57 protein-coding genes (2 of these 57 only partly in view) are annotated in these 57671 nt (G+C 51.3%); 35 read left to right on the forward strand and 22 right to left on the reverse strand.

Annotated elements, in window-relative coordinates; translation table 11 throughout:
* Window positions 1–1192: the 5' portion of a glucose-6-phosphate dehydrogenase gene (gene zwf / locus ABSH60_RS00700; RefSeq protein ID WP_056770028.1), read on the reverse strand. 284 nt of this gene lie to the left of the window's left edge; only the first 1192 of its 1476 coding nucleotides appear in the window; the start codon lies at window positions 1190–1192; its stop codon lies beyond the left edge, outside the window.
* A gap of 408 nt (window positions 1193–1600) precedes the next feature.
* Between zwf and ABSH60_RS00705 the strand changes: the two genes are divergently transcribed.
* The 6 genes from ABSH60_RS00705 (at window position 1601) to ABSH60_RS00730 (ending at window position 11334) form a co-directional block, all read left to right on the forward strand.
* Window positions 1601–2470: a MurR/RpiR family transcriptional regulator gene (locus tag ABSH60_RS00705; protein WP_056771891.1), complete on the forward strand. Its 870-nt coding sequence runs from the start codon at window positions 1601–1603 to the stop codon at window positions 2468–2470.
* Between the two features lie 199 nt (window positions 2471–2669).
* On the forward strand, window positions 2670–4112 hold the full coding sequence (gene pyk / locus ABSH60_RS00710; RefSeq protein ID WP_056770023.1) for a pyruvate kinase: 1443 nt from the start codon (window positions 2670–2672) through the stop codon (window positions 4110–4112).
* Between the two features lie 644 nt (window positions 4113–4756).
* On the forward strand, window positions 4757–6313 hold the full coding sequence (locus tag ABSH60_RS00715) for a pyridoxal-dependent decarboxylase (RefSeq protein ID WP_390972271.1): 1557 nt from the start codon (window positions 4757–4759) through the stop codon (window positions 6311–6313).
* A 13-nt stretch (window positions 6314–6326) separates the two neighbouring features.
* The gene (locus ABSH60_RS00720; RefSeq protein ID WP_390972273.1) at window positions 6327–7637 is read left to right on the forward strand and encodes a SidA/IucD/PvdA family monooxygenase; all 1311 of its coding nucleotides are present in this window, start codon (window positions 6327–6329) and stop codon (window positions 7635–7637) included.
* Window positions 7638–7649: 12 nt separating this feature from the next.
* Window positions 7650–10034: a GNAT family N-acetyltransferase gene (locus ABSH60_RS00725; protein WP_390972275.1), complete on the forward strand. Its 2385-nt coding sequence runs from the start codon at window positions 7650–7652 to the stop codon at window positions 10032–10034.
* Window positions 10035–10116: 82 nt separating this feature from the next.
* Window positions 10117–11334: an MdfA family multidrug efflux MFS transporter gene (locus ABSH60_RS00730; RefSeq protein ID WP_390972277.1), complete on the forward strand. Its 1218-nt coding sequence runs from the start codon at window positions 10117–10119 to the stop codon at window positions 11332–11334.
* A gap of 73 nt (window positions 11335–11407) precedes the next feature.
* On the opposite strand, the gene lpxM is transcribed toward ABSH60_RS00730, so the two are convergent.
* The 3 genes from lpxM to znuA form a co-directional block, all read right to left on the reverse strand.
* Window positions 11408–12388: a lauroyl-Kdo(2)-lipid IV(A) myristoyltransferase gene (lpxM, locus tag ABSH60_RS00735; protein ID WP_056770007.1), complete on the reverse strand. Its 981-nt coding sequence runs from the start codon at window positions 12386–12388 to the stop codon at window positions 11408–11410.
* A gap of 105 nt (window positions 12389–12493) precedes the next feature.
* The gene (gene mepM, locus ABSH60_RS00740) at window positions 12494–13828 is read right to left on the reverse strand and encodes a murein DD-endopeptidase MepM (RefSeq protein ID WP_122095104.1); all 1335 of its coding nucleotides are present in this window, start codon (window positions 13826–13828) and stop codon (window positions 12494–12496) included.
* A 19-nt stretch (window positions 13829–13847) separates the two neighbouring features.
* Window positions 13848–14780: a zinc ABC transporter substrate-binding protein ZnuA gene (gene znuA, locus ABSH60_RS00745; protein WP_056770000.1), complete on the reverse strand. Its 933-nt coding sequence runs from the start codon at window positions 14778–14780 to the stop codon at window positions 13848–13850.
* Between the two features lie 95 nt (window positions 14781–14875).
* On the opposite strand from znuA, the gene znuC reads away from it, so the two are divergent.
* Window positions 14876–15634: a zinc ABC transporter ATP-binding protein ZnuC gene (gene znuC / locus ABSH60_RS00750; protein ID WP_056769997.1), complete on the forward strand. Its 759-nt coding sequence runs from the start codon at window positions 14876–14878 to the stop codon at window positions 15632–15634.
* A complete protein-coding gene (gene znuB, locus ABSH60_RS00755) occupies window positions 15631–16416 on the forward strand; it encodes a zinc ABC transporter permease subunit ZnuB (protein WP_056769994.1) in 786 nt (261 codons plus the stop codon). The genes znuC and znuB overlap by 4 nt, the downstream gene beginning before the upstream one ends.
* Window positions 16417–16490: 74 nt before the next feature.
* Here znuB and ABSH60_RS00760 read toward each other — a convergent pair whose 3' ends face one another.
* Entirely contained in the window at window positions 16491–17837 is a 1347-nt protein-coding gene (locus ABSH60_RS00760) for a sodium:proton antiporter (protein WP_122095100.1), read from the reverse strand.
* A gap of 138 nt (window positions 17838–17975) precedes the next feature.
* Here ABSH60_RS00760 and ABSH60_RS00765 point away from each other — a divergent pair, with 138 nt between their 5' ends.
* Window positions 17976–18281 carry an EthD family reductase gene (locus tag ABSH60_RS00765; RefSeq protein ID WP_056769988.1) on the forward strand — a complete coding sequence of 102 codons (306 nt, stop codon included), beginning with the start codon at window positions 17976–17978 and terminating at the stop codon, window positions 18279–18281.
* Between the two features lie 102 nt (window positions 18282–18383).
* Here the strand turns inward: ABSH60_RS00765 and ABSH60_RS00770 are convergent, their stop codons facing one another.
* Window positions 18384–18710, reverse strand: coding sequence for a hypothetical protein (locus tag ABSH60_RS00770; protein WP_056769987.1), 327 nt, complete (start codon window positions 18708–18710; stop codon window positions 18384–18386).
* 465 nt (window positions 18711–19175) lie between these two features.
* On the opposite strand from ABSH60_RS00770, the gene ABSH60_RS00775 reads away from it, so the two are divergent.
* From ABSH60_RS00775 to wrbA, 8 genes are all read left to right on the forward strand, one after another.
* Complete coding sequence (locus tag ABSH60_RS00775; RefSeq protein WP_390972282.1) at window positions 19176–21470, forward strand: YadA-like family protein; 2295 nt, start codon at window positions 19176–19178, stop codon at window positions 21468–21470.
* 58 nt (window positions 21471–21528) lie between these two features.
* Window positions 21529–21945, forward strand: a complete 417-nt coding sequence (locus ABSH60_RS00780) for a hypothetical protein (RefSeq protein ID WP_390972284.1) — start codon at window positions 21529–21531, stop codon at window positions 21943–21945.
* Window positions 21942–22184, forward strand: coding sequence for a hypothetical protein (locus ABSH60_RS00785; protein WP_056769976.1), 243 nt, complete (start codon window positions 21942–21944; stop codon window positions 22182–22184). Before ABSH60_RS00780 ends, ABSH60_RS00785 begins: the two co-directional genes overlap by 4 nt.
* An 18-nt stretch (window positions 22185–22202) precedes the next feature.
* Window positions 22203–22487 carry a hypothetical protein gene (locus ABSH60_RS00790; RefSeq protein ID WP_217203367.1) on the forward strand — a complete coding sequence of 95 codons (285 nt, stop codon included), beginning with the start codon at window positions 22203–22205 and terminating at the stop codon, window positions 22485–22487.
* A gap of 456 nt (window positions 22488–22943) precedes the next feature.
* A complete protein-coding gene (locus tag ABSH60_RS00795) occupies window positions 22944–23429 on the forward strand; it encodes an Hcp family type VI secretion system effector (protein WP_122095093.1) in 486 nt (161 codons plus the stop codon).
* Window positions 23430–23435: 6 nt separating this feature from the next.
* Complete coding sequence (locus ABSH60_RS00800; protein ID WP_390972287.1) at window positions 23436–23876, forward strand: STM2901 family protein; 441 nt, start codon at window positions 23436–23438, stop codon at window positions 23874–23876.
* Window positions 23870–24208, forward strand: coding sequence for a DUF1493 family protein (locus ABSH60_RS00805; protein ID WP_390972289.1), 339 nt, complete (start codon window positions 23870–23872; stop codon window positions 24206–24208). The genes ABSH60_RS00800 and ABSH60_RS00805 overlap by 7 nt, the downstream gene beginning before the upstream one ends.
* A 362-nt stretch (window positions 24209–24570) precedes the next feature.
* A complete protein-coding gene (wrbA, locus tag ABSH60_RS00810; protein ID WP_056769967.1) occupies window positions 24571–25170 on the forward strand; it encodes an NAD(P)H:quinone oxidoreductase in 600 nt (199 codons plus the stop codon).
* Between the two features lie 74 nt (window positions 25171–25244).
* On the opposite strand, the gene fusA is transcribed toward wrbA, so the two are convergent.
* Window positions 25245–27350, reverse strand: coding sequence for an elongation factor G (gene fusA, locus ABSH60_RS00815; RefSeq protein ID WP_390972292.1), 2106 nt, complete (start codon window positions 27348–27350; stop codon window positions 25245–25247).
* Between the two features lie 302 nt (window positions 27351–27652).
* Between fusA and ABSH60_RS00820 the strand changes: the two genes are divergently transcribed.
* Window positions 27653–28006, forward strand: coding sequence for a helix-turn-helix transcriptional regulator (locus ABSH60_RS00820; RefSeq protein ID WP_056769964.1), 354 nt, complete (start codon window positions 27653–27655; stop codon window positions 28004–28006).
* On the opposite strand, the gene ABSH60_RS00825 is transcribed toward ABSH60_RS00820, so the two are convergent.
* Entirely contained in the window at window positions 28003–28920 is a 918-nt protein-coding gene (locus tag ABSH60_RS00825; protein ID WP_183847324.1) for a LysR family transcriptional regulator, read from the reverse strand. The two genes, ABSH60_RS00820 and ABSH60_RS00825, sit on opposite strands and share 4 nt — an antisense overlap.
* Window positions 28921–29042: 122 nt before the next feature.
* On the opposite strand from ABSH60_RS00825, the gene ABSH60_RS00830 reads away from it, so the two are divergent.
* Window positions 29043–29627, forward strand: a complete 585-nt coding sequence (locus tag ABSH60_RS00830) for a chromate transporter (RefSeq protein ID WP_056769960.1) — start codon at window positions 29043–29045, stop codon at window positions 29625–29627.
* The gene (locus tag ABSH60_RS00835) at window positions 29627–30145 is read left to right on the forward strand and encodes a chromate transporter (protein WP_390972295.1); all 519 of its coding nucleotides are present in this window, start codon (window positions 29627–29629) and stop codon (window positions 30143–30145) included. Before ABSH60_RS00830 ends, ABSH60_RS00835 begins: the two co-directional genes overlap by 1 nt.
* Before the next feature lie 60 nt (window positions 30146–30205).
* On the opposite strand, the gene ABSH60_RS00840 is transcribed toward ABSH60_RS00835, so the two are convergent.
* Window positions 30206–30493 (reverse strand): Bor family protein, encoded by a 288-nt coding sequence (locus ABSH60_RS00840; RefSeq protein WP_056769956.1) that lies wholly within the window; start codon window positions 30491–30493, stop codon window positions 30206–30208.
* 256 nt (window positions 30494–30749) lie between these two features.
* Here ABSH60_RS00840 and ABSH60_RS00845 point away from each other — a divergent pair, with 256 nt between their 5' ends.
* From ABSH60_RS00845 to ABSH60_RS00855, 3 genes are all read left to right on the forward strand, one after another.
* The gene (locus ABSH60_RS00845; protein WP_390972297.1) at window positions 30750–32711 is read left to right on the forward strand and encodes a glycoside hydrolase family 3 N-terminal domain-containing protein; all 1962 of its coding nucleotides are present in this window, start codon (window positions 30750–30752) and stop codon (window positions 32709–32711) included.
* Between the two features lie 383 nt (window positions 32712–33094).
* On the forward strand, window positions 33095–35212 hold the full coding sequence (locus tag ABSH60_RS00850; protein ID WP_136376982.1) for a TonB-dependent siderophore receptor: 2118 nt from the start codon (window positions 33095–33097) through the stop codon (window positions 35210–35212).
* Window positions 35213–35572: 360 nt separating this feature from the next.
* Complete coding sequence (locus tag ABSH60_RS00855; protein WP_056771888.1) at window positions 35573–36493, forward strand: L,D-transpeptidase family protein; 921 nt, start codon at window positions 35573–35575, stop codon at window positions 36491–36493.
* Between the two features lie 557 nt (window positions 36494–37050).
* On the opposite strand, the gene tcyN is transcribed toward ABSH60_RS00855, so the two are convergent.
* From tcyN to ABSH60_RS00890, 7 genes are all read right to left on the reverse strand, one after another.
* Window positions 37051–37803 (reverse strand): L-cystine ABC transporter ATP-binding protein TcyN, encoded by a 753-nt coding sequence (gene tcyN / locus ABSH60_RS00860; RefSeq protein ID WP_056769950.1) that lies wholly within the window; start codon window positions 37801–37803, stop codon window positions 37051–37053.
* Window positions 37800–38468, reverse strand: coding sequence for a cystine ABC transporter permease (gene tcyL, locus ABSH60_RS00865; protein WP_056769946.1), 669 nt, complete (start codon window positions 38466–38468; stop codon window positions 37800–37802). Before tcyL ends, tcyN begins: the two co-directional genes overlap by 4 nt.
* A 77-nt stretch (window positions 38469–38545) precedes the next feature.
* Window positions 38546–39346 (reverse strand): cystine ABC transporter substrate-binding protein, encoded by an 801-nt coding sequence (tcyJ, locus tag ABSH60_RS00870; protein ID WP_056769944.1) that lies wholly within the window; start codon window positions 39344–39346, stop codon window positions 38546–38548.
* A 176-nt stretch (window positions 39347–39522) separates the two neighbouring features.
* Window positions 39523–40533 carry a D-cysteine desulfhydrase gene (locus tag ABSH60_RS00875; protein WP_217203357.1) on the reverse strand — a complete coding sequence of 337 codons (1011 nt, stop codon included), beginning with the start codon at window positions 40531–40533 and terminating at the stop codon, window positions 39523–39525.
* 177 nt (window positions 40534–40710) lie between these two features.
* Window positions 40711–41217, reverse strand: coding sequence for a flagella biosynthesis regulatory protein FliZ (fliZ, locus tag ABSH60_RS00880; RefSeq protein WP_056769939.1), 507 nt, complete (start codon window positions 41215–41217; stop codon window positions 40711–40713).
* 54 nt (window positions 41218–41271) lie between these two features.
* Complete coding sequence (locus ABSH60_RS00885) at window positions 41272–41994, reverse strand: RNA polymerase sigma factor FliA (protein WP_056769937.1); 723 nt, start codon at window positions 41992–41994, stop codon at window positions 41272–41274.
* A 290-nt stretch (window positions 41995–42284) separates the two neighbouring features.
* The gene (locus tag ABSH60_RS00890) at window positions 42285–43730 is read right to left on the reverse strand and encodes a flagellin (RefSeq protein WP_390972302.1); all 1446 of its coding nucleotides are present in this window, start codon (window positions 43728–43730) and stop codon (window positions 42285–42287) included.
* Between the two features lie 253 nt (window positions 43731–43983).
* Here ABSH60_RS00890 and fliD point away from each other — a divergent pair, with 253 nt between their 5' ends.
* The 5 genes from fliD to ABSH60_RS00915 all read left to right on the forward strand — a co-directional run bounded on the left by fliD (window position 43984) and on the right by ABSH60_RS00915 (window position 47574).
* Complete coding sequence (gene fliD, locus ABSH60_RS00895; RefSeq protein ID WP_390972304.1) at window positions 43984–45411, forward strand: flagellar filament capping protein FliD; 1428 nt, start codon at window positions 43984–43986, stop codon at window positions 45409–45411.
* A gap of 11 nt (window positions 45412–45422) precedes the next feature.
* Window positions 45423–45860, forward strand: coding sequence for a flagellar export chaperone FliS (fliS, locus tag ABSH60_RS00900; protein ID WP_122095066.1), 438 nt, complete (start codon window positions 45423–45425; stop codon window positions 45858–45860).
* Window positions 45835–46197 carry a flagella biosynthesis regulatory protein FliT gene (gene fliT, locus ABSH60_RS00905; protein ID WP_122095064.1) on the forward strand — a complete coding sequence of 121 codons (363 nt, stop codon included), beginning with the start codon at window positions 45835–45837 and terminating at the stop codon, window positions 46195–46197. The genes fliS and fliT overlap by 26 nt, the downstream gene beginning before the upstream one ends.
* Before the next feature lie 353 nt (window positions 46198–46550).
* Window positions 46551–47255, forward strand: a complete 705-nt coding sequence (locus ABSH60_RS00910; protein WP_238485097.1) for an AraC family transcriptional regulator — start codon at window positions 46551–46553, stop codon at window positions 47253–47255.
* Between the two features lie 142 nt (window positions 47256–47397).
* Window positions 47398–47574, forward strand: coding sequence for a GhoT/OrtT family toxin (locus ABSH60_RS00915; protein WP_013575783.1), 177 nt, complete (start codon window positions 47398–47400; stop codon window positions 47572–47574).
* Between the two features lie 66 nt (window positions 47575–47640).
* Here ABSH60_RS00915 and ABSH60_RS00920 read toward each other — a convergent pair whose 3' ends face one another.
* Both ABSH60_RS00920 and ABSH60_RS00925 read right to left on the reverse strand, forming a co-directional pair.
* Window positions 47641–47799 carry a YqaE/Pmp3 family membrane protein gene (locus ABSH60_RS00920; protein WP_072158030.1) on the reverse strand — a complete coding sequence of 53 codons (159 nt, stop codon included), beginning with the start codon at window positions 47797–47799 and terminating at the stop codon, window positions 47641–47643.
* 71 nt (window positions 47800–47870) lie between these two features.
* Complete coding sequence (locus ABSH60_RS00925) at window positions 47871–48125, reverse strand: hypothetical protein (RefSeq protein WP_390972307.1); 255 nt, start codon at window positions 48123–48125, stop codon at window positions 47871–47873.
* Window positions 48126–48531: 406 nt separating this feature from the next.
* Here ABSH60_RS00925 and ABSH60_RS00930 point away from each other — a divergent pair, with 406 nt between their 5' ends.
* A complete protein-coding gene (locus ABSH60_RS00930) occupies window positions 48532–48807 on the forward strand; it encodes a hypothetical protein (protein WP_056769912.1) in 276 nt (91 codons plus the stop codon).
* Window positions 48808–48897: 90 nt separating this feature from the next.
* Here ABSH60_RS00930 and ABSH60_RS00935 read toward each other — a convergent pair whose 3' ends face one another.
* Window positions 48898–49167: a hypothetical protein gene (locus tag ABSH60_RS00935; protein ID WP_056769909.1), complete on the reverse strand. Its 270-nt coding sequence runs from the start codon at window positions 49165–49167 to the stop codon at window positions 48898–48900.
* A 142-nt stretch (window positions 49168–49309) separates the two neighbouring features.
* Between ABSH60_RS00935 and ABSH60_RS00940 the strand changes: the two genes are divergently transcribed.
* Complete coding sequence (locus ABSH60_RS00940) at window positions 49310–49510, forward strand: hypothetical protein (protein ID WP_056769906.1); 201 nt, start codon at window positions 49310–49312, stop codon at window positions 49508–49510.
* Between the two features lie 68 nt (window positions 49511–49578).
* Here ABSH60_RS00940 and ABSH60_RS00945 read toward each other — a convergent pair whose 3' ends face one another.
* Entirely contained in the window at window positions 49579–49752 is a 174-nt protein-coding gene (locus ABSH60_RS00945; protein WP_162997812.1) for a hypothetical protein, read from the reverse strand.
* 330 nt (window positions 49753–50082) lie between these two features.
* Between ABSH60_RS00945 and ABSH60_RS00950 the strand changes: the two genes are divergently transcribed.
* A complete protein-coding gene (locus tag ABSH60_RS00950; protein WP_122095616.1) occupies window positions 50083–50547 on the forward strand; it encodes a GNAT family N-acetyltransferase in 465 nt (154 codons plus the stop codon).
* Window positions 50548–50595: 48 nt separating this feature from the next.
* Here ABSH60_RS00950 and ABSH60_RS00955 read toward each other — a convergent pair whose 3' ends face one another.
* Together ABSH60_RS00955 and ABSH60_RS00960 are read right to left on the reverse strand one after the other, a co-directional pair.
* Complete coding sequence (locus tag ABSH60_RS00955; RefSeq protein ID WP_056771880.1) at window positions 50596–50835, reverse strand: hypothetical protein; 240 nt, start codon at window positions 50833–50835, stop codon at window positions 50596–50598.
* 114 nt (window positions 50836–50949) lie between these two features.
* Window positions 50950–51855 (reverse strand): bestrophin family protein, encoded by a 906-nt coding sequence (locus tag ABSH60_RS00960; RefSeq protein ID WP_056771877.1) that lies wholly within the window; start codon window positions 51853–51855, stop codon window positions 50950–50952.
* A 668-nt stretch (window positions 51856–52523) separates the two neighbouring features.
* Here ABSH60_RS00960 and ABSH60_RS00965 point away from each other — a divergent pair.
* From ABSH60_RS00965 to ABSH60_RS00980, 4 genes are all read left to right on the forward strand, one after another.
* On the forward strand, window positions 52524–54734 hold the full coding sequence (locus tag ABSH60_RS00965; protein WP_390972310.1) for a phosphoglycerol transferase I: 2211 nt from the start codon (window positions 52524–52526) through the stop codon (window positions 54732–54734).
* 815 nt (window positions 54735–55549) lie between these two features.
* On the forward strand, window positions 55550–55909 hold the full coding sequence (locus ABSH60_RS00970; protein ID WP_217203347.1) for a GtrA family protein: 360 nt from the start codon (window positions 55550–55552) through the stop codon (window positions 55907–55909).
* A complete protein-coding gene (locus ABSH60_RS00975; protein ID WP_390972312.1) occupies window positions 55909–56826 on the forward strand; it encodes a glycosyltransferase in 918 nt (305 codons plus the stop codon). The genes ABSH60_RS00970 and ABSH60_RS00975 overlap by 1 nt, the downstream gene beginning before the upstream one ends.
* Window positions 56827–57671, forward strand: partial view of a hypothetical protein gene (locus tag ABSH60_RS00980; RefSeq protein ID WP_390972314.1) — the 5' portion only. The gene runs 469 nt beyond the window's last position; the window shows 845 of its 1314 coding nt (coding positions 1–845); the start codon lies at window positions 56827–56829; the stop codon falls past the right edge of the window.

The following is a 57671-nucleotide window of genomic DNA, read 5'->3' on the forward strand; positions in this document are numbered from 1 at the left end:
GGTGTTTGTGCTCCAGACCCGGTACTTTGTTCAGGACTTCGATCTCGATACCTTCATCCGGTTGCAGACGAATGGTCAGCTTGTTCTGCGGCAACTGCTGGTAAGAATCACGGAACAGGTTCAGCGCAGGGTTTTTGAAATACACCACCACTTCTGAACATTTGCTCGGCAGACGTTTACCGGTACGCAGATAGAACGGCACGCCCGCCCACTGCCAGTTATCGATATCCACACGGATAGACACGAAGGTTTCGGTGCTGCTGGTTTTTTTCGCGCCTTCTTCTTCCAGATAGCCAGGGACTTTTTTGCCCTGAACAAAACCGGCGGTGTACTGCCCGCGCACGGTGTTTTCACGCACGTTGGACTGATCGATGCGGCGCAGGGAACGCAGCACTTTCACTTTTTCATCACGGATGCGGTCGGTGCTCAGATCGGCCGGTGGAGACATGGCGATCATGGTCAGAATTTGCAGCAAGTGGTTCTGGATCATGTCGCGCATCTGACCCGCGTCATCGAAGTAACCCCAGCGGCCTTCGATACCGACTTCTTCAGCCACGGTAATCTGCACGTGATCGATGGTGCGGTTGTCCCAGTTGCTGGCGAAGAGGTTGTTGGCGAAACGCAGCGCCAGCAGGTTGAGTACCGTTTCTTTACCCAGATAATGGTCGATACGGTAAACCTGAGATTCAGCGAAATATTCCGCTACCTGATCGTTGATAACCTGAGAAGACTCCAGAGAGTGACCCAATGGTTTTTCCATCACGACGCGCGCAGGCTCTTTGTTCAGCCCGGCTTCACCCAGACCCCGGCAAATAGCGCCGAAGTGACTTGGCGCAATCGCGAAGTAGTTGATGGTGGCGCGGTTCTGCTGGTCAAGCATTTTGCCCAGCACTTTAAAATGCTTCAGATCGTTGACATCAAGGTTACAGAAATCAAGACGGGCACTGAGTTTTTCCCACAGTTCCGGATCAATTTTTTCTTTCATGAAGGTGGTCAGCGCTTCTTTGACCACTTCGGTATAGGCCGCTTTGTCCCATTCCGCACGTCCGACACCGATGATGCGGGTATCAGGGTGAATGTGACCTGCTTTCTCTAACTGATACAGGGAAGGCAACAGTTTACGGCGCGCAAGATCGCCTTTTGCACCGAAAATAACCAGGTCACACGCCTGGGCTGTCTGGGTTACCGCCATGTTCTTCTCCTTAATGCAGGAATACCTTTTATATATCGGGCTGCCAATGCTTAAGCTGCAACCTGAATATCCGGGTACATATTGTAATTTTATTTCAGCAACAATGTACTCTGATTGCCCGTAAGCCGTAAACCTTGATCTGACTGCCCGCTGGCTCCGCGTAAAAACCCTTTTTTTATCATCACACTTCGGGATGCCATGAAATCCGGCTGTATCCTGTAATTTTATGACAAAACCGGACGGAATTTACCATACTGAAAGTTAGATCTCGGTCAAACTCTGACAAAAAAAGCCGTTATTTCGCCTGACTGACGCTGCCAACACGTTAATGCGCGTAGTATATTTTCATCAAACAGACAGGATTTCCTCTTTTCAAAGAAATCGTCGAAACCTATGAGTGGCATGCTTATGAATACGTTGGAAAAAATCCAGACTCATCTTGACATTCTGAGCAAGTCAGAACGTAAAGTGGCCGAAGTTATCCTGGCATCACCGAACATTGCTATCCACTCAAGTATCGCCACTCTGGCCCGCATGGCCGATGTCAGTGAACCTACTGTAAACCGTTTTTGCCGTCGCCTCGACACAAAAGGGTTTCCAGATTTTAAATTGCATCTGGCACAAAGTCTGGCGAACGGCACACCTTACGTTAACCGTAACGTTGACGAAGGGGACAGCGTCAGCGCCTATACCAGCAAAATTTTCGAATCCGCCATGGCAAGCCTCGATCAGGTGAAAAACACCCTCGACATCGCCGCCATCAACCGCGCCGTTGATTTACTGACTCAGGCCAAAAAGATTTCCTTCTTTGGGCTGGGCGCATCCGCCGCCGTGGCGCATGATGCCATGAACAAATTCTTCCGCTTCAACATTCCCGTGGTCTACTTCGACGATATCGTCATGCAGCGCATGAGCTGTATGAACTCCAGCGAAGGCGACGTGGTTGTGTTGATTTCGCACACCGGCCGCACGAAAAATCTGGTCGAGCTGGCACAACTGGCGCGTGAAAATGACGCCACCGTGATCGCCATTACGTCTTTTAACACCCCGCTGGCCCACGAGGCTACGCTGGCCCTGCTGCTTGACGTCCCGGAAGACACCGACGTTTACATGCCGATGGTGTCACGTATTGCCCAGCTCACGCTGATTGACGTGCTGGCGACCGGTTTTACACTGCGCCGCGGCACAAAATTCAGAGATAACCTGAAGCGCGTCAAAGAAGCATTGAAGGAATCGCGCTTTGATAAAGGGATCTTAATCCCGGTGCAGCCTGAGTAAATAAACATATCAGTAACAAGTTGCAGATTTAATAGGGAGTCTGGCAGAAAATCTACGCGCAAAGTGCGTTGGCGACGGCCAGACAGGAGGTCAGCGAGTCATACAGGTGACACTCTTTTGTATGACAATTACACCTTAATCCAATGTGGACTCGCTGTTTTTACACATTATCAGGCATCAGTTAACGAACGGAGTAAGTATGTCCAGAAGGCTCAGAAGAACGAAGATCGTTACCACACTCGGTCCCGCTACCGACCGCGATAACAACCTTGAGAAAATCATTGCCGCCGGCGCAAACGTCGTGCGTATGAACTTCTCACACGGAACGGCTGAAGATCACATCCTGCGCGCCAACAAAGTGCGTGAGATTGCCGCCCGCCTTGGCCGCCACGTGGCGATCCTCGGTGACCTGCAAGGCCCTAAAATCCGCGTATCCACCTTTAAGGAAGGCAAAGTCTTCCTCAACATCGGTGACAAATTCCTGCTTGATGCCAACATGAGCAAAGGCGAAGGCGACAAAGAGAAAGTCGGCATCGACTATAAAGGTCTGCCTGCTGACGTCGTGCCCGGCGATATCCTGCTGCTCGATGATGGCCGCGTACAGCTGAAAGTGCTCGAAGTTCAGGGCATGAAAGTGTTCACCGAAGTGACCGTTGGCGGCCCGCTGTCCAACAACAAAGGCATCAACAAACTGGGCGGGGGTCTTTCCGCAGAAGCCCTGACCGAGAAAGATAAAGCAGACATCATTACTGCCGCGAAAATGGACGTCGATTTCCTGGCCGTTTCCTTCCCGCGTACCGGTGAAGACCTCAACTATGCCCGCCGTCTGGCGCGCGCCGCAGGCTGTAATGCACAAATCGTCTCGAAAGTGGAACGCGCCGAAGCCGTTGCCAGCGACGCGGCGATGGATGACATCATTCTGGCGTCTGACGTCGTGATGGTCGCGCGTGGTGATTTGGGTGTGGAAATCGGTGACCCGGAACTGGTCGGTATTCAGAAGAAACTGATCCGCCGCGCCCGTCAGCTGAACCGTGCGGTGATCACCGCCACGCAGATGATGGAATCGATGATTACCAACCCGATGCCAACACGTGCGGAAGTCATGGACGTGGCGAACGCCGTGCTCGACGGCACCGACGCCGTGATGCTGTCAGCGGAAACCGCCGCCGGTCAGTACCCGTCTGAAACCGTCGCCGCGATGGCGCGCGTGTGTCTGGGTGCGGAAAAAATCCCAAGCATCAACGTTTCCAAGCACCGTCTGGACGTGGAATTCGATAACACCGAAGAAGCCATCGCCATGTCCGCCATGTATGCGGCCAACCACCTGAAAGGCGTGACGGCGATTATCTCGATGACGGAATCGGGGCGCACCGCGCTGATGCTGTCGCGTATCAGTTCCGGCCTGCCGATCTTTGCCATGTCCCGTCACGAACATACGCTGAACCTGACCGCGATTTACCGTGGTGTCACACCGGTGTTCTTCGACAGCCAAAACGACGGCGTGGCGGCCGCTCAGGACGCCGTGAATCTGCTGCGTGATAAAGGCTACCTGCTCTCCGGTGATCTGGTGATCATCACTCAGGGCGACGTCATGAGCACCATCGGCACCACTAACACCAGCCGCGTACTTCGTGTGGAATAAACACAAAGCCAGCAAATAAAACTGTAATAAAATATTATTTAAACCGGCTGAAAAGCCGGTTTTTTTTATTTCAGCCAAAAACAAGCCGTTCCCCTGTTTTTAATAAGGCCATCTGAAGGGATGAACTGATCATTATTTTGCCATTCCGGTGTCATATTGATGAGGTTTTTATCTCTGCGTGGATCCGCTCCGCTTTATTACCCCTTCGCTTATTACGTCTAAATATAACTTTTTACCTTCTCAGGCTGCCGTCTGAATGTCTAAAAATGAATAAGAAATACAGATTACTCCGGTGGGATTATCAGTAATTTGATTCATCACCGGCCAGTTATGTGATGTTCGTCACATAAAAACATGAAATACGCCGGTATGTGATAAATGTTCAATGCCAACGTTGAATGATAATGATTTGCATTTATAATGATTCGCATTCGTTAAATCCTTGTATAAATCCGCACTAAGGAAATCAGACAAGAGAAAACACTGTAGATTTTTGTTAAATCAGACTTTAAAAGCACACTCTTTGCAGGCGTGGCCACCGGCCCTGCCCGCAGACGCACACGTTCAAAACATGATCCCTGTAAATTTCGGGCGGACGCCCCACGCCCGCAGCGGAATAAATGCCACACAAACAAGGTGCCAAAATGAGCCAGATGAATAATTGGGAATTAATGCAAACACCTGCCGAAATGCAGACCCAAATAAGCAAAAATCAGGGCTATATTTTCAATCAAAATAGCACGCCGGAATGGCAGGCGCAGATCGAGCAAGGCATTGCGTTAATTAAATCTCACATAAACCATACGGAAAAACCTTTTTCCGGCGTGTCGCCCGCTGAATTAGCTGAGCAGTTTCGTCATATTGATTTAACCAAACCTTTAGCCGGAACCCGGCTGGCGCTGGAAGAACTGGATGATTTATATCTCCAGCACGCCGTCTATTTCCATCACCCAAAATACCTTGCTCACCTCAACTGCCCGACGGTGGTTCCCTCTCAGCTGGCGGAGTTATTTATCAGCGCGATCAACTCCTCCGTCGATACCTGGGATCAGAGCGCAGGCGGGACGTTGATTGAGCAGAAGGTGATCGACTGGACGCTGGCGCGCATCGGTTTCGGCGCGCAGTCGGACGGCATTTTCACCAGCGGCGGCACCCAGTCCAACCTCATGGCGATGCTGCTGGCACGCGACAGCTACTGCAAGCGCACCCGCCCGCAGCACAGCATCAAGCATCAGGGGCTGCCACCGGAAGCGAACCGGTGGCGCATCTTCAGCTCTCAGGTCAGCCACTTCAGCATTCAAAAATCCGCCGCCCTGCTCGGCCTGGGCTATGACGCCGTGGTGCCGGTGGCCTGTGACAGTGCGTTTCGCATGGACATCGGTGCGCTGAACACCGAAATTGATCGCTGCCATGCCGAAGGCCTGATCCCGATTGCGATTGTTGCCACCGCTGGCACCACCGACTTTGGCAGCATCGATCCGCTGAATGAGATTGCAGAGATCTGCCGTAAAGAAAAAATCTGGATGCACGCCGATGCCGCGTACGGTTGCGGATTGCTGGTGTCGCCGCAGCATCGTCAGCGTATCGAAGGCATTCATCTGGCCGATTCGGTTACCGTGGATTATCACAAATCCTTCTTCCAGCCGGTCAGTTGCAGCGCGTTTCTGGTCAGCGACCACAGCCATCTGGAGCACGTTACCCACCATGCGGAATACCTCAATCCGTTGAGCGCCAAGCTGGAGGGCACGCCAAATCTGGTGAACAAAAGTATTCAGACCACCAAACGTTTTGATGCCCTGAAAATGTGGTTGACGCTGCGCGTCATGGGCCAGCAGGCGCTGGGTGAGTCCTTCGACGTGCTGCTGCAACGTGCCACCGAAACCCATCAGATGATGGAAAACAACCCGAATATCGAGGTGCTGCATAAGCCCGAACTGAGCACGTTGGTGTTCCGCTTTGTTCCGCGCCTGTCCATGAGCCATGAACAGATTGATGCGATCAATGCCGACATCCGCAAAGCGATTTTCCGCGACGGCAGCGCGGTGATTGCCGGCACGAAAGTCCATCAGCGCCAGTACCTGAAGTTCACCCTGCTCAACCCGATGACCACCACGGAAGACATCGCCGATGTGCTCGGCCTCATCACGCATTACGGCAAAGAACTGACTGCCACCGCGCTGAGCGCCGCTAAAAACCGGTAACAGGAGCTGCACTATGAACATCAACCCGACCACACAAACTTATGATTTCATCGCCATCGGCATCGGCCCGTTCAACCTCGGGCTGGCCTGTCTGACCGAGCCGGTGGACGCGCTGAACGGCCTGTTCTTAGACCAGAACGACGGCTTTGACTGGCACACCGGCATGATGCTGGAAAGTGCCCATTTGCAGACCCCGTTTATGGCGGATTTAGTGACCCTGGCCGATCCGACCAGCCGTTACAGCTTCCTGAACTACCTGAAGCAGCAAGGCAAGTTGTACTCTTTTTACATCCGTGAAAACTTCTTCATGATGCGCAAAGAGTTCAATCAATACTGCCAGTGGGCATGCGAACAGCTTACCAGCCTGCAATTTTCCACCCGTGTGGAACTGGTGACCTGGGATGCCGCGCTGGAGTGTTATCTGGTTCACGCGCGATCCACCAAAAGCGGTGATCAGCAGGTTTACCGCGCCAGACGTCTGGTGCTCGGCACCGGCCCATCGCCGTGGATGCCCGCCTGCGCCCGTCAGGCCGGTGGCAACGTGCATCATTCCTCTGCTTACCTGCCAAATAAAGAGCAGGTGCAAAATGCCAAATCCATCACCGTGGTCGGCAGCGGCCAGAGCGCGGCGGAGATTTATTACGACTTGCTCTCAGATATCGAAAAGTACGATTACCATCTGACCTGGGTGACCCGCGCCCCCCGTTTCTACCCGCTGGAATACAGCAAACTGACGCTGGAAATGACCTCGCCGGAGTACATCGATTATTTCCATGACCTGCCGATGAGCAAACGTGACCAGCTCAACCGCGAACAAAAAGGGTTGTACAAAGGCATCAACGCCAGCCTGATCAACGATATCTACGATTTGATGTACACCAAGCGCCTCGACGGACCGCTGAAGGTCGATATGTACACACATTCCGAGCTGACAGATCTCACCCGCAACCGCAACGGCACCCTTGAAATGCACCTGTTGCACCATGAACAGCAGCAGGCATATCGCCACAAAACCGAATCGGTGATCCTCGCCACCGGCTACAGCTATCAGCCGCCGCAGTTTATCGAAGGGATCCACAACCGCATCCGCTGGGATGAAGCCGGACGCTACGCCGTCAACCGTAACTACAGCATTGATGCGCACAACCAGATTTTCGTGCAAAACGCCGAGCTGCATACCCACGGTTTCGTCACGCCGGATCTGGGTATGGCGTGCTACCGCAACAGCTCCATCATCCGCGAAATGCTCGGCAAAGAAGTCTACACAGTGGAAAAATCCATCGCCTTCCAGACTTTCTGCGCCCGCAGTCTGGCAGACAAATAAGGAGATCAGGACATGTTTGATACTACCCCAGCCAGCCTATTTTCCTGCCCGCGTGACGCCGGATTGCTGACCCTGCGCCCGCTGAATCTGGCGCAGGACGCCCCGGTGTTGCACGGATGGATGACCCGTCCCTACGCCCATTTCTGGGGAATGCAGAACAGCAGCGTCGAGGAAGTTGAGGCGTTTTACCGTGATCTGACCGCCGGAAAACCCCATGCGGCGCTGATGGGCGAGATTGACGGCCAGCCGCGCTTTTTAATCGAATGCTATCCGGTGCAGGATGATCCGCTGAGTGAACATTATGACGTCCAGCCGGGCGACATCGGCATGCACATTTTGCTTTCACCGGCAGAAAAACCGCTGCCCGGTTTCAGCTGGCAGGTGTTTTCCGCGGTAATGGAATACCTGTTCAGCCTGCCCGACGTCAGACGCGTGGTGGTCGAGCCAGACGTGCGCAACGAGAAGATCCACACCCTGAATAAACGTGCCGGTTTCCGTTATCAGAAACAGGTTCAACTGACACACAAAACGGCCTGGCTGGCATTTTGCCAGCGTGAAGATTTTTTGCAGGCCAGCCAGAAGGAAAACACCCACATGACATCTGATCACTTGCAATCCGGCCAGCACCTGCAACCTGAGATCTGGTCCAGGGCTAACGCCCTGCTGTTGCGTAAATGCCTGTCCGAGCTGACCCACGAACGCCTGCTCGCCCCTGAAGCATTGCAGTCCGACGGCGTCTGGACCGCTTACCGGCTGGCGGTTCCGGCGTCTGAGGTGGAATACCGATTCCGCGCACGCCAGTTGCCTCTCAACGACTGGATGATCGATCTCGACAGCATTCAGCGTCTGGACAACTTCACCGCGCAGCCGCTTGATGCCCTGAAATTCATCATTGAATTTGCCGAACAGATTGGCATTTCGCAGGCCATGCTGCCGACCTATATGGAAGAAATCAGCAGCACGCTTTACAGCAGCGCCTACAAACTGGCGAACAATCACACCACCGCCAGACAACTGACAGAAGCCGATTTCCAGACCGTGGAAACCAGTATGACGGAAGGTCATCCGAGCTTTATTGCCAACAATGGCCGCATCGGTTTTGATGCCGGTGATTATGTGCGTTATGCCCCGGAGGCCGCGAATCCGCTGAAATTAGTGTGGGTGGCGGTACATCACGACAAAGCGCATTTCGCCAGTACGGAGAATTTGCCGTACGAAAAACTGATCGCCGAAGAGCTGGGCGACGCGCAAATTTGTGCGTTCACGCAAAAGCTGGTGGATATCGGCGTCGATCCGAAAAACTACTACTTCATGCCGGTGCACCCGTGGCAGTGGCAGAATAAATTACTCACCGTTTTCGCCCCGGACATCGCCCGTCAGTTCCTGATTTTCCTCGGCGAAGGTGAAGATCAGTATCTGGCACAGCAGTCGATCCGCACTTTCTTCAACGCCAGCCAGCCGCGTCACCGTTATGTGAAAACGGCGCTGTCCATTCTGAACATGGGCTTTATGCGCGGGCTTTCGCCTTATTACATGGCGACCACACCGGGCATTAATGAATGGCTGGCGGAACTGGTGGAAAACGATACGTATTTGCAGTCCACCGGCTTCAAAATTTTACAGGAAGTGGCGTCCCTCGGTTATCACAACCATTACTTCGAAGAGGCCATCAAAGGAGACAGCGCCTACAAGAAAATGTTTGCGGCCTTGTGGCGTGAAAACCCGGTGGCGCAGTTGCAACCTAATCAGCGCCTGATGACCATGGCCGCGTTGCTGCATACCGATAAACATGGCGATGCGCTGATTGTTGAGATGATTAAATCCTCCGGTCTGGGCACCAGCGACTGGCTCAAGCGCTACATGCATGCGTATCTCAGCCCGCTGCTGCACTGCTTCTACCAGTATGATTTAGTGTTTATGCCGCACGGCGAAAACCTGATCCTGCGTTTTGAAAACAACATCCCGGTGAATGCGTTCATGAAGGATATTGCCGAAGAAATCGCTGTGATGAACCCGCATGCCAGTCTGCCGGAAAAAGCCAAACGTCTGGCAGTGGATGTCCCGGAAGAGCTGAAAATCCTGTCAATTTTCACTGACGTTTTCGCCGGGGTATTCCGCTTTATCGCCCGTATTCTGGAAGAGCATGGTGACTATCCTGCCGGACAATTCTGGCAGGTGGTGGCGGAAGTGGTGCGCGATTATCAGATTCAGTATCCCGAACTGGCCGAAAAATTTGCCCGCTATGACATGTTCGGTCCGGAGTTCACCCACTCCTGCCTGAACCGTCTGCAACTGGCGAATAATCAGCAGATGATCAACCTGTCCGATCCGGCACAAAACCTGAAATTCGCCGGTACGCTGGAGAACCCGATCGCAGCCTACGCCAACAAATACTAAACACAGATTTATTTGGTGCGTTTTTTAGCGCGGCCTGAGAGGGCCGCGCTTTTCTGATTTTACGTAGTGGAGAATGATTGTTATGTCGTCCGTTTCCGACCCTGCCTCAGGGCTGAATGTTCGCCGCTGGCTCTTCCCGCTGTCACTGGTGCTGTTCGAATTCGCCACCTACATCGCCCACGATATGATCCAGCCGGGCATGTTGCAGGTGATCAGCGATTTCAGCGCCAGTGCCGACTGGGTGTCCACGTCACTGACCGCCTACCTGTGCGGCGGCATTTTACTGCAATGGCTGCTCGGCCCGCTTTCAGACCGGCTTGGCCGCAGGCCGGTATTGCTCACCGGCGTGGCCTTTTTCACCCTGACCTGTTTTCTGACTGTCTTCACGCAAAGTATCGAACAGTTCATTCTGATGCGATTTTTGCAGGGGATGAGTCTGTGCTTTATCGGCGCCGTGGGGTATGCCGCAATTCAGGAAGCGTTTGATGAAACGCTGAGCGTAAAACTGATGGCACTGATGGCAAATATCACGCTTATCGCCCCGCTGCTCGGGCCGCTGGCCGGTGCGGCGTTCATCCACTATGCGCCCTGGAAAATGATGTTTGCCCTGTTCTCGCTGGTGTCGGCACTCTCATTTTGGGGGTTGTGGCGCAGTATGCCTGAAACAGCGACGGGCCGTGATGGCCGCTTTTCAATGCGCCGCCTGCTGGCTGATTATCGCGAAGTGCTGAGTAATAAAGGCGTGATCCTCGGGTCGCTGTCCATCGGGCTTATCACCCTGCCGCTGCTGGCATGGGTCGCGCAGTCGCCGGTGTGGCTGATTCAGGATGCCGGAATGACGCCGCTGCAATACGGCGGGTTGCAGGTGCCGGTGTTCACCGGACTCATCATTGGCAATATCGCACTGAGCAAACTCAGCGGCAACGTTAACATCCGTACCCCCATCTGGCTCGGCCTGATCCCGATAACGCTGGGGCTGGCGATCGCCGCCGGTGCAGCCCTGTTCATGGCCCACGCGTGGCAATGGATTATCGCCGGGCTTGGCCTGTATGCACTGGGTACCGGGCTGGTGAATGCCGGACTTTACCGACTGACACTGTTTTCCAGCCCGACCGGAAAAGGCACCGTGGCGGCGGCACTCGGGCTTATCACCATTGTGGTGTTTGCTGCAGGTATCGAAGTGGCGAAAAAACTCTATTTCGCCCAGGGTAGCGGCATCTTTATGCTGGCGGGTTTGGTTGCCGGTCTGGCCGGAGCGGTGCTGATTGCTGCGTTTTTGTCGAAAACGCAAAAAAGCTGACCCGCGCACCAGGATTGCCTAAAAAGCAAAAGGCTGAGGTTTGACACTCAGCCTTTTTATTTTTCTTTCACCGTTATTTTTTCGGGAAAAGCTCTTTGCGGGAATAAGGTTCCGGCTCGCCCGGTTTACGGGTTTTTAGCAGTTTGAGGATCCAGGTGTATTGCTCAGGATTCGGCCCCACCAGCAATTCCACTTCTTCATTCATCCGGCGCGCAATGGTGACGTCATCGGCGGTGGCCAGATCGTCCATCGGCGGGCGCACAAAGATATCGAGCCGTTGCTCGTGGCCGTTATACACCGGGAACAGCGGCACGATAGCCGCGCGACACACTTTCATCAGCCGGCCGACGGCGGGCAACGTGGCTTTATAGGTCGCAAAGAAATCGACAAACTCGCTGTGCTCCGCACCGTGATCCTGATCGGGCAGATAGTAGCCCCAGTATCCCTGTCGCACTGAACTGATGAAAGGTTTGATGCCGTCGTTGCGGGCGTGCATTCTGCCGCCAAAACGACGGCGCACGGTATTCCATAAATAGTCGGTCAGCGGATTTTTTTGATTGTGGAACATGGCCGCCATCGGCTGACCACTTGCCGCCATCAGCATCGCCGGGATATCCACGGCCCAGCCATGGGGCACCAGGAAAATCACGTTTTTGCCCTCGGCCTGCATCTGGTCGATGATTTCTTTACCGTGCCAGTGAACGCGATCCATGATTTTTTTCGGGTCACGCAGCGCCAGCTCAGCCATCATCACCATCGACTGCGGTGCGGCGGCAAACATTTCATCAATGATGTGTTCACGCTCAGCTTCCGGTGTGTCTGGCAGGCAGTACAACAGGTTGATTTGCGCACGGCGGCGCGCACCTTTGGCGAATTTCCCGGCCAGGCGGCCAAGACTGCCTAAAATCGGATCACGTATTTTGGCTGGCACATATGCCATACCGGCCATCGCACCGACGCCCAGCCAGACGCCCCAGTAACGCGGATGGTAAAAGGCTTTCTGGAATTGTGGAATAAATTCAACAGGCGTTCGTTTTTCTTTTTCTGGCTGCATACTCAGGCTCTTATGACAAATTCTGGCTTAATGATAAGTGCAGTGATTTATTTTGCAATAAATCACTGCACGTCAGCATGTAGCACGGGGCAGGATCCTGAATAATCAGTCCAGCTTGAGTTGCGGCACGACTTCGCGAACGGTGGCCAGATAGGTACTGCGATCTTTGCCGGTCAGCCCTTCGGTACGAGGCAGTTTGGCGGTCAGGGGATTGACAGCCAGCTGGTTGATCCACATTTCAAAATGCAAGTGCGGACCGGTAGAACGTCCGGTGTTACCTGAAAGCGCAATGCGATCGCCACGTTTCACTTTCTGGCCCGGTTTGACCAGCAACTTACGCAGATGCATGTAACGGGTCATGTACTGACGGCCATGGCGGATCGCCACATAGTTACCGGCCGCCCCGCCATTTTTAGCCACAACCACTTCGCCATCACCGACGGCCAGCACCGGCGTTCCCACCGGCACGGCGAAATCGACGCCACGGTGCGGTGCCACACGGCCAGTCACCGGATTCAGACGGCGCGGATTGAAGTTAGATGACACACGATATTGCTTACCGGTTGGGAAACGCAGGAAGCCTTTTGCCAGGCCGCTGCCGGTACGATCGTAGAACTTACCGTCTTCCGCACGCACCGCGTAATAATCTTTACCGCCGGTGCGCATATGAACCGCCTGCAGCTGGCTCTGTTCATTTTTACCGTTCAGCACTTCGTGAGACATCAGAACGGCGAAATCATCACCTTTCTGTAATTTACGGAAATCGAGCTGCCATTGCAGGGCTTTAATCACGGCGCTGACTTCAGAACTGCTCAGCCCTGCGGCTTTGGCGCTGGTGACAAAACTGCCGTTCAGCCGCCCCTTGATGACGCTGTCTTTCCAGTCGCCCTGCAGGGTTTCGAGGGAAGATTTAAAGCCGTTACCGGTGCGGTCAAAGGTGTAGGTTTCGCGGCGGGATTTCTCCCACGTCAGGCGCTGTAAGTCGCCTGCATCATTGAGGGTCCAGGAGATTTGCTGACCAATTTTCAGGTTACGCAAATCCCGGTTGGCGTCGGATAATGCCGCGATCTCGGACATATCAATGCCGTACTGATTCAGGATGCTGCTGAGGGTATCACCGGTGGACACCACATATTCATGCACGCCCGCTTCGTTGACGATTTTATCGTCGAGATCATCCTGCGGGATGTCATCGTCAGCGGGTGAAGTTTGATCGATAGGCTCACTGGCTTCGGGAAGCAGCGAACGCAACTGTTCGTGGTCGAGAGCGATACTTTTAACAATAGGTCGGGTATCTGAGAGGTCGTTATCCGGGTGATAGGCTAACGGCCTCCAGACGGCAACGGCCAGTGTGACAACGGTAAGCGACCCCAGCATGATGCGGTGGGGCCGGGGAAGGTTGCTATACGCCATAGCGATAGATCGGGCGATCAGCTGCACTTAATTCTGTCCTTTTAGCTTACTTCAGGCAGCTCAGGTATTGGTTCGTCAGCTGTGACAGGAAGTTCACGTAGCTGTCCGCACCCAATGCAACGCCGCTCCCCAGCGGATCCAATGTGCCCATACGCACTGTTGTCCCCTGGGCAACAGCCGATATGACGGCTGGCCTGAATTGTGGCTCAGCAAAAACGCATGTCGCTTTTTGCTCAACCAACTGAGTTCGAATGAGATGTAAACGCTGTGCGCCGGGTTGAATTTCGGGATTGATCGTAAAGTGACCAAGTGGCGAAAGGCCGAAGTGTTTTTCAAAGTAGCCATAAGCATCGTGAAAAACAAAATATCCCTTACCCTGCACAGGCTGCAGCATAGTACCAATATTTTTGTCAGTTTTTGTCAGGCTTTCCTCAAAACGTGACAAGTTTGCATCTAATTGTTGCTTTTTCTGCGGCATGAGTTCGAGAAGTTTGTTATGGATCACAATCGCCGTCTCGCGAGCTATCTCCGGAGACAGCCAGACGTGCATGTTGTATTCACCGTGATGATGCTCTTCATCGTCATGCCCGGTGCCGTGATCGTGGTCATGTTCGTCATCATCCGTGCCTTTCATCAGCAACGGTTTTACCGCCGCCAGCGTGGCAATTTCGACCTGGCGGTTCGCCGATAACTGCGCGGCAGGCTTGGTCATAAAAGCTTCCATTTCCGGCCCGACCCACACCACCAGATCCGCACTGCGAATGCGCTGAATGTCAGAAGGACGCAGCGCAAAATCGTGTGGCGATGCGCCATCCGGCAGCAGCACTTCCGTTGGCGTCACACCTTCCGCAATGGCTGAAGCGATAAAACCCAGTGGACGAACAGACGCCAGAACGGCGGCCTGCGCGCTGAAAGCCGCGGTGGAACTGAGGATTGCGGCAGCCAGGAACATCCGTTTAACGCTTTTTTTCTGTATCATGCGGGGTGAACTCATCTTCATGTTGGGGGAAAACTGGTTATTTTTCGCGAAACGCAATATTATAACATCCGATTTGTTCTGCAAGACCCAATGACATGCCCACATTAGCAACGCTTAAAAATATTTCGGTCACTTTCGGTTCCCGCCGCGTGCTGTCTAACATCTCGCTGGCGTTACAACCGGGAAAAATCCTCACCCTCCTTGGCCCGAACGGCGCAGGGAAATCGACGTTAGTGCGCGTCGTGCTTGGCCTGATTGCGCCAACCGAGGGCACCATGACCTGCGAACCCAACCTGCGCATCGGTTACGTTCCGCAAAAAATTCACCTTGATCCCACCATGCCGCTCACCGTCAGCCGCTTTATGCGTCTGAAGCCCGGCGTTAAAAAAGCCGACATTTTGCCTGCACTGAAACGCGTTCAGGCGGCGCACCTGCTGGAACAGCCGATGCAAAAACTGTCCGGCGGTGAGAATCAGCGTGTATTACTGGCGCGGGCATTAATGAACAGCCCGCAGTTGCTGGTGCTGGATGAGCCGACTCAGGGCGTTGACGTCAACGGTCAGCTGGCGCTTTATAACCTGATCGACAGCCTGCGCTGCGAGCTGGGTTGCGCCGTGCTGATGGTGTCGCATGATCTGCATCTGGTGATGGCGAAAACGGACGAAGTGCTGTGCCTCAATCAGCACATTTGCTGCTCCGGCTCCCCGGAAGTGGTGTCCACACACCCTGAATTTATCGCCATGTTCGGTAACCGCGGTGCGGAACAACTGGCGATTTACCGCCATAATCACAACCATCGTCACGATTTGAAGGGAAAAGTCATTTTGCGCAACAGCGGAGGTCGTGACGCATGATCGCTCTATTATTACCCGGCTGGCTGGCGGGTGTGTTGCTGGCGATTGCCGCCGGTCCGCTGGGCTCTTTCGTGGTCTGGCGCAGGATGTCCTATTTTGGCGACACGCTGGCGCATGCGTCTTTACTCGGCGTGGCGTTTGGCCTGCTGCTCAATATCAATCCGTTTTACACCGTGATTGCCGTGACCTTACTGCTGGCGCTGGTGCTGGTTGTGCTCGAACGTAAACCGCACCTGGCGGTGGATACCCTGCTCGGCATTATGGCGCACAGCGCGTTGTCACTCGGTCTGGTGGTTGTCAGCCTGATGTCCGGCGTTCGCGTGGATCTGATGGCGTATCTTTTCGGGGATTTGCTGTCCGTCACTTACAGCGATATCTGGATGATCGGCTGCGGTGTGGCGGTGGTGATCGCCGTGCTGTGCTGGCAATGGCGCTCGTTACTGTCGATGACCATCAGCCCGGAACTGGCGCACGTCGATGGCGTCAATCTGCAACGCTCGCGGGTGATTCTGATGCTGGTGACGGCGCTGACGATAGGCCTGGCGATGAAATTCGTCGGTGCGCTAATCATCACCTCCCTGCTGATCATCCCCGCCGCCACGGCCCGCCGCTTTGCCAAAACGCCGGAACAGATGGCGTCAGTGGCGGTGGCTATCGGGATTGTGGCGGTAACGGCCGGTCTGGCACTTTCGGCTTTTTACGATACGCCGGCCGGTCCTTCGGTGGTGCTTTCAGCAGCCGTGCTGTTCATGTTCAGTCTCGGCAAAAAGCAGACAGCCTGAGTCAGGCCGGTAAAATAAAAACGGACGCCACTGAGCGTCCGTTTTTATTTATCCCGCAAGTATTTCTGCGGCGATCACTCCTGTTCCTGCGCGGCCTCCCGCCTCGCCTGCCGCCAGTGCATCACCGGCGAAACCGTTAAGCCGTGGATCACCACGCTGGCGACAATGACCGTGAACGCGATATTGGTCATGTAACTGGCTTCTGCGCCCTTCAGCCCGTGGGTATAAGCGTAAGCAATGTAGTTCATGCTGCCTATCCCGCGAATGCCAAACCAGCCGATCATCAGCCGCCGCCCGCGCGGCACGCGCACGCCGAGAGTCGTGATGTACACCGACAGCGGACGAATGACGATAAACAGCAGTGCTGCGAAGACAAGCCCCATCGGTTCCCAGTGTTCAGCAAGCGTGATGCCCAGCACCGTGACAATCCCGGCTGCAAACAATCTTTCAATGGTGTCACCAAACGAGAGCGCGTCTCCGACCATCAGACCGATAGAATTGGCAGGCCGTTCCGCTGACATGGAATGCCGCTGATGCGGATTGACCAGCCCTTCTGCCGGCGGCGGGCGCGTGCCTTCGGTGAGATCTTCCGGCGGATTAAGCGTCCAGACACGTAACTCCGCACTGCGTAACCCGACGCCTGCCGCAAACGCTGCCAGAAAACCAGAGGCATCGACACTTTGCGCGACGGCATAACTCAGTGCGATCAACGCGAGCGCCAGAAAGTCACTCGGCGCCACCGAACGCTGACGGCTGTGGAAACGCGTCGCACTCAACCCGACCAGCCGTCCCATCGCGTAACCAATCGCCAGCCCGCCCATCAGTGCCCAGACCACATCCCGCCAGGCCCAGTCCCACAGTGCCGCCGATGACAGGCCGTCTTGCGCGGTAAACAGCATCAGCGCCAGCATCAGAATGGGTAACGCAGAACCGTCGTTCATCCCCGCTTCGCTGGACAGCGCCACGCGCAATCCGTCGTCGTCATTGGCATCATTCACCGCAATCATGCTCGCCAGCACCGGATCGGTCGGCGCAATGATCGCCCCCAGCGCCAGAGCCAGCGGCCAGGAAATCCCTGCCAGATAGTGGGCCAGCGCGGTAACACTCAGCACCGTCAGCAACATCGCCGGAAATGCCAGCAGCACACCGACGCGCCAGCTCTGCGAGCGGAACGGCAAACGCAATTTCAGGCCGGTAATAAACAGCGAAGCCGCCATGGCGATTTCGGTAAAGCGTGCGGTGAGCGTCGAGTATTCCACCAGGTCAACGTGTAATAAGTCCAATACCCAGGGGCCGCAGATGATGCCTGCTGCCAGATACACCCCAAAGGTGGTCACAGGCGCACGCGAAATCCAGCCTGATGCCAGTGACATAACCAGCAGCAGTCCGCCTACCGCCGCAGTCCATTCTAAAAAACCCATGTAAGCTCCCTGAAATTAAGATCTTTTAAGCGTAGTACATCGTCAGCCGGGGTGTGACGCCGGGCACAAAAGGCGCGGCGGGATCGGCGGGTGTACGCTAAAATATGTTTTTCATTACTGCAAAAAGGTTCATAAAAAATGATTAAATACAGTGTGCTATACCCAAATGTCAAAAACGGAACCTTTGATCATGAGTACTACCGCAATGTGCATTTACCGCTGATCAAAGAAAAGATGGGCGCGTATTGCCACTCCTATGCCATCGACAAGATCCAGGATGGTGCTCCGGCAGATACGCCATTTATCGCGGCCTGCCACATTTACTGCCGCTCTATGGAAGATTTTGAGAAAGGTATGAAGGATCACGCTGAGGAGTTTGTGGCGGATGTGGCCAACTTCACCAATATCGAACCGGTTAAGATGATCTTCGACGTGGTGGTTTAACACATCGGACGATAAAAAAGGCGATTACTCCGTGGCCCTGAACGGGTTAATCGCCTGATTTAATGTGTGTCTCTGACAACGTCGTGAAGTCAGATTCAACATCTATTTCGTGAGTAATTTTTTAATCGGCGCACTCGGTTCCCGCCTGATGGTATGCAAAAACATCTGTGCTTTATCATTGGCCGCGTAATCCGCTGTCACACCAAAATCCTGCACCATTGCCCACTTCTCAAACAGCACTTCATCACTCTCGCGCATAAACCAAAGCATTCTCACTGCCGTCACGGCCACCTGTGGGATTTGGGTAACAGTACCGTTAATCCACTTATTCAGGGTGCTGCGTGGCAGTCCAAGCAGAATACACAACGCGGGCTGATCTATTCCGAGCCGCTGGACATAGTCCAGGAATTCTTTTGCGTTATCTGCCATTCACTTATCTCCAGTCCTTATAACCCTGCGCATTGTACAGGAATCTCGTAGAGATTTCATGCCGTCGCTAATCGCTACGAAAAATCCTAGTTTTTACCCCCTCAGACACAACAAAAAGCGCCCAGTAGCGACAAATACACGCGCTACATGAAACATATTCATGTAGCGCTATAAGTTTACGTTTCTTGACATAAGTCAAATGCATGGTGAATGTGTGAAGAAAGTCACATTCACGGCATGTATGATTTTCACAGGGAGACAAGAAGAGCGTTCTGATAATGCTTCTTATTTGTCGCTATCAGATACTTATTTCAATGTCGGAAAAAACTTATGAATTCCCATGTTACAGAGCGCAACACTCAAATCATCGCTGCCTACACAGCGGGGAACCGTAATAAATCAGAATTGGCACGCTATTTTGGTGTATCCGCAACAACAGTCCGGCGTGTGCTGGCAGGTGTTGTGATGACGATGACGGCGACCTCTGCAGCACATGCTGATTTGTTGAAAGACTACACCGATATGGGGTTTTCAAATTTCACAGCGAAGTGGGTAAACATGACCGCCAGTGAACAGGCCACTGTGCGGGAAGCGCTTCGTAGCGAAGGCCATGAAAATCTCTTATTAGATCTTGGGGATAAATTAAACCAGTCAGCGCCGGAAATCATTCAGCCAGCACAACCGCAGGCCACGCCTCACAATCAGACCCTCGCGCCGACCCTGACCGCACAGCTGACGCCGCAGGCAACCCCACAGGCCACGCCGCAAAAAATGGCCGTCGCACCAACCCTGACCACGCAGCTGACGCCGCAGGCTACGCCGCAAAAAATGGCCGTCGCGCCGACCCTGACCGCGCAGCTGACGCCGCAGGCAACTCCGCAGGCCACGCCGCAAAAACTGGCCGTCGCGCCGACCCTGACCGCACAGCTGACGCCGCAGGCAACTCCGCAGGCCACGCCGCAAAAATTGGCCGTCACGCCGACCCTGACCGCGCAGCTGACGCCGCAGGCAACCCCGCAGGCTACGCCGCAAAAACTGGCCGTCGCACCAACCCTGACCACGCAGCTGACGCCGCAGGCAACCCCGCAGGCTACGCCGCAAAAATTGGCCGTCGCACCGACCCTGACCGCGCAGCTGACGCCGCAGGCAACTCCGCAGGCCACGCCGCAAAAACTGCCCGTCACGCCGACCCTGACCGCGCAGCTGACGCCGCAGGCAACCCCGCAGGCTACGCCGCAAAAACTGGCCGTCGCGCCGACCCTGACCAAGCAGCTGACGCCGCAGGCAACCCCGCAGGCCACGCCGCAAAAACTGCCCGTTGCACCGACCCTGACCGCGCAGCTGACGCCGCAGGCAACCCCGCAGGCTACGCCGCAAAAACTGGCCGTCGCACCAACTCTGACCGCACAGCTGACGCCGCAGGCAACTCCGCAGGCCACGCCGCAAAAATTGGCCGTCGCGCCGACCCTGATCGCGCAGCTGACGCCGCAGGCAACCCCGCAGGCTACGCCGCAAAAATTGGCCGTCGCGCCGACCCTGACCGCGCAGCTGACGCCGCAGGCAACCCCGCAGGCTACGCCGCAAAAACTGGCCGTCACGCCAACCCTGACCGCGCAGCTGACGCCGCAGGCAACCCCGCAGGCTACGCCGCAAAAACTGGCCGTCGCGCCGACCCTGACCGCACAGCTGACGCCGCAGGCAACTCCGCAGGCTACGCCGCAAAAATTGGCCGTCACGCCAACCCTGACCGCGCAGCTGACGCCGCAGGCAACCCCACAGGCTACGCCGCAAAAACTTGCCGTCGCGCCAACCCTGACCGCGCAGCTGACGCCGCAGGCAACCCCGCAGGCTACGCCGCAAAAACTGGCCGTCACGCCGACCCTGACCGCGCAGCTGACGCCGCAGGCAACCCCGCAGGCCACGCCGCAAAAACTTCCTGTTGCACCAACGTTGACCGCGCAGCTGACGCCGCAGGCAACCCCGCAGGCTACGCCGCAAAAAATGGCCATCGCGCCGACCCTGAACGCGCAGCTGACGCCGCAGGCAACCCCACAGGCTACGCCGCAAAAACTGGCCGTCGCACCAACCCTGACCGCGCAGCTGACGCCGCAGGCAACCCCGCAGGCAACCCCGCAGGCTACGCCGCAAAAACTGGCCGTCGCACCAACCCTGACCGCGCAGCTGACGCCGCAGGCAACTCCGCAGGCTACGCCGCAAAAACTGGCCGTCGCACCAACGTTGACCGAACAGTCAACTGTTGATAAAACGCCAATACGGGCTGCAAACTCATCCACAGTTCAGGAAGTCACCTCAACCCCGGCTCAGCAACCGGTGGTTAAGCAAGAAGTTCGTTCAACTTATTACGATAAACAAATCACGGCGCTGAACGCAGCCGCTGAACAAGATCACGCCGAGGTCCTTGCTGAATCTCACAGCCGGGCTGTGGGTGATGCCAACACGCTGAGCCAGGCAAATGATTACACCAATAAAAAGTTCTCTGACCTGAAATCTGAAGTCGATGACAACAAAGATCAGGCTAATGCAGGCACCGCGTCAGCCCTCGCTGCTGTCGGGATCCCACAGGTAGAAGCAGGTTCTGACTTCATGGTCGGTGCCGGTGCGGGCACTTATGGTAATCAGTCTGCCATTGCGGTGGGTGTATCAGGCCACATCACCGCAAAAACAGTGACTAAATTAGCGGTAACCGGCGACACAAATAACGGTGTCGGTGCTTCCGCAGGTATTGGCTGGAACTTCTAAACTCATTAAACAGCCAGCCCCACAGGGCTGGCCTCACTTCAGGAAAAGGCAGACTGATATGAAAAAAATTTTTGTCATTGTAGCTATCACGTTGCTCGCAGGCTGTTCCACTCAGGCGTCAAGAATGGCGAACTGCCAGGCACAGGGGATTTCAAAAGATACCTGTTACCTCGCCGAGCAAAATCGCCAGACCGGTATACAAAATGCGGCACTGAAGCAGGCCATGGAAAATGCCGCCAGTCAGTACGCCCAGGCGACGAAAAAAGTCATTCACGCGAAGATTAAGGGAATAGATATCAAAATCTTTCCCGGCGATAAGCAAGGGTATATCGAAGGGACTGCAGCATATCTTGATGAAGATAACGCGGATGCTCAGGTCTATCGCAAAGGTATTTTCACAGCGATTTATTACAAGCGCACACACAAGCTGGTTCTGATGCGCAACGGTCAGATTTACGGTCGGGCGACAACATGAAAAGACATCATACCGATCAGTTTAAACATCTGTCGCCGGAACAGCAGCTTACCTGCCTGAAAATGCTTCAGCGCGTGGAGGAGACGCCGCTTTCCAAAGGGATCACCGGTGTCGCCGTCTCGGTGATCATGAATAACGGGCACACCGCGACGCTGAGCAAGTTCAGCGCGCAACCTGAAGAAGTGTCCGTGTTAGTCAGCTGGAACAATGATCAGCGCGGTAATGACCGCAGGGATTAATAAGGACGTTTTGCTCCCATGCATGTGATAGATCTGACCAGAAAAGAGCGTTCGTCTACCGGCGTTTTGTTTCTGCATACACTGAAAGACAAAGGGTATGTTTACCGGCTGAAAAGAGTTGAAGTGGAAGAACTGACGCTGCGTTTAATTAAACTCAACCATTTTCACCATTTCTCCAGCATGACCGGTATTCATACCTCAAAGATTTATAACGATAAAATCGAGGCAGCGAAGAGCCTGTGTCACTTTATAGAAAAGGTGACCGGCGCAAAATGCACGGCTGATATTTTAAACACGTATTAAATTGAGGTATGGAGGATGAGCGCGGCATAAAATCGCGCTGAAATCTGTTTTCAATCTTACCGTTATAGAATCCAGCGCGATCTGCCCCGAATCTCCCGGGATACTCATCCCAGATTTCAACACCCGTTTCACTTGCCCGCACATAGCTACCCGTTGAAAGGATTGTTGTAACACACGATGACATCGTCGTTGCTTATCATAAGTGGGTTAGAATCAGCAAAAATCGCCAACAAAGAACTTTAGCGAAATTTGAGGATATGTTTTGCCCCATAGGCCCGCTCGCTCATTCACCCGCTCCTACTGAATCTGAATCCCTTCAAAGCGGCACACAAGCTGCTCCCGGTTTATCTTAGGGGCACTGCACCTACGCCAGATCTAACTTAAGTCAAATTAACCGTGCGAATACCTCTCTGCTTGCTTTAACATAACCTTACTTTTTATATAGAGATTTAAAGAATGGCAATTCCTGCTTATCTATGGCTTAAAGATGACGGCGGCGCACTGATCAAGGGATCTGTTGACGTCAAAGATCGTGAGCATTCAATCGAAATCACTTCTTTCAATCACTCACTAAGTATCCCCACTGATAATGGCACCGGAAAATTAACCGGCACACGCTTACACGGTGCAATGCAGGTGGAGAAAGATTTCGACTCTTCCTCTCCCTACTTATACAAAGCCGTCGCCACGGGCCAGACATTGGAATCAGCAGAATTGAAGTGGTACCGGATTAGTGATGCTGGGCAGGAAGTTGAATACTTCAACATGTTCCTGGAAGGCGTAAAAATTGTCTCCGTTGTCCCCATGATGCACGATACAAAAACTGTTGTTAATGTCGGCCATAAAGAGGCTATCCAGTTACGCTATCAGAAAATCACATGGAAATATTTGGATGGGAACATTCAATACAGCGATGCATGGAATGAGCGTGTGACGGGGTAACAGAATATGGATACTACCGAACAAGTCAGTGGTTATTACTTCAGCGGGCTATCTAATTTATCCGCTGGAGAATTGTTTTTCTGGGTTTTTCTTGATGAAACTGGCAAGCAAATTGGCATTGCTGATTTTGCGAACCTTGCACTGATCATTCTCGGACAACCCATGAAGGCGACGCGTGCGAAACCACTGGGAGCTACTCCGGGTACATCTACTCTGAGCTATCATTTGCGTCAATGGCTCAATATTGAAGTGAAGCATTGGCCCACGCTCACGAATGGGAGCATCCGAAAGTTAAAGTTCTCATATGTAACAAATCTTGGAGCATTCACGGGTAGATGGATCCCCATTCTCGGATGGGTAATATTAGCCGACGACGTAGCCACCATTGCCTATAAGGCGACTAACCGCTACAACACCATTGCCAACGAGAAAGACCGCCTATGGTAAGCAACGAGGACATCATTGATTGGTACAATGAGCGGTTTAACAAACCGGGTTACTTCTCAAAAAAACGCTGGCCCGTCACCATTGATACAAGTCTTTCAACCGGACGCTATGTATGGGCATGTGAGACAGGCGACGAGATAATGAAAGAATATTTCGAGAAATTTAAAGTTGACCCTCAGGGGTTTGATTTCGTGAAATATTGGCCTGTTGAAGCATCTGGCTCATCTATCTTTGCGCTATGTAGATGCGGAGATGATTACGAAGAACCGCTGCCGTTAACACTCAAAATGCTCGCAGAATCTGCACGGGCTGGAAAATGGCTTTATGATTAAAATTTTCCCGCTAACTGAGCCCGGATGGTGTTTAACATTTACGGCACCTGCATGCCGTAAAGCATTGCAGAGCAAGTGGCGATGCTAAATTTTAAGTCAGGCAGTGATGTCCCATTCATACCTTACCGGGAATAAGCGGCTCTATAAATAAACCTGCATGCCCTAATTAATTGAAGAGTCTGTTCAAAAAATTGCGTTTGTAAGTCACGCCTTATGCGCGGACCATGAACTCTCTTGCTCATCACAACGCTGAGTCTGGCGCAGGAGTTAACGTGGGATTTTTAAGCGAGATTTTCGCCCGAATTGCCGGCCAGAAGTCTGCACCCCATCCGGTAACAACATCACCTCAACAGGAGTTAACAATGGCAAAAGTACTGGTTCTCTATCATTCCATGTATGGTCATATTGAAACGATGGCGCAAAGCGTTGCCGAAGGTGCACGCAGCGTACCCGGTGTTGAAGTCACGATAAAACGCGTCCCTGAAACCATGCCCGAAGAAGCGTTTAAGGCTGCGGGTGGCAAAACCGGTCAAACGGCAGACGTTGCTTCTCCGGCAGAACTTGGTGATTACGACGCCATCATTTTCGGCACACCAACCCGCTTTGGTAACATGACCGGTCAGATGCGCACCTTCCTTGATCAAACCGGCGGCCTGTGGGCCAAAGGCGCGCTGGCAGGCAAAGTCGCCAGCGTATTCAGCTCAACCGGCACCGGCGGCGGTCAGGAAATGACTATCACGTCGACCTGGACCACCCTCGCCCATCACGGCATGATCATCGTGCCAATCGGTTACACCACCCCGGAATTGTTCGATATTTCACAGGTTCGCGGCGGCACGCCTTATGGCGCGACCACGATCGCCGGTGGCGATGGCTCACGTCAGCCGAGTGCCGAAGAGCTGCGTATTGCCGTGCATCAGGGTAAACACGTCGCCACGATCACCAGCAAACTGGTGGGTTAATTTTTTTTAAAAAACCCCAAAAAAAAGGGTTCGGCATCCATTGCCGAACCCTTTTAGTTTTTACGTTTTAATGCTTATTTACCACGCGATGCAATGATGTTTTCAGCGACATTGCGCGGTGCCTCGGCATAGTGATTGAACTCCATGCTGTAGGTTGCACGGCCTTGCGACATTGACCGCAAAACGGTGGAATAACCGAACATTTCAGACAACGGCACTTCGGCTTTGATAATTTTACCGCCGCCGCCCGCGATCTCTTCCATGCCCTGCACCGTGCCGCGACGTGACGACAAATCCCCCATCACGCCACCGGCATACTCTTCCGGCGTTTCCACTTCCACTTTCATCATCGGTTCGAGAATCACCGGGTCCGCACGTTTGGCCGCTTCCTTGAAACCAAAGATCGCCGCCATTTTGAACGCCATTTCCGAAGAATCGACCTCGTGGTACGACCCGAACGTCAGCGTGACTTTCACGTCGACGACCGGATACCCCGCCAGAATGCCGTTATTCAGCGCTTCTGTTACCCCTTTCTCAACGGCAGGAATAAATTCACGCGGAACAACACCGCCTTTGGTCGCATCCACAAACTCAAAACCGGTGCCTGCCGGGAGAGGTTCAAGCGTGAACACCACGTGGCCGTACTGGCCTTTACCACCGGACTGGCGCACAAATTTGCCGTCCACATCTTTCACCGTTTTACGCACCGTTTCGCGGTACGTGACCTGCGGTTTACCGATGTTAGCTTCCACGCCAAACTCACGTTTCATACGGTCGACGATGATCTCCAGATGCAACTCACCCATACCGGAAATGATCGTCTGCCCGGATTCTTCGTCAGTACGAATGCGGAACGACGGGTCTTCAGACGCCAGCCGCGAAAGCGCAATGCCCATTCTCTCCTGATCGGCTTTGGTTTTCGGCTCGATGGCCTGCGAGATCACCGGATCCGGGAACTCCATGCGCACCAGCGTAATAATGTCAGACGGGTCGCACAGCGTTTCGCCGGTTGTCACGTCTTTCAGCCCCACGCAGGCGGCAATATCACCGGCACGGATTTCGTCGATCTCGATGCGGTCATTGGCGTGCATCTGCACGATACGGCCAATACGCTCTTTTTTGCCGCGCACCGGGTTATATACGCTGTCGCCTTTTTTCAGCACGCCTGAGTACACCCGGACAAACGTCAGCTGGCCGACATACGGGTCAGTCATCAGTTTGAACGCCAGCGCCGAGAACTTCTCGCTGTCATCGGAATGACGGAATATCTCGTTGCCATCTTCGTCGGTCCCCGCGATCGGCGGAATATCCAGCGGCGAAGGCATCAGTTCGATCACGGCGTCGAGCATGCGCTGCACGCCTTTATTCTTGAACGCGCTGCCGCACAGCATAGGCTGGATTTCACCGGCGATGGTACGCAGGCGCAGACCTTCGGTGATCTCATCCTCGGTGAGCGCGCCTTCTTCGAGATATTTATCCATCAGCGCGTCATTGGCTTCTGCCGCTGCCGACACCATTTTCTCGCGCCACTCTTCAGCCAGCGCCTGTAACTCCGCCGGGATTGGTGCATAACTGAAGGTCATGCCCTGCGTCTCGTCATCCCACAAAATGGCGCGCATTTTGCGTAAATCCACCACGCCCGTGAAATGCTCTTCGCTGCCGATCGGGATAACGATCGGGATCGGGTTGGCTTTCAGGCGGTCCACCATCATCTGGCGAACGCGGAAGAAATCTGCACCCTGACGGTCCATTTTGTTCACAAAGGCCAGGCGCGGCACTTTGTATTTATTCGCCTGACGCCACACGGTTTCAGACTGAGGCTGCACGCCGCCGACGGCGTCATACACCATCACCGCGCCGTCGAGAACGCGCATGGAACGTTCCACTTCAATGGTGAAATCCACGTGCCCCGGTGTGTCGATAATATTAATACGATGCTCATCGAACGAGTGATCCATCCCGCGCCAGAAACAGGTCACCGCGGCGGAGGTAATGGTGATGCCGCGCTCCTGTTCCTGAGCCATCCAGTCTGTGGTCGCACCGCCGTCATGCACTTCTCCCAGCTTATGATTCATGCCGGTATAGAAAAGAATACGCTCGGTGGTGGTGGTTTTACCTGCGTCGATGTGTGCTGAGATACCGATATTGCGGTAGCGCTCGATTGGCGTTTTGCGAGCCATATAACGTCCTTACTGGTTGATGGCTAAGTTGGCGGGGAGTGGTTTTCACGTCCCGTCACAAAGTATTGGGTACTAAACTTCTTAATGCGGAGAGTATACTACAATTGTACGTGTATATTCGTACAATTAATTTAGTCTATCGATGAAATTGGTCACAGGCCGTCACGTTGTACAGCAGTTGAGGGATAGGCTATATTGCGCGGCCGCTGATAATTTAAAATTTTAGCCAAAATAATTCTGGTTGCAGGAAGGCAGCAAACGCATCTGCAACCTGAAGTATGAAGGGTAAAGAGGATAGTCCGATGATAGCCAATCACCCCGAACGCGAGCAGATCCGCCTCGAAAATGTCCTGACTGCGCTGGGTAATCCGTTACGTCTGGCCGTGGTGCGCACGCTGGCAAAAGGCGGCGAACATCCGTGCGGAACATTATTGCAGGGGCTGTCGAAATCGACCCTGACTCACCACTGGCGCGTATTGCGTGACAGCGGCGTGATCTGGCAACGTCCGGATGGCCGCGCCAACTTGCTTTCACTGCGCCGCGACGATCTGGACGCCCGCTTCCCCGGCCTGCTCGATTCCCTGCTTAACGCCATCGAATCCGACGGCATTACGCTGGAATCCACCCAGAAACATATCTCCGAGCAACACCTTTAATTTTCCGCCAGTTGTGATTTCACCAGCGAACAGAACGTATTAATGATAGACGATCCGTGGCTGTCCTCCCGCCGGGCAAGATAGAGCGGTGCGCTGAGTTTTGTGGTGGCATCGAGAGGCAGAAACACCACGCCGTCGCCACCGAGGCGGGTCATCGAAGCGGGCACAATCGAAATGCCCAGCCCAGCGCCCACCAGACTCAGACACGACGTCAGCCGTGGCGCTTCCTGCACAATGTGCGGGCTGAAACCGGCGCGGACATACGCCGCCAGTATTGCATCGTACAGCCCCTGCCCGGCGCGCCGCCGGTACAGCACAAAAGGCTCGTTACTCAGTTCTTCCAGTTTTAAAGGCTGGTCGCCCGGCTGAGAGGCCAGCCGGTGCCCCGCCGGAACTGCCACCCACATCGGTTCTTCCAGCACTTTTTCCATCTCTAATTCCGGCATATCTTTTACGCGCATGCGCACAAAAGCGACGTCAAGCTGCCCGGCCACCACGCCCGCCAGCAGCTCACCGCTGCCATTTTCCTCAAGCAGGGTGCTGACCGACGGGTAAATTTCGCGATACCGGCGCAGCAGTGCGGGCACAAAGGTATGCAGGGCAGCAGAGCTGGTGAACCCGATGCGGATGCGCCCCTGTTCGCCCAGCGCCGCGCGTTGCATCGCAGCGCTTAACTGATCAGCCCGCGCCAGCACGGCACGGGCTTCGTTTAGCAACACTTCACCGGCCTCGGTCGGGATCACCCCGCGCGGCAAACGCTGTAACAAGGCCACGCCGAAATCCTGCTCCAGCCCCTGCAACAGACGGGTCAGCGGGGGTTGCTGGATAAAAAGCAATTCTGCGGCACGGGTAATGCTCCCGGCCTCGACAACGGTCACGAAGGCATTCAGACGTTTAAGCTCAATCATTGCCATACTCTCCGGGTATCGGTATTCACTATTATAGGCATTAGACATCATGGCACGTCGGCGCGCATGATCCTCAACAGAATTTACGCCTTTGGCATCATTGAATTACATTTAGGGAGAGTGCAGCAATGGCCGACTGTTCACAGGAAAAAATCATGCTCGATCTGGAAGAACACACCGCACCGCAACCCGATTGCGGACAACTGTTTATGGGCTTTTTCGTCCTCGGGCTGACCGGGTTTGGCGGCGTTCTGCCAATGGCACGACACATGCTGGTGGATAAACGCCGCTGGCTGACTGCCGATCAGTTCACCGAGTTGCTCGGGCTGTGTCAGTTTCTGCCGGGCGGCAATATCATCAATTTGTCCGTTGCGCTGGGGATGGAGTTTCGTGGCCTGCGCGGTGCGCTCTCGGCCATTCTGGGGCTGATTCTGGCGCCGACCCTTTGCGTGGTACTGCTCGGCCTGATTTACGCACGCTATCAGAATGAACCGCTGGTGGAGCATCTCTTTGCCGGAATGGCGGCAGCGGCAGCGGGTTTACTGCTCTCAACCGGCATAAAAATGCTGGCTCCGCTGCGCGGAAAATGGCTGCAACTGGCGCTGGTCGCGGCGGGCGTAGTGGCCATCGCCCTGTTTCGTATACCGATGCTGCCGGTCATGCTGGTGCTGGCACCGGTCAGTATCTTCATCTGCGCAAAAGGGAAATTCTGATGACGGTTTTATTTTCGCTGGCCCTGTTGTTCACTGAACTTTCCCTGCTGGCCTTCGGCGGCGGGAACACTATTTTGCCGGAAATGCAGCGTGCAGTGGTCGATGTGCATCACTGGATGAGCGCGCAGGAGTTTAGCGCCCTGTTCGCCCTGGCGCAGGCAGCACCCGGCCCGAATATGATGATCGTACCGCTGATCGGCTGGCAGGTGGCGGGTTGGTCCGGGCTGCTGGTGTCATCTCTGGCGAAGTTTGGCCCGTCATCCATCGTCACGCTTATCGTGATGGGCGGCTGGAAACGCTACAAAGACCGGCCATGGCGGCAGGTGATCCAGCGCGGACTGGTGCCGGTCACCGTCGGGCTGGTGGTATCGAGCGGATTGCTGATCGCCGAAGCCTCCGCCACCAACGCCCTGATGGGCGGCATTATCGTGGTGTGCACCCTGCTGGCGATGAATAAACGCATTCACCCCCTCTGGGTACTGGCCGCCGGTGCGTTGCTGGGGCTGGTATTGGGTTAACGGTTCTTTCCATTAAAAAGGCTGCCACAGGGCAGCCTTGATGGGGTGTACCAGCGCGAATTAAGAACAGAATACGCGGGCTTCACGCGGGGTATAAATACCAAAGGTCACCAACCCCAGCAGGCCGTTGACGAAAGTTTGTTGGGTTTCAACGCGAACCACTTTATCCGCACCACCGCAGACTTTCGCTGCATCGATGGATTTCTTCTGACCAATACCGCTGACGAAGAAGTGATGTGTGGTCACTTGCTTAGGCGCAGTGGCAATACCCTGACCCATGTTGAAAGTTTGCTGTGCACAGCCGGATAACAGAACGGCAACGGCCGCCGCAAGAATAACCTTTTTCATGACAATCCCTTTAATAGAAGACCCTAATGGTCAATACGTATCGATATCAGTCTGCCGGTGCGCCCTGTAAAAAACGGGCGGGATCAGCAGATTCAAGGGTGTTATCGGAAGACTGACGGAAAAATTTAGGCTAAAGACTGAAAACAGTGCATTTATTGTGGTTTTTTAATTGCGAACCCGATCTCAGCATCTTTCCAAGATATAGCGTATTGATGATTTATTGAGTTTCTATATATATCAATCGTTAAGGATGATAATGAAAACGACACCTCTGAGCCTTGCCATTTCTGCCCTTCTGCTTTCTACTGCTGCCGCCTCCGCCAACGATACCCCGCCCGAGTTCAGCCAGCGTGAAGTCACCCTGCTGACCGTTGACGGCTTGCCGTTCAAAGACCTTAATCGTTCCGGGAAACTGGAGCCTTACGAAGACTGGCGGCTGACCCCTGAAGAACGCGCTGCGGATCTGGTAAAGCGCATGACGCTGCAGGAAAAAGCCGGCGTGATGATGCACGGATCGGCACCGACGGCCAACAGCCCGATCGGCGCAGGCACGCATTATGATATGGCGGCAGCGGAGAAAATGATTTCCGGTGCCAGGGTGAACAGCCTGATCACCCGGCTGTCAGCGGAAGACCCGGCGGTGATGGCGGAAGAGAACAATAAATTACAGCAGATTGCCGAAAAGACGCGGCTCGGTATTCCGGTCACCATCAGCAGCGACCCGCGTAATTCTTTTGAGTATCTGATTGGCGCCAGCACCTCTTCCGGCAAATTCACCCAGTGGCCGGAAACCTTAGGGCTGGCGGCCATTGGCAACGAGAAAGTCACCCGCCGCTATGCCGATATCGTGCGTCAGGAATATCTGGCCGTCGGTATTCGTGAAGCGCTCTCGCCGCAGGCCGATCTGGCAACCGAGCCGCGCTGGGCGCGCATCAGCGGCACCTTTGGCGAAGATCCGACCCGCGTTCACAACATGGTGCGCGGCTACGTGGAAGGGATGCAAAACGGCGCCGACGGTCTGAATCAGGGCAGCGTGATTTCGGTAGTGAAACACTGGGTCGGCTACGGCGCGGCGGAAAACGGCTACGACAGCCACAACGTCTATGGCAAAAATGCCGTCTTTCCCGGCAACAATCTGAAAGAGCATATTTATCCGTTCACCGGCGCATTTGAAGCCAATGTCGCCAGCGTCATGCCGACTTATTCGATCCTGAAAGATGTTTCCTTTGAAGGCAAACCGCTGGAACAGGTCGGTGCGGGGTTCAGCCATCAGTTGCTCACCGATATTTTGCGCGGGCAATACGGCTTTAAAGGCGTGGTGCTGAGCGACTGGCTGATCACCAGTAATTGCGAAGGCGAATGTCTGAACGGTTCGCCGCAAGGCAAAGACCCAGTGCCGGGCGGCATGTCCTGGGGCGTTGAAACCCTGACACCGCAGCAGCGTTTCGTAAAAGCGGTGCTGGCAGGTGTCGATCAGTTTGGCGGCGTGACCGATTCACAGCTGCTGGTTAACGCGGTGAATGAAAAGCAACTGACAGAACAGCGCCTTGATGAATCTGTCGTGCGTATTCTTGAACAGAAATTCCGCACTGGCTTATTTGAAAATCCGTACGTCGATGTGCAAAAAGCCGTGCAAACCGTGGGTCGTGCCGACTGGCAGAAAGAAGCAGATTCAGCGCAAGGGCATTCTCTGGTGTTACTGCAAAACACCGGTGACACATTGCCGCTGAAGAAGGGCCAGAAAATCTGGCTGTACGGCATCGCACCACAGGCCGCAAAAGCTGCCGGTTTCACCGTGGTAGATACGCCGGAAAAAGCAGATATTGCGCTGATCCGCGCTCATGCGCCGTATGAACAACCGCACAAAGCTTGGTTCTTTGGCAAACGTCATCATGAAGGCTCACTGGCCTATACCGATGACAATGCGGATTATCAGGCCATCGTGAAAGCCAGCAATGCGGTGCCGACGGTGGTGACCGTTTATCTCGATCGCCCCGCCATTCTCACCAACGTGAATGACAAAGCGAAAGCCATAATCGGCAACTTTGGTGTCAGCGATGCGGTGCTGTTTACCCGCCTGACCAGCACCGAAGCCTATACCGGTAAACTGCCGTTCGAACTGCCGTCCTCCATGGATGCCGTGCTCAGACAGAAATCAGATATGCCGCACGACAGCGAAAACCCGCTGTTTGATATTGGCTTCGGGCTGGCGCGTTAACCTGCTTGTCCCTTAAGAATGTCCCGTCTTTTGGCGGGGCACGCTTCAGCGGGTTTGTCTGACACATTGCCATTTACCCACCACCTGCCCGGCCACTACGTCGTCTTCCCTGCCCTGAATTACTCGCCTCAAAACCATAAAAACCATCAGATTCATGCGGATAAAAATGCGTCACTTCACACTTTTGTCGTAAAGTTCCCTTGAATTTGTAAAATAATAATGATAACAATTATCATTAAGTTTAACATTCGTCTCGTTTTCGTTATCACCCGCCTTATTCAGGACGGGTTTTCGTGCGGAACGCTGTTGGCTTCTGGGCTTATTTACACACGCATCAATTAATTACTCGATCATTAATCGGGTTATTTATAGGGACTATTAATATGTTGTTGGCTTTTCCCCTCAAACGCTCGGTGCTTTTGTGCGCCATGGCCGTCGCTGTTCCGGCTTCCTCTTTGGCCGCCGAAGATACCGTGGTCATCAAAGCCTCTCAGGCTGATACCGCAGATGCACCGACGCAGGGTTACAGCGCGAAAACGTCTAAAAGTGCGACCAAAACCGATCAGCCACTGATCACCACAGGTCAGGCCGTGTCCGTCGTGACCCGCCAGCAAATGGACGACCAGAACGCCACCACCGTCAATGCCGCGCTGAACTATACGCCAGGCGTGTTCACCAACTTTGCGGGCGGCGCAACGCGTTATGACACCATTTCCCTGCGTGGCTTCCACGGTGGTGACGTCAACAACACATTCCTCGATGGCCTGCGTATTCTGAGCGATGGCGCAAGCTATAACTCCATTCAGGTCGATCCGTGGTTCCTCGAACGTATTGATGTGGTGAAAGGGCCGTCCTCTGCCCTTTACGGCCAGAGCATTCCCGGTGGCGTCGTGGTTGAAACCACCAAGCGTCCGCAGTTTGCGGAAGAAGGCCATTTCCGTCTGTCCGGCGGGACGCAAAACACCAAAGGCGGTGCGTTCGATTACACCAATGCGATCAACGACCAGTGGGCATTTCGTCTGACCGGCATGACCCGCAGCAGTGATACGCAGTATGATCACCAGCGCGAAGAGCGTTATGCGATCTCCCCGCAGCTGATGTGGCAGCCGGATGAAAATACCTCCCTGTTACTGCGCGCCTACCTGCAAAAAGATCCGTCCGGCGGTTATCACGCCGCGGTTCCTGCCGACGGCAGCCTGTATGGCCAGAAACTGAGCCGTGGATTCTTCGACGGCGAAACGGATCGTAACCAGTTCAAACGCTGGGAGCAGATCTACAGCTACGAATTCCAGCATGCGTTTAACGACGTCTGGTCCTTCCGCCAGAACGCCAACTACACCCATTCCAATACCGAACTGGATCAGGTGTATCAGGCTGGCTGGAACGCAGACCGCACGTTGATGAACCGCTACTATTCCGGTGAGAAATCCTCTCTGGATACCTTCGCGATTGATAACCAGCTTGAAGCCGATTTCGCCACCGGCGAACTGGCGCACAAAGTGGTGCTGGGCTTCGACTATTCTCACTTCGTCAATGATCTGAAATCTGACGGCGCCATCGCAGGCACGCTCAACCCGTACACCGGTGTTGGCAGCGATGCGCTGGACTATTACAGCCTTTCTCGCGGCAAAAACCGTTACGAGCAGATGGGCACCTATCTGCAGGACGAAATGAACTGGAACAAGTGGTTCCTGACCCTGTCCGGCCGTTACGACACACTGAAAACCGACAGCCGCAGCTACGAAAGTATCTATGGCAAAGAAAGCAGCAGCGAGCGTAAAGACAGCCATTTCAACAGCCGCGCTTCCCTGTTGTATGCCTTTGACAGCGGGATTTCCCCTTACGTCAGCTACAGCCAGGCGATGACACCATCGGCCCTGCCAGGCTCTGATGGTACGCTGCTCAAGCCGATGCAGAGTGAGCAGTACGAAGCGGGGATCAAATATCAGCCGGTCGGCACGTCCGATATGTACAGCGCGGCACTGTATGACCTGACGCAGGATGACGTGGGTAACCGCGTAGTGGTCGGCAGCTATTATGAACCTGCGGGTAAGATCCGTTCACAGGGTCTGGAGCTGGAAGCCAAGAAACAGGTGACCGAGCGCTTCAACGTGATGGCCGGTTATACCTACAATAAAGTGCGTATTCGCGATGCCAGCCAGAATAACGGCAACACGCCATACGTGACGCCAAAACAGATGGCGTCGATCTGGGGTCAGTACAATACGCCGGTCGGTGTGGATCTAGGCGCGGGTGTGCGTTACATCGGTACACAATGGGCGGATAACGAAAACACCCGTCACATGCCTTCCGCAACGCTGGTCGATGCATCACTGCGTATGAATCTGGTGCAGTTTAATCCGCAGCTGAAAGGCGCATTCGTGCAGCTTAACGCCAATAACCTTTTCGATAAGAAATACGTCGCTGCCTGTTACGGCACCAGCTATTGCTACTGGGGTCAGGAACGTACCGTGGTCGCGACCGTGGGTTATGATTTCTGATAGCTAAACGTGTTGAAAGAACCCTGAGAAATCAGGGTTTTTTTATGCCCTGAAATCGCCTGCCACAACAGACCGGGCAGGCGTATCTGACCACGCAGAACGGCTTAATTGTGAAGGAATTGTGTGAAGTTCCACAAAAAATGCCTTCGGCGCAGGGAACTTTTCCAACAGCGTGAGAAAGCTTTGGCCTGTTTGAAATAAATCCTTATAATTAGCGACCCTGAAATGTGATTCGTTACACATACTGAGTCTCATTAAAGTGCCTGTGAACGTACACTGTTCCTCCGGTTGAAAGCAGGCCGGGGGGAAATCAACATCCTGACAACAACTGCCAGTGTGGCATTAACGACCAACGAAAATATGAAAATGAGCATTCGCGCGATAGTTACCCTGGTTTTGGCAGTTGCTGCATACAGCCAGGCATCTTTTGCTGTGGTTTATCCTCTTCCGGCGAACAATGGTCGTCTGATCGGTGAAAATATCACGGTCACTGTTCCACAAGGCAGCAGCCTGCCTCTGGAACATTTTGCAGCGCAATACCAGATGGGTTTGAGCAACATGCTCGAAGCTAACCCTGGCGTTGACCCGTTCCTGCCAACCCCTGGCACTGTGCTGACGATCCCACAGCAGTTAATTCTGCCGGATACGCCGCATGAAGGTGTTGTCATCAACAGCGCAGAAATGCGTTTGTACTACTACCCGAAAGGCACCAATACCGTCGTTGTTCTGCCAATTGGTATCGGCGAACTGGGTAAAGACACCCCGCTTAACTGGGTGACCACTGTTCAGCGTAAAAAAGCCGGTCCGACCTGGACACCAACGGCAAAAATGCATGAAGAATACGCGGCACGCGGCGAATTCCTGCCAGCCGTCTTCCCTGCCGGCCCGGACAACCCGATGGGTCTTTACGCGCTGTACGTGGGACGTCTGTATGCCGTTCACGGCACCAACGCTAACTTCGGTATCGGTCTGCGCGTGAGCCACGGTTGTGTGCGTCTGCGTGATGCTGACATCAAATGGCTGTACGACAACGTGCCGCAGGGCACCCGCGTTCAGTTCATTAACGAGCCGGTGAAAGCCACGGTTGAGCCAGACGGCAAGCGTTATGTTGAAATCCATAACCCGCTGTCTTCCAACCAGGAAGAATTTGATTCCCAACAACCGATTCCAATCAGCCTGACAGGCAGTTCAAATGCCGTGGCGATGGATCCGAGTGTGAATCAGACTGTGGTTCAGCGTGCGATTGAGATGCGTGCCGGGATGCCGGTTCAAATCAACTAAGCGTAAGGCCTGGAGTGGTGTGAGAATTTGGAAAGCCCCGAAAATATTTCGGGGCTTTTTTTTGGGGATTTTTTGCTCCTCCACGGCAAAGGGGAGGACGGGAGGGGGATAGCAGGCAATAGTAATCTCAATACCCCACCCCAAACCTCCCCCTCGCAGGCGATGGAGCTGTCCGGGTTGTTTTGAAATGATGGCAAGCTGTTTACTTTACTCATCCTGAGCAGGTGAAGTTGTGACCTTAAAAGCCTCTGGCCGCGTTCAAAAATCACGCCGCAGGAAGAGGTGGAAAACCGCGAGGTTTTTTGCGCGGGTTGTAACCCGACCGAAGGGAACCGCGCAGCGGCGGGATTTTGCGGCAATAGGAGGAGTTTCTGAAACGGAGCCGGGATGCATGGCACGTGTTTCGAAGAGCCCGGGATTCTTAAGGGGGGCGGCGATAAGCCCCCTTTAAGGCCGGTTTGGGTGGCAACCCAAGGTCTTGACCTTAAGGCCGGTTTGGGCGGCAGCCCAAGGTCTTGACCTTAAGGCCGGTTTGGGTGGCAACCCAAGGTCATGAATTAGTGGGCCAGAAACTTCTCCAGAAACTGCTTAGTCCGCGCATGCTGCGGATTCGAAAACAGCTCCTTCGCTGGCCCCTGCTCGACGATCTTCCCCTGATCCATAAAGATCGCCCGGTCAGCAACGTCTCGCGCAAAGCTCATTTCATGGGTGACGATCACCATCGTGCGGTGCTCGAGCGCCAGGGCGCGGATTGTGTTGAGCACTTCGCCAACCAGTTCCGGGTCGAGGGCTGAGGTCGGTTCGTCGAACAAAATGACTTCAGGCTCCATCGCCAGTGCGCGGGCTATCGCCACACGTTGTTGCTGGCCGCCCGATAAACGGCGCGGATAGGCATCCTCTTTGCCGCTCAGGCCGACTTTCTCCAGCAGCTTGCGCGCGGCGGCTATCGCTTTCTCTTTCGGTTCACCCTTCACGATGACCGGCCCTTCAATGATATTTTCCATCACGGAACGGTGCGGGAACAGATTAAAGTTTTGGAAGACAAACCCGACCTGCTGACGCAGTTCACGGACTTTGTTTTTTTGTTTGCTGATGGGCTTATTGCCATCAATTTCGATATTGCCCACTTTGATGGTGCCGCCGTCCGGCTCTTCCAGCAGATTGATGCTGCGCAACAACGTGGTTTTACCGGAACCACTTGGGCCAATAATCGCCACAACTTCGCCAGCGTTGACCTGCAAATCGATACCGTGCAATACCGTTTGGCCGTTGAATTTCTTAGTCAGTTGCTTAACGTCAATGGTACTCATGAAGGCTCCTGATCCTGACGGTTAACGCGGTCTTCCAGACGGTTTTGCAGGAAGGATAATACGGTCGCCAGCACCCAGTAGATGATTGAGGCGGCCAGATACATGGTGAACACTTCCAGCGTGCGCGAGGTGACCAGTTGCGCCTGGCGGAACAGCTCCGGCACCTGAATTGTCGCCGCCAGTGAGGTGTCTTTCACCAGACCGATAAAACTGTTGCCCAGCGGCGGCAGCGCGGTGCGGGCGGCCTGCGGTAAAATCACGCGGCGCAGCGTCTGCCACGGGTTCATGCCGATACTGGCAGCAGCTTCCCACTGCCCTTTTTCGATCGACGAAATCGCCGCACGCAGGGTTTCAGAGGTGTAAGCCGCGGTATTAAGCGACAGGCCGATCATGGCAGCCGGAATAGGATCCAGCTCAATGCCAAACTGCGGCAGGCCGTAGTAAATCATAAACAGTTGCGCGATAAGCGGTGTACCACGAAACACGGACACGTAAAAACGTGACAGCCATGACAGCGGCCAGAAACGCGAAAGGCGCATCAGCGCCAGCATAAAGCCCAGTAATAACCCGAATATCATCCCGCCGAGACTCAGCTGGAGCGTAAACAGGGTGCCCTTCAATAAAAATGGTGCTGAATCCAGCACCAGTTGAATACTTTCTTGCATCCGATAAAGACCTTCTGGATGTTTGCTCTGAATGGATCCGGGGCGGCGTTATATGCCGCCCCGGTCATAGTGAGCGATTATTTGGTGACGTCAGCCCCGAACCATTTTTCAGAAATCTTGGTCAGTGAGCCGTCTTTCTGCATATCAGCAATGGCTTTGTTAATCGCAGCCAGCAGTTCCGGGTTGTTTTTACGCAACGCCACGCCTGCTTCCAGACGGGAGAACGGCGCACCCGCAACGGCTAAGGTATTGCCGGTTTTCTTGACCAGATCCAGCGCGGCCAGACGGTCCACCAGAATGGCGTCGATACGGCCTACGCGCAGATCCTGGTATTTTGTCGGGTCATCATCATAGGTACGAATATCCACGCCCTGAACATTTTCACGCAACCACTGCTCGTAGTTACTGCCCAGACCCACGCCTACTTTCTTACCTTTCAGATCTTCAGGTTTAGCAAAATTGGCCTCATTGCCTTTTTTGGTCAGCGCCTGAATGCCGGAAACGGTGTACGGCGTGGAGAAATCATATTTCTTCTGACGCTCCGGGGAAATCGTCACCTGGTTAATCGCCACGTCGATACGTTTTGATTCCAGGGAAGCCAGCATACCGTCCCACTTGGTCGGTTGCAGCTTGGCTTTCACGCCCATGTGCTGCGCCAGCGCATCTGCAAATTCCACTTCAAAACCGGTCAGTTTGCCGTCTTCACCCTGAAAACTGAACGGAGGATAGGTGCCTTCCAGCCCGACGATCAGCGTGCCGCGCTCTTTAACTTTCTTCAGTAAACCTTCATCGGCGAAGCTGTTGCTGACCATACCGGCAGTCAGCGAGACGGCGACAGCACCCAGAAGTAAACGACGACGCAGTGTAGAAAAAATCATATTCACCTCATTTATAGTTAATTATAAAACGTTATATACCCAATGAATTTGCGCACAGTAGCACCCGCCGCAACAGTTATCAGGAATATAATTCTATAATCTTAGCTCAAAATGGAATAAGCACACGTTAAGCCATCAACACCCTCTTTTCCACCCATCACAACGATAAGTCATGCCTATACAAAAGGGTGATAAGCAAAGAGTGCCGGAGCCCCGCCGGTGTGAATAAACAGGATCGGGCCTTCGTCCGGGAACAATCCGCGCTCGATGCCGTCGAGCAGCCCCGCCATCGCTTTGCCGGTGTAAACCGGATCAAGTAACATCGCTTCCTGTTCTGCCAGCAGTTTGATCGCCGCCATCCCGGCGTCATTAGGCTCACCGTAGCGCGGCGCAAAATACTCATCCCATAAAACAATCGTTGGCGATGTGTCGTCAAACTCTAAACGGGCCGCCACTTCACGCGCAATGGCCTCGACTTTCGGACGTTGCTCATGCGCCTTACGTGACACTGTAACGCCAATCAGTGCTGTGTCCGGCATCAGATGGCTGAGGGCGACCGCCAGCCCTGCGTGAGTTCCGGCGCTGCCGGAGGCAACTACGACGGCGCTGAAATCCACAAAACTGGCCGAGGACTGCTCGGCGATTTCCAGCGCACACTGAACATATCCGAGCGCACCCAGCGCGTTCGAGCCGCCCACCGGCACGATGTACGGACGAAAACCCTGGGCTTCCAGACGCTCTGCCTGCTCTGCCAGCTGCGCCATCGGGTCGTGCAACGCATCGCACATCACCACTTCGACGTTAAACAGATCCAGCAACAGACGGTTGCCATTGGTCAGATAGTTAGCTTCTTGCGTGCCGATAGGATTTTCCAGCAGCGCGACGCATTTCAGGCCAAGCTTCGCCGCCACGGCGGCGGTCTGACGAACGTGGTTAGACTGAATCGCGCCTGCGGTGACTAACGTATCTGCGCCTTCTGCCAGCGCATCGGCCACCAGATATTCCAGTTTTCTCAGCTTGTTACCGCCCATCGCCAGCGGCGTGACGTCATCACGTTTGATGTAAATATCGCGCCCCAGATGCTCTGAGAGGCGGTGTAATTTCTCCAGCGGCGTGCTGTTACCCAGTAAATCGAGACGATCAAAGGCATCCAGCCGGTTTTTAAGCAATGAAATTTTAGCAGGCACAATGTTCCCCTGACGCGCAGCCGCATCGCTGAGCGAAACCGTAAATGTGGATTATTAGGATATGAAAGGAGCGTAATGATGAAGTATATAAAGAATGTATACAAACTGTAGACAAAAAAACAGGCTCCCGGAGGAACCTGTTTGTGGTGTTACTTCGTCAGTCTGTGCTGAACAGTCTCAGGCTGATTTCTGCCAGGCCAGATACTGATCGTATTTGCGCAAGGCAATACGGTAGTTATCATGCGCCGCCACCGGCAGATCACTGATGATCCGCTGGTGGATACTGTCCCCTTTCAGTTTATCGAGAGGATAGTTATTGGCAGACAGGATGTCATCCAGACGGCGGAGGCGGACAACATATTCGCGCACCGTGCTGTGATTCATTTCAGTCTGTTCAAACAGATATTGCTTAAACGCCATAATGTCAAAATACGACGAATGGCTGTTACAGCTAATCTCACTGCAAAAACGACACAGAGCGGTCAGTTCTTGCGACAGGTTTTGCCACACGTCATCATCAATAGGCTGGTCCATCTTAGCGATGGCCTCTTTATTAATGATTTGCCCGCGAAACACCAGCGCCATCCTGTCGAGTTCTTTTGCGCACTGTGAGCAGTGAGTCTGACTGTGTTTAAAATCTTTAAGATAACGGCTTAAAGGCCTTGTTTTGATTCCCGCTGGCATAAATTTATTCCTGATAAGGGACATAAAATGTATAACCGGCCAGGAAAAAGCGGATCAGTGGTCGTTAGCCAGGCGCGTTCGCAATCGCTTAATCGCCTGACTGTGCAGCTGGCTTACGCGGGATTCCCCGACTTCCAGCACTGCCCCGATCTCTTTTAAATTCAACTCTTCCTGGTAGTAAAGCGTAAGAACTAACTTTTCCCGTTCTGGTAACGCATCGATAGCTTCCATCACCCGGTGGCGTAAATTGCCCTCCAACAGATGATGTAACGGGTTGGCCTCTTCGTGCCCTTCCATCAATGCCTCGGCTGAATCGCCGTGCTCTTCACGCCACTCGTCATAAGAAAACAACTGGCTGCTGTTCGTATCCATAAGTATTTGCCGGTATTCCTCGATGGGAATATCCAGCGCCTGCGCCACCTCTCCTTCACTCGGTGGTCGCCCTAAACGTTGTTCTGCGTGATGCATCGCCTGGGAGACTTCACGCGCATTGCGTCTGACACTGCGCGGCACCCAGTCGCGGCTGCGCAGCTCATCAAGCATCGCCCCGCGAATTCGCTGGACGGCGTAAGTGGTAAACGCCGTACCCTGCATTGCATCAAAACGCTCAACCGCATTTAACAGGCCGATGCCCCCCGCTTGCAGTAGATCATCAAGCTCTACGCTGGCGGGAAGCCGTACCTGCAAACGCAGGGCTTCATGGCGCACCAGCGGTACATAGCGCTGCCACAAAGAATTTTTGTCTATCACGCCGTCGGCGGTATACAGATCGCTCACTGTCGTAACCTGTAAAATTAAGGGTCTGTATCATTGTGACAGTGGAAACCCTGTTCAATCGGCAGAATAAGGACAAAAAAGCGCGGCTATTTTGATTATGTCTCGAACATTGTCCTCGCGGCACCCTTTTGTACGCCGCTCACAATAGCTCATTTTGTGATCTAAACATAAAGATTATCCTAAATTATACCAGCCGGCGCGAAGAAGGGATTCAGAATAATCGTAAGTTTTGGTTAAAAAAAACCCCGCCGAAGCGGGGTTGGACTGTGTTTTTCGGGTTATCCGAAAAATTAGCCTTGCAGCAGGGACAGTACGGACTGTGGAACCTGGTTAGCTTTAGACAACACTGAAGTACCAGCCTGTTGCAGGATCTGCGCTTTAGACATGGCAGAAACTTCAGTCGCGTAGTCAGCATCCTGAATACGGCTCTGTGCAGACTGCAGGTTGGTAGTGGTGTTTGCCAGGTTAGTGATAGCAGAATCGAAACGGTTCTGAATCGCACCCAGTGAAGAACGGAAATTATCGACCTGGCTAATTGCTTTGTCGATTGCAGCCAGCGGATCAGTGGTAGACGTTTTGATTGAGGTCAAAGTCTGAGTTTGCAGATTTGCGGTACTCAGATCACTTGCCTTGTAAGTTTTGGTGTCTTCGCCAGTACCTACAGTCACAACTTTAGTCAGACCATCAGTACCACCCAGAGTAACGTTAGCGCCTGTTACAGCAGTACCATCAGCCGCAGTGTAGTTAACTTTATCTAAAGTTACTTTACCGGCAGTATCAACAGAAGCAGAGTAGAGTTTATTGTCTGTACCTTTAACTGCATAAGCTGTATTACCCGCTGCATTGGTAACTTGATACAGTTTTGCACCGGAAACTGCAGTAACAGAGGCATCAGTCATGTCAATAGCTTTGTTAACTGTTACAGCGGTCTGGGCAACATTATCAGATTTAACTGATGTCTGGTCAGTGATCTTAGTACCCAGAGTAGTAGCACCAGTGCTGTTATTGATAGTCACAGAGTAGTAACCATCTTTAGTAGCATCAGTTGAAGCAGCGAGTTTCGCGTAGTAGCTGCCGTCGTCTGCTTTTACGACAGTTGCTGTTGCTGTTGCATCAATTGCAGTAGCTGCAGTCGCTAAACCTGTATTAACAAGCGTGACATTTGTAGGAACTGTAGTAAGTGCCTTACCGGTTGATACGTTAGCAGTTTGAACATTCAGACCGTTCAGACCCAAAGTATTAGAGTCAATTTTCTGTAAATCGATGTCGATAGTTTCGCCATCATTCGAGCCAACCTGAATGGACATAGTCTGGTTTGAAGCCAGTACTTTCACACCGTTGAACTGAGTCTGACCAGATACGCGGTCAATTTCGTCCAGACGGGAAGTGATTTCATCCTGGATTGAAGACAGGTCGGAATCAGAGTTGGTGCCGTTAGCAGCCTGAACAGACAGCTCACGAATACGTTGTAAGTTGTTGTTGATTTCGCTCAATGAGCCTTCAGTGGTCTGCGCAACGGAGATACCGTCGTTGGCGTTACGTGAAGCCTGAGTCAGACCGTTGATGTTAGAAGTGAAACGGTTAGCAATTGCCTGGCCCGCTGCATCGTCTTTCGCGCTGTTGATACGCAGACCGGAGGACAGACGCTCGATAGCGGTGCTGAGTGCGGACTGGGATTTGTTCATGTTGTTCTGAGTCATCAGAGACAGCGTGTTGGTATTGATAACTTGAGCCATGAGTGTATTCCTTCAAATCTGGTTAAGGGTTCGGGCTTATTGCCCACGGCGTTCATCACCGTCCAAACTTGTATCGGCGCTTCACCCACAACCTTTAGAGATATTTCATAAAATTTCTCGATTTCTTACTTTGAGAATTACCCCTCCTTATACCGGCTATTCACGCCATTACTTTTTGTTGTAATCCATTAAACTTTTTCTCCGTCGTGCCGATAGGGCTTAAAGACTCTTATACAACTCGTAAAGGATACATATGGCCACTATATCTTCATTAGGTATCGGCTCAGGTCTGGATCTGTCCACCTTACTGGACAATATGACCACGGCAGAAAAAGCGCGTCTGACGCCAATCACTACCGCTCAAACCAGCTATAGCGCAAAACTAACTGCTTATGGAACTTTACAAAGTTCACTGCAGTCATTCGCTGATGCGACCGCTGCGCTAAACAGTGCAGATGTTTATGCGGCAACGACTGCCACATCAAGCAACTCTTCAGCTTTCACCGCTACTACTGCTGCAGGGGCAGCGGCTGGCAAATATACGGTGAATGTGACCACGCTGGCGCAGGCGCAGGTCTTAGTTTCAGGTACTGCGAAAGACACCAGTACTGCGTTGGGCGGTACATCCACTAATGGCACGCGCAGCCTCTCTATCACTCAGGGTGATGGCAAACCAGTCACAATTTCATTAACTGATGATCAAACCTCGCTGGCTGGCATGCGCGATGCCATTAATGGCGCTGATGCCGGGGTCACGGCCAGTATCCTTAAAGTATCCGACGGTAGTTATCAGCTCATTGTTTCTGCTGACGATACAGGTACAGATTCAAAAATGACGATCGCCGTAACTGGCGACGACACTCTCAATAAATTTATTGGGTATGACTCTGCGACTAACACAGGCGGAATGACTCAAAACGTTGAAGCCAAAAATGCTCAACTCAGTGTTAACGGGATTGCACTGGAACGTCAAAGCAACACAGTGACCGATGCACCAGAGGGCATCACGCTGAACTTGCTGGCAACAACTGATAGCGCCGCAACCCTGACCGTTAAGAAAGATACCAGTGACGCCAGCACCAAGATTCAGGCGTTTGTTACTGCCTATAATGCGCTGCAAACAACGTTTTCTAATCTGACAAAATACACCGCAGTTGACAGTAATACAGCAACCCAGGACACCAGCAATGGCGCCTTGTTGGGTGACAGCGCCTTGAGAACTATCCAAACTCAATTGAAATCAGCGGTTTCCTCAGCATTCAATTCAAACGGCATTAGTTCACTTTCAAGTATTGGTATCACAACCGATCCAGATACAGGCAATCTTGAAGTTGACAGCACTAAGCTTGATAAAGCGTTATCTGACAACACCAGTGATGTAAAAGCGATGCTGCTTGGCAACGGTACAACGACAGGCGTTATTACAAAGCTTAATAATCTCAATGTTTCCTATCTCGATTCAGATACCGGAACTATTGCGAATGCGAAAACTGCGGTTAATACCACGCTCAAAAGTTTGACTGAGCAGTACAACAAAGTGAACACCAGCATCAACACCACCATTGCCCGTTATAAAACGCAGTTCACTGCGCTTGACGTTGCGATCCAGAAGCTCAACAGCACGGCGGATTATCTGACCAAGCAGTTCGATGCGATGTCCACGTCCAGTTCAAGTTCGTAAGGAAGAAGATTATGTATAACGCTAAAGGAACCCAGGCCTACGCACAGGTAGGTTTAGAAAGTGGCGTAATGAGTGCCAGCCCACATCAGTTAGTGGTGATGTTATTTGACGGGGCGCGCAGCGCCCTTATCCGTGCCGGCATTTTTATGCAGCAGGGAAATATTGCCGATAAAGGCAAAGCGCTCTCCAAGGCCATTAATATTATCGACAGCGGACTGAAAGCCGGAATGAGCCGTGAGAAAGGCGATCCTGATTTAGTGGATAATCTGGAAGCGCTCTATTCCTATATGGTTCGTCGTTTATTACACGCTAATTTACACAACGACCAAGAAGCCATCACGGAAGTGCTGGGCTTACTTGAAAATATAGCCGATGCCTGGCGGCAAATCGGCCCAAACTATCACCCGTCGCAGGACCACTATAATGGATCAACATCAGTATCTGGTTAATGAATATCAACTGATCCTGACTTTAAGCGAGCAGATGTTGCGGCTGGCGAAAGAAGAGAAATGGGATGAGCTGGTCGAGCTCGAAGTCAGTTATCTGAAAGCCGTGGAAGCGACCACCACGTTGCCGGTATCAGAAAGCACATCAATGGTTATCCAGTATGAAGTACGCCGATATTTGCGTCAGATTCTGGACAATGAAAATACCATTAAAACGTTATTACAAGCGCGGATGAATCAACTGACCGAGCTGATTGGACAGTCGACAAGACAACAACAAGTGAATATGACTTACGGAAAGATAGATCTCCGTTCGATCGCGTTTGGCGATCGCCAATAATTATTACTTTTGTTTTATTTTATATTGTTCTATTTTATCTAATATTTCTTGTACATACTAAGGTTTCAGAGGCAGAGAGCACACGGCTGCCAGGGCTAATTCTCTCTGTCTCCTTCCCTGACTTTCGCCTCAACCGGTGACCGGTTTGTATTAGTAACAAAGTCGCGCAACGTTTGTTTATTACAGACAGCAGGTCGCCGTCGTCGTCATATTCGGGCATCATCAACATGGTACGTAAAATAAAAGTCACCCCAGGAATAGGATCGACCTCGTTGCTTATTCAGCACAGTGAACTTTTTATTCAAGATGTGTATATCGACAAACCGCAATTACTCCTGATTCAAAATGGAAGTATGACGATAACTTACCAGGATCAGGAAATTTCGCTGCAAACAGGTGAAATGCTGGTGCTCAACAGCGGGCAAACGCTGGGTCTGAAACATCAGTTATCCGATAACGGCCCGTTCAGCTGCGCCATCATGGCATGGGATCCGACGCTGCTGGCCGATGCCGGCCTGCACACTCAGGCATTTAAACCGCCACTGATTACCGTCGATCATATGCAGGTGATCCCCCACGTCCCCAGCGCCTTCAAACAAAGTTTCACCGATACCCATAACGCCATTTTGTGGCACCACGGCCTGCCTGCGCCGATCACCCGCCACCGGATGCTGGAACAATTATTATGGCTGTCACAACTCGGTGTGCGCTATTCCCTGCATCACAGCGAAAGCGTGACCCAGCGGGTGCGCGAATTGCTGGTGAATAATCTGCATAAAACATTCACGGCGGCAGAGGTGGCGGAACAGCTGATGATGAATGAGGTGATGCTGCGACGCCGTCTGGCGGCGGAAAACAGCGTATTGCGCAATGTGATGATAGACGTGCGTATGACGCATGCTCTGCGCCTGTTGCAGTGCACGGATCTGGCGATTTCACACATCGCGCATCAGGTCGGGTATGAAAGCGGCTCACGATTTGCAGAACGCTTTCGCAAACGTTTCGGTTTCGCGCCTACCGCCATCCGCGGGCATTTGCGCGCCTTGTCAGTGCACTGATCCAGCACAAGTCATGTTCAATAACAATTGATGTCAAATGCTCACAACGCAAATCCATGCGTAACATCACACAATAATTGATTACCAAATGTTAACGGATTACCATACCCGCCGGTTTTTTGTGAATGGTCAGGGGTTGGTTGTGCATGTTTGGTGGGAAGTGATTAAAACGATTTACTGGGGCGGGCTGGGTATCGCCGTGCTGTTCACCCTGCTGGTGAGCCGCGATACGATTAAGATCAGATTGTTAACGTCCGGCATTATTGGATTTACCTGGCCGATGAGCCTTCCGGTGGTACTTCTCTTCTCTCTGTTCTGACCTTCCAAAAAGAAAACCCGGCATTCACCGGGTTTTCAGAAACATACTTTTTGAATCTGTGTGCTGTTATTTGCGCGTCTGAACCCAAAAACCGTGGATCAGACCCGGGAAGTAGCCCAGCAAAGTCAGTAAAATGTTCAGCAGAAATGCCCCGCCGAAACCGTTACCTATCAATACGCCTAATGGCGGCACCAGAATGGTGATCAATACTCTCCAGAATCCCATTTTTTATCTCCCTTTGGTTATCATGATGTTAATGATAGCCCAGCATCGATATTTCAGACATAAGAAGAAACCTAATTGATCAGTTCGAGCATCACTTCCACATCACGCCGGGTCTTTTCCAAAATCTCCACATCACCCTGACGGTATTCTGCATCGCTCACCTGATGGATCTGGCGCATCTGCCATCTCACCTGATTTTTCTGCTCTTCGTTCATGCTCCGGCACATCACAATAATAAAATTGCGCAGCATCAGATGTTGCATAGCCGTTTCTTCAACGTGTTTATTGACCGACATGACCAAATCGACAACCTGATTCTCTGCCATTGCTGTTCCTGCTGGAGTGAAAGATTCAACAGCGCCACAGTAGCATGGCGGATCCCGCGGCAATGCCGGTAGCTGAGACGATTAACCCCGCTAATTCGGCGCGTAGAATTTACCGGCGATATCGAAACCTACAAGAAAAAAACCGGCAATTTCAGCAGCCTGAACGGTTTAAAACACATCACAAAAATCATCTAAAAATAAAAAAGTGATTCTCATCACATTTCGGCGTTTTTCTCGGCCCAATGCTGTGATCTACTCTATAGTTTACGTATAAAAAATAGGATGTCCGGGCGGTGCGTTACGCCTCTTGTTGTCTCTCTTGTTTTGCTTTTTGGGTATGAAATTCCAGGTAGATCCCTTGTAGTCAGGACAATTACCCCATCATATTTGGGGTTCAGGAGGCAGTATGTCGGAATATCATTATTTACTGGTTGGCGGAAGCCGCGACGGACAACGGCATGTTGATGCGTGCCATCAGTTCTCGTTGTGTTTCTGGGAAGATGCATCACAGCACAGGGATCGTGAGTTTTACGGAAAGCGTAACGAACGTTACAAAGTGAATCCGGAGAAAGGCGTTGACGGAAAATGGTACCTGGTCGGTTATTGTGGCAGTTGCTCGAAAATTCCTGCCGATGAACTGACAAACCAGGCACACACCAAACACGTTAAGCCAATGATGTAACTGCGGTTATATCAGATGTGACGAGTGAAAAGTAAAGAGTATGCAGTCCCTTAAGACCCCGCCCTGAAAGCGGGGTTTTGTTTTACCGGTTCAGGAGGCAGTCCCCTGAATATTACCTGCAAAGAACGCCACCTGCCCGCCCAGCTTAAAATGCCCCTCCTCGTGCCCTTGCCGGCCAAGCGGGGCAATACGCACAATCTCCCCTTCAAATTCGCCGTCCAGAATACGGGTGATCGCCACATCCAGCTGATAGCTGGCAGGATGCACGCCCACCGGGAAAGTGAGTAATTTCACACGATCACCCACCTCAAAACGGGTTAACAGCGGCAAAGGTGCCTGTTCGAATAAGTCCTGATCCATCGGTGACTCCTTGTTTTTCAGTAGGATTAATTAGAGGATAGGCCATGTTGCGTCGTTTTGCAGAAACCCGGCGTGAGGCACTTCTCTCTTTTAACAACTTTTCAGAAAACGCTTTTCAGACACTCAGCGTAAGGAACGTAACGTGACCAAATTGACACCCCAGCAATGCATCATCCTGACCGGTTTTACCGGCATTCTGCACGGAGAGTTTGAATGGTTTCACGAGGATCTGGAAAAACGCCTGGGTCGCGATGTACAGACGTCAGAACTGGGTTATCCGGAGTTTATTCAGGAATGCCGGGAATTGTACGAGGAAGATTTTAACGCGCTGATGCCGGACTGACGGCGGTAACGCAGAACGTGGGTGAGAGGCCGGGCGGGCAGCAACGTGTGCCCTGCCCGGCCATGCAGTTAAGGTTTTATTATCCCGCGAATATAGTTCTCATTCACTTTGATAACATTACCTGTTTCCACATTCATCACCTGATATTGCACGGGTGATACCTCAGTCAAAATTGCGACAACTTCGAACAAACCTGGTGTAAAAGTAAGCGTGACAAAAACGCCAACAGGATAGACGGTCATGATTTTATCCTTTATTCAAACACTTATAACGTGTTTCATTTATCTCACAGCGCCATTTTAACGTGAATTACTCACCGTGAGTTATTGCATTATATCCGTTTATTACAGTGGAAGAATATGAGGTAAAAGAGACGGGTAAGACAGATAAAATGCTCATGATTTGATCAATTCAGATAACTCTGACAGACGTGGCGAAGAGTTCCTCATATATGACTGTTTTCTTACATTACCCTGTCTCGGCACTCAGGCCACTCTCCTGCCAGTCCCTTGTTTTCGGTGCGATTTCAGTTAAGAATATAAATCCATAATGTTGCAATGAGAGCCCACGCCGTGAGTGCCCAGATTTTCGAAACCGATGTCGCCCACCCGCATTTAGCCCGTCTTATCGCCGAACTGGATGCTTACCAGTACCCGCTCTACCCGCCGGAATCCTTTTACGGGGTCAACATCACGGAGCTCAGTGAAGGGGAAATCACCTGTTTTATGGCGCGCGTCGATGATGACTGGGCGGGTTGCGCCTGTCTGTACATCTCCAAAAATAGCATTGCGGAAATGAAACGGGTGTACGTGAATCCGCTGTTTCGCGGGCAAGGTGTTGCCTCGTTGCTGATCGAGGCTATGGAGAAAAAGCTCAAAACGCTCGGGCATAAAGATCTGTATTTAGAAACCGGCGTGTTTCAGGAAAAAGCCATCACGCTGTATGAAAAGCTCGGGTATGCGCGCACGGAGGCATTTGGCGACTACCGGCAGGCACCGGATCCGCTCAGCGTGTTTATGATGAAAACGGTGGCGTAGCAAAGTGCTCCATAACACTGTCAGCATGGCAGTGTTATGGAGACTGTATCACATCAGTACGTTGCTTTTGGTGGCAGGCAGGTCATTAGAGGGAATGACCCATTTCTTGAGTGTGATAATAAAAAAATTCTTACCCTTGGTGATTTTCGCACCGCGGTCGCCGCATTCCAGCGCGAGTTTAAAAAACTCATCACTGTTAATACTAAAAGCCAGTTCGACTTTTTTTACCATACCGGAATTCAGCAGGTCTTCGGCTTCGTGCAGGGATTTGGCCTGAATGACTGACATAAATACCTCGAGATAGCTGACGGACATTGTGAAGTTGCCCGTCTACGCTATTTCATTTTTGTTGCGTATTTATGACAGTCTTATGAATATTGGCAGAACCGTGACACAGACAAATTATGTCAGACGGTAATGCGCATCCGGCATCGGCGTGTCCGGCAGCTGCGTCTGGTTATTCATCTCAAGTAAATTGATTTCAATGTTGGTGCACATCGCGTCCATCGGCAGATGGTTATTGGCGTAACCAAACGGCATCTCCAGCTCTTCGGCCAGCGTATCAAGAGAAAGGAACGTGTAGGAGATGAAGCCGGACACCAGCAGCGTCATGTAATGTAAGTCCACCACCAGCGCGAACGGCAGCAAACTGCAGAACAGATACACCGTGCGGTGCAACAACAGCCCGTAAGCAAAAGGGATCGGCATACTGACGATACGCTCGCAGCCGCCGACAACCTGAGAAAGCTGTAACAGCGTGGTATCCATATGCGCATAGACCACATCCGACATCTCCCCGCTGCGCCGACGCTCCGCCAGCCACTGCGACAACCGCAATTGCACCATATTGGTCGGTGCGCGCCGTGAAAGAATATCCTCAGCATCCTCCCCGAGCAGACGCTCCAGATCGGGGCGGGGATCGCTGTGCCGCAGCTGATGTTTGAGGCTGTAGCAGAAAGCCAGCAGCAGTGCGGTAACCCGCGGCGCTTCACCCGGACACACTGCCATCATCTGACTTTGCAGCGTGCGACAGGCAATCAGTAACCCGCCCCACAGCTGACGCGCTTCGATATAACGCGAGTACGCGACACTATTTCTGAACCCCAAAAAGATCGCAATCGACACGCCGAGCAGGCTGAAAGGGGCAAGCGTCAGCTTCACGCCCAGCGTCTCATACCAGGGCAGGCAGAGAATGGCGGCCAGTGACATCAGCAGATTTAAACTCAGGCGGAACATAATGCTGGGCAGCACGGAGCCGTGCCAGACGAACAAACGCAGGAACCAGTGACGCGGTGGACGGATTATCATGTTAGACAGGTGCTTTTTGCAGGTGGGACCATTTTTTTGCGATTTTGGCAAATAAACCTGCCCAAGCAAAGGACAATTTTGTGACACAGGTAACATTTTTTCTTGAATGGTCTACCAATCCATTACATTGAAATAATAACGCAACTAAATAATTTGCAACAATTCTTCACGGCAACTCAAGTTTTGCTCTGATATTGTCGATAATACAGGTGTGTAATTATTCTTAACCAAATGTTTTTACGTTCGTCTGTAACATTCGAACAATAGTCTATGAACAGCAACCGAGAACTCATAGAAAAATTTCAACATTCTAGAAAGGAAATGAGCTTTGATATACCTAGTCCTCATCATAGCTTTTGTCGTTTTCATAGTTTGGTACGTACTGAGAGCGGCAGTGAAAGACATCGATAACGATTATTGATAGTTCTTGCATTGAACGCCCTTTGCTGTCGGTGCAATGTGGTTTGTCAGCACTCATTTATGCTTTTCAGTTTTTTCCATTCAGCCCCCTTTCTTCCCTTCTAAATTTGTAAGTTTCTAATACAGATTCCCTATGTATCTGAAAAATTCACATGCTTAAAATCTGCACAAATAATGCTTAACATTTATTTGATAAACAAAGTTGTGGCATACTGTCATAATTCCTTAACAAATGTTGAACCGCTAGAATGACTTACTCACTATTAGCTCTACTGATTTTATTCACGATTTCATCACCAAAACTCATAGTTACCAAAACAACTGTGACGATAGTCGCACTACTGGCCTTCGCCTTTTGGTATATATCAAATATGTTCACAGGCAACGGTGTTAATGACGCTGTCTTTTACCATTTACAAAACAGTTCAGAAGGTGTTTCAGTAGATGATCTCATCCCCAAAATTAAAGTTGCCTCTTTTTTTATAGTTATAATTTTAGTCCTTACAATCTACTGCATCCTTACCAAGCTTAAAAAGATAAAATCGCTAAATCTGCCAATGTCGTCCTTTTTGTATTTGATGGCAATTGCTTCTATTTTGTCCTCGTCATTTTCAATAAATATCTACAACGCAACGAAGGAATCTTTCTTAAGCAAGGGCAACCCAGAAGCAGTTAAAAAAGAATATATTACCCCAGATAAAAATCTGGATAGAAAATATAACTATGTTTTCATCTATGCTGAAAGTTTAGAACGTACATTTCGGGATTTAGAAGGTGATAATTACCTGCCAAACCTCAGTGCTCTGGCTGACAATTATGCAGACTTCACCAATATAATCCAACCAGCCAACAGGGGTTTTGGCTGGACAATGGCCGGCATGGTCAATACTCAGTGTGGTATACCCTTAGTCATGGCACAAGGAAATGCTGGGGGGAATTTATCAGAGTTTCTGAATAAAGCTAACTGTGTGGCGACATGGTTAACGAACCAGGGATATAACACAGAATTTCTTAGAGGTAGTGATAAGGAATTTGCAGGCGGTGATAAGTTCTTTTCGCAACATGGCTGGAACAGACAGGACGATCTTAATTACTTTGTCAGTAATGGTCTGGCGTCATCTGAACAGATAAGTAGTTGGGGGGTTCATGATGATGTTCTCCTTAATCATGCATGGATGGAGTTTAATCGTCTGTCCAAATCCCAGCAACCCTTCCTTTTATCATTTCTGACTGTAAATACACACTCACCTGATGGCTTGTTCCTTTCCGACTGCAAAGATAAAGTTGGGATCAAGACAGACTACGCGATGTTATCTGCAGTTCAATGCTCTGACTATTTGCTTTCTGATTTCATAAAAAAAATAATAAACAGCCCGTCTTTTGACAATACGATTATTGTTCTCGTATCAGACCATCTTATGATGGAAAATGATGCGAGCGCACTGCTCGATAAAAATAAAGACCTGAGAAGAAATAATTTCATCATCATTAAAAAGGGGCTTAAATCCTTAAAAAACAATACGGCCGGTACTTTGATGGATGTATGGCCTACGGTACTCGATATTTCTGGATCTGACACCAAATCTCTTGGCTTCGGCAGGAGCCTAAATGAAAATGAAGAAAACCAATATGTAGCTGATTATAAATCAGGGAAGAATGCGGACTACTTAGCCTTTGCTTCAAAATTATGGGGTGTAACATCCCTCAAAGACAAGACATTCCAATCTGGGGACAAGCTTCAGATAGGGTCGCAAAAGTTTTCACTACCCATTTACTCGCCGATAACTGAGGGCAAACTCAATTCATTGTGGTTTGAAGCCTTCGCAAAAAATATATTTAAAATAACCTCAGAAGACAACTCATTTTTCTATGCAAACGCCTGCAAAAACATAGGAATAGATGATAATGCCATATGTGGATACGTTGTTTCGCCAGAAAAAATCATAAAACTAAGAATCACCCCACAGGGCATAGTCTCGAGTAAACAGTCGAATTATCAGTCAATATTTTTCAAACGGGATATTGAAGGGATATCTTCAGCGCCTTACTTTATAGAAAGCGGTTTCTCTGCTTCCGGCACTAACAATAGTCTTCCAAGCGGAATCAATTTTCTCTCTCCGCAGGGCTTATCTTTTAAAGTCGAACAAAATTATCAGACTTGCACTGGTGCTGTAGTTGATGATAATGCGGTACGAAATATTATTAGAAAAAATAAAATTTCGATTATTGCTTCAAGTGATTCCATTATCTGTAGCAATGACAATGGTTATATAAGTCTTAATGGCGTATTAAAGAGCGATGTATTTACGTCGGTACAATTTAGACAGCAAATTATCGGAGTGGTTAAGGATGGTAAAAGCGAATTCATCAAAGGTTTACCTGGTATTCCTTTAGATGCTTTTATTGATACAGATAAAGGTCATCTGATAAGCGTATGCAAAGCGTTTGATGACTGCTGACACAGTGAATTAGCTTAATGGCCAACAAAAAGTTGGCCATTGCTATCAATGAGTAAAATTAATACAATCATAAATAATTATTCAAGAAAACTGATTAATGAGAAATACAATCCCTATGACAGATAAAGGGGTGTTGTTCCATGCATGGCTGAAAGAATAAAAAATCAAAGCCTTTATTTAAAATAACCAGTTCTACAGTTACACCGAGACCTTCATCATAAGAGGCTTAACCTTCTGAATAAAAGATTAATTTTTAAGAACAGATAATATGCTGATAAGTAACCCAAACCAAAATTCGTTGCAGGATGGAGAATGTAAGTTCGCGTTGATTTTTTGCCTCAACCATGCCACATAGAATTTTCATGAACTCCGCAGAAAGAAATATTCAACGTCTTCATGGAACCCTACAATCTGTGACACTATCTTCCGCAGCATCATCAGATAATCGATCCCCTGACTCAGCGACGCCGGCGCTTCAATCACATAGCTAAACTAAATATCATACGCCTGGCCCAATCAAAACCTCAGCCATACTCTTTGTTGCGCTAAAAGAACACGTATATGCCCGGCTCTATTCTCTTCCTGGTCTGACCGCGTTACATCACATCAGAACCTAAATCCTTAGCAACCATAACTGACCCAGCAAAAAACTGTATATAAAAACAGCACAAGTCCAGACTTCTCATCATTTTAAGTGCTTGACAAAGTGTGGTTATTTCTAACCAGAAAAAAAAGTATTACAATTCTTTACGCATCCTTGCCTTAACCGTTACAGGTGCTAGGATCGACCAATCAATTTTTTTAAGACCAATCTAATGTTAAAAGTATTTTTAAAGTATGCAGTCGTAGGAGGCATGAACACGGCCTTACACTGGGTAACATTCGCAGTAGTTTTCTACTCCTCAAGCCATAACCAAATGCTGAGTAACTTCGCAGGTTTTTGCGTTGCAGTAACTTTCAGCTTTTTTGTAAATGCTAAATGGACTTTTCAGTCTGAGCATACAACCTCAAAATACTTCATGTATGTCGGCTTCATGGGGCTACTAGCCCTGGCGTGTGGATATCTTGCTGATAAAGCTTCCCTGAATCCGATCATCACCTTATTAGGCTTCTCAGCAATAAGTCTTTTTGTAGGTTTTTTGTATTCTACATACGTTGTATTTAAGGAAGAATAATGAATATTTCGCTGGTTGTTCCCGTCTTCAATGAAGAAGACACCATACCGATTTTTTATAAAGAAGTGCGCGAATATGTAGAGTTTTCACAACATGTGGTTGAAATTGTTTTCATAAATGACGGAAGTAAAGACTCAACGGAGTCAATTATAAATGGGTTGGCCCTGTCTGATAAAAACGTAAAGGCCATTAACTTCACGAGAAACTTCGGCAAAGAGCCAGCTCTGTTTGCAGGACTTGAGCATGCCTCAGGTGATGCAGTTATTCCTATTGATGTTGACCTACAAGACCCAATCACCGTCATACCAGAACTAATAGAAAAATGGCTTGCAGGAGCAGACATGGTCCTAGCAAAAAGATTTGACAGATCAAGCGATGGTCATATCAAGCGCAAAACAGCTGAAATGTTCTATAAACTGCATAATAAAATCAGCACACCAAAAATTGAAGAAAATGTTGGCGATTTTAGACTTATGTCCCGTGAAGTTGTAGAAAATATAAAACTACTCCCCGAACGCAACTTATTTATGAAGGGTGTTCTTAGCTGGGTTGGGGGGAAAACTGACGTTGTACAATACCGGAGAGCTGAACGAGTTGCTGGGACTTCTAAATTTAACGGATGGAAGCTTTGGAACTTGGCTTTAGAAGGTATAACTAGTTTTTCAACATTTCCACTTCGGATGTGGACATATATTGGCTTGCTAGTAGCTGGATTTTCTTTCTTATACGGGGCATGGATGATATTTGATACTATCGCTTTTGGTAACCCAGTCAAGGGGTATACGTCCTTACTGGTATCTATTCTTTTCTTAGGAGGCATCCAACTTATCGGCATTGGCGTTCTAGGAGAATACATTGGAAGAATTTACACTGAGTCAAAACAAAGACCTCGTTACATCGTCAAAAAAGGCAAGTAAATGAACATCTCTACCAAACAGATTATTGCGTCTATTGCGATAGGAATCGTGATAGCTATAACATCCAGTTCGCTTTACATGGTTAACACAGGTGATTATTACAGATCTATATTTCCATTTATAGATAACATCAACCAGTTTACAAAAGACATCCCGCAATCATTCCCACTAAAGCCGGAAATTGATTCTATTTTTAGCTATGACTACATAAGCTCATACAGTTATTTGGTTTATACATATGCAATTATTATTAGTTTCTTTACTGACCATTTTAGCTTGTCGTTATACTCATCAATATTAAAAGTCATATATATATGTATAATTACTTTTTTATTTTTTAAATTAAACAAAAATAATAACAAGCTCATTACTGCTGCAGCATATTTACTTAGCTTATTGCCGATAATTTCATCATCAAACTTGGCATTTTTTGGTTCGTTTTACCAAGAACAAGTTTTGATGATTTTCATTCCACTATTTATATTATCTACTTTTAAAGATAACATTCTCAATATTCTAATAGCATTTATTAGCATTACCGTCATTGCTTGTAGTAAGAGCCAGTTTTTCTACATCCCAATAATTGCTATCGCCTATTATTGCTTATTCAATAGAGGTCAGATTTTTATTAAGCTTCCACTAATGATTATATCTTTAGTTATGGCTATCTTCTGCATTATTGCAGCGACTTCTACCGTAACTTACAATAAATATCATTCTGAATATTTCGGCATTTACGAATATGAAAGATTAAATGGCATAGTTTTACCTGACGGCGTTGATGAATCCTGCGTAGGGATTGATGCGTGGGGAAATCGGTTTGATACAAGTAAAGGAGTAACTCA

Source organism: Rahnella sp. R3(2024) (assembly GCF_042920125.1).
In the GTDB taxonomy this organism is placed as follows: domain Bacteria; phylum Pseudomonadota; class Gammaproteobacteria; order Enterobacterales; family Enterobacteriaceae; genus Rahnella; species Rahnella rivi.

What these genes read in the sequence shown, in the direction of transcription:
- ABSH60_RS00705 (WP_056771891.1), top strand. Translation starts at nt 1,601, where the DNA reads ATGAATACGTTGGAAAAAATCCAGACTCATCTTGACATTCTGAGCAAG.
- pyk (WP_056770023.1), top strand. Translation starts at nt 2,670, where the DNA reads ATGTCCAGAAGGCTCAGAAGAACGAAGATCGTTACCACACTCGGTCCC.
- ABSH60_RS00715 (WP_390972271.1), top strand. Translation starts at nt 4,757, where the DNA reads ATGAGCCAGATGAATAATTGGGAATTAATGCAAACACCTGCCGAAATG.
- ABSH60_RS00720 (WP_390972273.1), top strand. Translation starts at nt 6,327, where the DNA reads ATGAACATCAACCCGACCACACAAACTTATGATTTCATCGCCATCGGC.
- ABSH60_RS00725 (WP_390972275.1), top strand. Translation starts at nt 7,650, where the DNA reads ATGTTTGATACTACCCCAGCCAGCCTATTTTCCTGCCCGCGTGACGCC.
- ABSH60_RS00730 (WP_390972277.1), top strand. Translation starts at nt 10,117, where the DNA reads ATGTCGTCCGTTTCCGACCCTGCCTCAGGGCTGAATGTTCGCCGCTGG.
- lpxM (WP_056770007.1), bottom strand. Translation starts at nt 12,388, where the DNA reads ATGCAGCCAGAAAAAGAAAAACGAACGCCTGTTGAATTTATTCCACAA.
- znuA (WP_056770000.1), bottom strand. Translation starts at nt 14,780, where the DNA reads ATGATACAGAAAAAAAGCGTTAAACGGATGTTCCTGGCTGCCGCAATC.
- znuC (WP_056769997.1), top strand. Translation starts at nt 14,876, where the DNA reads ATGCCCACATTAGCAACGCTTAAAAATATTTCGGTCACTTTCGGTTCC.
- znuB (WP_056769994.1), top strand. Translation starts at nt 15,631, where the DNA reads ATGATCGCTCTATTATTACCCGGCTGGCTGGCGGGTGTGTTGCTGGCG.
- ABSH60_RS00760 (WP_122095100.1), bottom strand. Translation starts at nt 17,837, where the DNA reads ATGGGTTTTTTAGAATGGACTGCGGCGGTAGGCGGACTGCTGCTGGTT.
- ABSH60_RS00765 (WP_056769988.1), top strand. Translation starts at nt 17,976, where the DNA reads ATGATTAAATACAGTGTGCTATACCCAAATGTCAAAAACGGAACCTTT.
- ABSH60_RS00770 (WP_056769987.1), bottom strand. Translation starts at nt 18,710, where the DNA reads ATGGCAGATAACGCAAAAGAATTCCTGGACTATGTCCAGCGGCTCGGA.
- ABSH60_RS00775 (WP_390972282.1), top strand. Translation starts at nt 19,176, where the DNA reads ATGACGATGACGGCGACCTCTGCAGCACATGCTGATTTGTTGAAAGAC.
- ABSH60_RS00780 (WP_390972284.1), top strand. Translation starts at nt 21,529, where the DNA reads ATGAAAAAAATTTTTGTCATTGTAGCTATCACGTTGCTCGCAGGCTGT.
- ABSH60_RS00785 (WP_056769976.1), top strand. Translation starts at nt 21,942, where the DNA reads ATGAAAAGACATCATACCGATCAGTTTAAACATCTGTCGCCGGAACAG.
- ABSH60_RS00790 (WP_217203367.1), top strand. Translation starts at nt 22,203, where the DNA reads ATGCATGTGATAGATCTGACCAGAAAAGAGCGTTCGTCTACCGGCGTT.
- ABSH60_RS00795 (WP_122095093.1), top strand. Translation starts at nt 22,944, where the DNA reads ATGGCAATTCCTGCTTATCTATGGCTTAAAGATGACGGCGGCGCACTG.
- ABSH60_RS00800 (WP_390972287.1), top strand. Translation starts at nt 23,436, where the DNA reads ATGGATACTACCGAACAAGTCAGTGGTTATTACTTCAGCGGGCTATCT.
- ABSH60_RS00805 (WP_390972289.1), top strand. Translation starts at nt 23,870, where the DNA reads ATGGTAAGCAACGAGGACATCATTGATTGGTACAATGAGCGGTTTAAC.
- wrbA (WP_056769967.1), top strand. Translation starts at nt 24,571, where the DNA reads ATGGCAAAAGTACTGGTTCTCTATCATTCCATGTATGGTCATATTGAA.
- fusA (WP_390972292.1), bottom strand. Translation starts at nt 27,350, where the DNA reads ATGGCTCGCAAAACGCCAATCGAGCGCTACCGCAATATCGGTATCTCA.
- ABSH60_RS00820 (WP_056769964.1), top strand. Translation starts at nt 27,653, where the DNA reads ATGATAGCCAATCACCCCGAACGCGAGCAGATCCGCCTCGAAAATGTC.
- ABSH60_RS00825 (WP_183847324.1), bottom strand. Translation starts at nt 28,920, where the DNA reads ATGGCAATGATTGAGCTTAAACGTCTGAATGCCTTCGTGACCGTTGTC.
- ABSH60_RS00830 (WP_056769960.1), top strand. Translation starts at nt 29,043, where the DNA reads ATGGCCGACTGTTCACAGGAAAAAATCATGCTCGATCTGGAAGAACAC.
- ABSH60_RS00835 (WP_390972295.1), top strand. Translation starts at nt 29,627, where the DNA reads ATGACGGTTTTATTTTCGCTGGCCCTGTTGTTCACTGAACTTTCCCTG.
- ABSH60_RS00840 (WP_056769956.1), bottom strand. Translation starts at nt 30,493, where the DNA reads ATGAAAAAGGTTATTCTTGCGGCGGCCGTTGCCGTTCTGTTATCCGGC.
- ABSH60_RS00845 (WP_390972297.1), top strand. Translation starts at nt 30,750, where the DNA reads ATGAAAACGACACCTCTGAGCCTTGCCATTTCTGCCCTTCTGCTTTCT.
- ABSH60_RS00850 (WP_136376982.1), top strand. Translation starts at nt 33,095, where the DNA reads ATGTTGTTGGCTTTTCCCCTCAAACGCTCGGTGCTTTTGTGCGCCATG.
- ABSH60_RS00855 (WP_056771888.1), top strand. Translation starts at nt 35,573, where the DNA reads ATGAAAATGAGCATTCGCGCGATAGTTACCCTGGTTTTGGCAGTTGCT.
- tcyN (WP_056769950.1), bottom strand. Translation starts at nt 37,803, where the DNA reads ATGAGTACCATTGACGTTAAGCAACTGACTAAGAAATTCAACGGCCAA.
- tcyL (WP_056769946.1), bottom strand. Translation starts at nt 38,468, where the DNA reads ATGCAAGAAAGTATTCAACTGGTGCTGGATTCAGCACCATTTTTATTG.
- tcyJ (WP_056769944.1), bottom strand. Translation starts at nt 39,346, where the DNA reads ATGATTTTTTCTACACTGCGTCGTCGTTTACTTCTGGGTGCTGTCGCC.
- fliZ (WP_056769939.1), bottom strand. Translation starts at nt 41,217, where the DNA reads ATGCCAGCGGGAATCAAAACAAGGCCTTTAAGCCGTTATCTTAAAGAT.
- ABSH60_RS00890 (WP_390972302.1), bottom strand. Translation starts at nt 43,730, where the DNA reads ATGGCTCAAGTTATCAATACCAACACGCTGTCTCTGATGACTCAGAAC.
- fliD (WP_390972304.1), top strand. Translation starts at nt 43,984, where the DNA reads ATGGCCACTATATCTTCATTAGGTATCGGCTCAGGTCTGGATCTGTCC.
- fliS (WP_122095066.1), top strand. Translation starts at nt 45,423, where the DNA reads ATGTATAACGCTAAAGGAACCCAGGCCTACGCACAGGTAGGTTTAGAA.
- fliT (WP_122095064.1), top strand. Translation starts at nt 45,835, where the DNA reads ATGGATCAACATCAGTATCTGGTTAATGAATATCAACTGATCCTGACT.
- ABSH60_RS00910 (WP_238485097.1), top strand. Translation starts at nt 46,551, where the DNA reads ATGACGATAACTTACCAGGATCAGGAAATTTCGCTGCAAACAGGTGAA.
- ABSH60_RS00920 (WP_072158030.1), bottom strand. Translation starts at nt 47,799, where the DNA reads ATGGGATTCTGGAGAGTATTGATCACCATTCTGGTGCCGCCATTAGGC.
- ABSH60_RS00925 (WP_390972307.1), bottom strand. Translation starts at nt 48,125, where the DNA reads ATGGCAGAGAATCAGGTTGTCGATTTGGTCATGTCGGTCAATAAACAC.
- ABSH60_RS00930 (WP_056769912.1), top strand. Translation starts at nt 48,532, where the DNA reads ATGTCGGAATATCATTATTTACTGGTTGGCGGAAGCCGCGACGGACAA.
- ABSH60_RS00935 (WP_056769909.1), bottom strand. Translation starts at nt 49,167, where the DNA reads ATGGATCAGGACTTATTCGAACAGGCACCTTTGCCGCTGTTAACCCGT.
- ABSH60_RS00945 (WP_162997812.1), bottom strand. Translation starts at nt 49,752, where the DNA reads ATGACCGTCTATCCTGTTGGCGTTTTTGTCACGCTTACTTTTACACCA.
- ABSH60_RS00955 (WP_056771880.1), bottom strand. Translation starts at nt 50,835, where the DNA reads ATGTCAGTCATTCAGGCCAAATCCCTGCACGAAGCCGAAGACCTGCTG.
- ABSH60_RS00960 (WP_056771877.1), bottom strand. Translation starts at nt 51,855, where the DNA reads ATGATAATCCGTCCACCGCGTCACTGGTTCCTGCGTTTGTTCGTCTGG.
- ABSH60_RS00965 (WP_390972310.1), top strand. Translation starts at nt 52,524, where the DNA reads ATGACTTACTCACTATTAGCTCTACTGATTTTATTCACGATTTCATCA.
- ABSH60_RS00970 (WP_217203347.1), top strand. Translation starts at nt 55,550, where the DNA reads ATGTTAAAAGTATTTTTAAAGTATGCAGTCGTAGGAGGCATGAACACG.
- ABSH60_RS00975 (WP_390972312.1), top strand. Translation starts at nt 55,909, where the DNA reads ATGAATATTTCGCTGGTTGTTCCCGTCTTCAATGAAGAAGACACCATA.